Raw genomic sequence first — 56571 nt, 5'->3', positions numbered from 1 at the left:
CCATGAGCGGCACGAGCGCCGAAGTCGCGAGGTAGACGCCGAGGAACCACAGGGGCTGACCGATGCGGAACCCCGCCGTGGCCACGAGCTCCGGGGGGAGTCCGGCGAGCGAGAGTGCTACGAGGGCGGCGGCGACCACGGTGACGAGCACGATCGCCGGCCGCACGAGTCGCTCGAGCCGGGCTCGCACGTAGTCGGTGCCACTCGAGCCCCTGGCCCGCATCGAGCGCCAGTGGTGGAAGCTCGAGAACCCGCCCGCGATGAAGAACAGCGGCATGATCTGCACGACCCAGCTGACCGCCGCGAACCACGCCTGACCCTCGAGTGCGTTCTCGAGCACGGGGCCGTCGGCGCCGACGCTCACGCCGACCATCATCGCGTGCAGCGCGAAGACCACCGCGAGCAGCACCACTCGGATCACGTCGACGCTCGAATCGCGGGCGACGGGAGGAGACGGGCGAGCGGATGTCGCGGCGCCGTGCCCGGTCAGGGGTGAGTGTCGCCCGGCCGCGGGTGCGAGTACGTCGGTCATGACCGCCTCCATCCGGGCGGTCCGTCCGCCCTCGCAGGAAGGTTAGGAAGCCGGCGGCGGGGTGATCATCACACGGCGGAGCGATTCGCGCCGGTACGGGCGTATGGTCACGAACCCGGTTGCACGAGCCCGGTGTCGTACGCCAGCACGACGGCGTGCACGCGGTCGCGGAGCCCGAGCTTCGAGAGGATCTTCGAGACGTGGGTCTTCACCGTCTGCTCGGCGATGAAGAGCGCCGCCGCGATCTCGGTGTTCGAGAACCCGCGGCCGACGAGGGTCAGCACCTCGCGCTCGCGCTCGGTGAGCTCCGACAGCCGCGAGGCGTCGATGCGAGGCGGCGGGGCCGAGCGTGCGAAGTCCTCGATGAGGCGGCGGGTCACGCTCGGCGCGAGCAGGGCGTCGCCCGAGGCGACGATGCGCACGGCGGCGACGAGCTCCTCGGGCGTCGCGTCCTTCAGGAGGAACCCGCTCGCCCCGGCGCGCAGCGCCTCGTAGACGTAGTCGTCGATGTCGAACGTCGTCAGCATGAGCACGCGCGGCACGTAGTCGCTCGAGCGCGGCGGGGTCTGCAGGGCGCGCGTCGCCTCGAGGCCGTTGCGACCCGGCATTCGCACGTCCATGACGACGACGTCGGGTCGCAGTTCGTGCGCCATGGCCACGGCCTGGTCGCCGTCGGCCGCCTGCCCGACGACCTCGATACCGGCCTGGGCGGCGAGCACGGCCGCGAAACCGGCTCGCACCATCGCCTGGTCGTCGGCGATGAGCACCGAGATCGTCACGCCGTGCCTCCGTCCGACCCGAGTGGAAGGGTCGCGAGTACACGGTAGCCCCCGTCCGCCCGCTCGCCGAACTCGGCGCGACCGCCGAGCAGTGCCGCCCGCTCGCCGATGCCGACGAGACCGTGGCCGCCGCCCTTCGCGTCGGGCGCCGGAACATCCGTCGCCGCCTCGTTGTCGATGCAGACGACGAGGTCGTCGGCGATCACCTCGACCGACACGTAGGTGGGCGCGCCGGGCGCGTGCCGCACGACGTTGCTGAGCGCCTCTTGCACGATGCGGTACGTCGCCGTCGCGGCGAGCCCGCCGTCGGGCAGGGAGGCGTGGACGGTGAGCGTCACCGGCACTCCGGCGCGTTCGACGGATGCCGCGAGCTCGGGCAATTGGGCGAGCCCGGGTTGCGGCGCGGTCTCGGCCGCGGTGTCGGCGCTGCGCAGCACCCCGAGCAGTTGCCGCATCTCGGTCATCGCCGAACGGGCCGACGCCGCGATCTCGGCGAACTCGGTCTTGGCGGCGTCGCTCAGCCCCTCGACCCGATACGGTGCGCTCGTCGCCTGCACGTGGATGATCGACAGTCCGTGCGCGACGACATCGTGCAGTTCGCGCGCGATGCGGTTGCGCTCCTCGACGAGCACGCGCCGCTGCTGCTCGGAGGCCGAGTGCGCGCGCTCGCGGAAGAGCTCGACGCCGATCACCCGGCGCTGTGCGAGCAGCACCGAGATCGCGCACGCGAGCGCCGTGACGGCGGCACCCGTGATCATGCTCGCCGCCGCGCCCGTGTCGACGAAGGCGAACGGCAGCGTCACGACGACGCCCATGCCCCACGCGATGAGGCCGAGACGCCACTCCCACATGAGACCCAGCACGATGAGCAGCACGCCCTGGCTGACGATCGAGGTGACCGGCCACGGCCACGGCGCCACATCGGAGCCGAGCGAGAGCAACGCGAAGGCGAGCAGCCCCGCCGCCGAGACGCCGGCCGCGACCCACGGCCAGCGAACCGCGAGCGGCAGGGCGACGGCGAGCGCGAGGCACGTGGCGGCCGCGGCGAGCAGCTCGATGTCGTAGATCGTCGCGGCCAGCGGCAGCGACACCGAGAAGAGGATGACGGCGCCGAGCGCGGTCGACACGAGCATCCACGCCCGGAACTGCCGTTCGTCGGCCGTGATGCGGGCGAGCCGGGCGGGCGCCGCCGGGATCGACGGCACGGGCGGCACGACGGGCGCGGCCGGGCGGGGTGGTGCAGGGCGCGTCGATGCTGCGGGTCGTCGGCCCGCTCCGGGTCGCGGCGTCGCGGCATCGGCCTGCGGCGAGGCATCCGCTCGGCCCTGCTCGGAATGAGGAATCTGCACCATTTGCCTGTAGCCAATCACGCGGCGCGCCGCGCTGCATCCCTCGCGAGGGCGATTCGCACCCGTACGCGGGTACTGGATCGCATTCGCCGCGCCTGCGGCTCAGCCCAGGTGCGCGTGCAGGAACGCGGCGACACGCGTGCGCATCGCCGCGTCGAGGATGCCGACCGAATGGTCGTCACCGGGAACGATCGCGAGTTCGACGTCGACGCCGGCGGCCGCGAGCGTCGACGCGAGGCGGTGCGACTGGCCGAGCGGCACGACCTCGGCCTCGGCCTGGCCGATGAAGAACGGCGGATCGCTCGGGTCGGCGTGCGTACCCGCCGAGGCTTCGGCCGCCTGGGGGCAGGCCTCGTCGCTCGCGCCGGGCGCGCAGCCGAGATAGTCGCCGACGATACCGAGCAGCCAATCGGATGCCGCGTCGGCTCGGAGCTCGGCCGCCCCGAGCGCCACGGGGCCCGAGAGCTCTGCGACCGCCGCGACCCGTGAACCCGTGTGGAGCGGGCCGTCGCCCGTGGTGCCGAGCAGCGCCGCGAGATTGGCACCGGCCGATCCCCCGAACGCGCCGATGCGGTCGGGGTCGATGCCGAATCGTTCGGCCTGTTCGGGTGCGCGCAGCCACTCGACCGCGAGCGCGACGTCGTCGATCGCGGCGGGGAACCGCGCCTCGGGCACGAGCCGGTAGTTGACGGATGCCGCGACGAACCCCTCGCTCGCGAGCCACAGGCAGGTCGCACGCCAGTCGGCGTTCGCCTTGTCGCCGCGCGCCCAACTGCCGCCGTGGATCGAGACCACGGCCGGAAGCGGTGCATCGGTGAGTTCGGCGCCCGGCGGGGTGCAGATGTCGAGGGTGAGCAGGGTGCCGTCTTCGCGGGTGCCGTACTCGAGGTCGGATTCGACGCCGACCCGTGGCGGCGCCGTGAACGTGCGGATGCCGATGACCTCGGTGCCCGCGACCTCGCTCACCGCGTCGATGCCGCGCGGTTCGATCTCGCGCAGCGGCTGATGGAAGCCCGAGAGCGCGCTCACGCTCGCGATGGCGGCTGCAGCGGCCGCGACGGCCCACACCACTCGCGGGGCGCGAGTGCCGGAGCCGCCTGTGCGTCGGGTCGAGGTCACACCGGGCTCCGGGTTCAGGGGTGGAGTGATGCTACCTCACGTCTACCCAATGGGGTGCACCGCTCGCTACGCTGGGCGCGACGCGGCTCCGCACCGTGCCGTCACGGGTCGACCGGAGCGCGAGACGTGAGGGGCGTGCGCCATGAGTGATGACCGGAACCCGCAGGGGGCATCGAGCGAATCGACAGGATCTCCGGCGGTATCGGCAGGGTCGGCCGCGCCGGCCGGTGTGAATCGCGCGACGCTGATCTGGATCGGCGTCGCGGTCGTGCTCCTCTCGTTCGTGGCGTCGTTCCTCGGGGCGACGGTGGCGCGATCGAACGACGCCGCCGAGGTGGTCGCGACGCCGACGCCGACGACCGAAGCGGTCGACGAGGCCGCCTACGAGGAGGCGCTCGAGGAGATCCTCCCGGCCGGGTCCGCCGTTCGGGCGGGTTCGGGAGTACCCGAATCCGGCAAGGGCTACGACGGCGACGTCTACATCGACATCGCCACGTCCGACGTCTACCTGTTCACCGACGGCGACTGGCAGCTCGTCGGCAACATCCGCACCTCCGCGGCCGAGAACCTGACGGGCGCGACGGGTGCGCAGGGCGAGACGGGTGCGCAGGGCGAGACCGGGGCGAAGGGCAAGACCGGTGCGCAGGGCGAGACCGGTGCCCCGGGCGCACCCGGCACCCAGGTGCTGCTCGGCACGAGCGAACCGACCCCCGAGACCTGCACGACCGACGGCGACGTCTTCGTCGACACCGCGACCGTGACGTTCTACGAGTGCACCGGCGGGGCGTGGGTGCTCTCGGGTGCCACAGCCGCGCCGGCACCGACCCCCGAGGGCTGAGCCGTACCGGCCCCTGCTGCGTGCGGGACTTTCCCAGCCGATTCCGGTATCGTAGCCGAGTCGGTTCTGGACACCGCGCTGTGCGCGGATGGGTTTGTGAGTCCAAAGGGCCGGTTTCGAGGCACAGGCCTCGGATAGTCACCGTATGTGAACGGCCCCGGTCGACGATGCTCCGGGTTCTCAGTGTGCTGCGCCTGCAGTGGCGCTGCCATGTACACGAGTACAACCCAGGAAGTCACCATGCCCAAGAACAAGAAGCCCCAAGGCGGCAGACCCGCCAAGAACTTCGATCCCTCGTACGCGAAGGGCGGCTCGAAGGGCGGCCCGGCACGCGCCGGATCGTCCAAGCCCGGCTCGCGCAGCGAAGGCCACCGCGGCTACCGCGCCGAGACCGAGGCGCCCCGCAAAGAGCGCTGGTCGCGCGACGAGCGCGTCGCCACCGGCCGTGCGCCGCACCGCTCGGAGCGCGACGGTCGCGATGAGCGCGCTCCGCGTTCGTTCGATCGCAACGACCGCAACGATCGCCCGGCGCGTTCGTACGATCGCGACGACCGTGCGCCTCGTTCGTTCGATCGCAACGATCGCCCCGCGCGTTCGAACGACCGCAACGACCGCCCTGCGCGTTCGTACGACCGTGACGACCGCGCCCCTCGTTCGTTCGACCGGAACGACCGCAACGATCGCCCCGCGCGTTCGAACGACCGCAACGACCGCAACGATCGCCCTGCGCGTTCGTATGACCGCAACGATCGCAATGACCGACCGGCTAGTCCGAGCTACCGCGAAGATCGTCCGGTGCGTCCGGTGCGTCCGGTGCGTTCGTTCGATCGCGACGACCGCGCTCCTCGTTCGTTCGACCGCAACGATCGCCCGGCGCGTTCGTTCGACCGCAACGATCGCCCGGCGCGTTCCTACGACCGCAACGATCGCCCTGCCCGTTCGTTCGACCGCCCCGATCGCGCACCGCGTTCCTACGACCGCGACGACCGCGCGCCTCGCCGCGACGTCGACCGCCCCGGCTTCAAGGAGTCGGGTCGCCGCGACTCGAGCTTCTACCCGGCCAAGGACCAGGGCGACCGCCACGCGAAGGCCGACGACGTCGTGCTCGAGCGCCTCGAGGCCCAGGCCATCCAGGCGACCGACGCCGACGGCGTGAGCTTCGCCGACCTCGGCCTCGGCGGCAACGTCGTGGCCGCGCTCAAGCAGCTCGGCGCCGAGTCGCCGTTCCCGATCCAGGCCGCGACCATCCCGGTCGTGCTCGAGGGTCGCGACGTGCTCGGCCGCGGCAAGACCGGCTCGGGCAAGACCATCGCCTTCGGCGCCCCGACCGTCGAGCGCCTCATGAAGCTCTGGGCCGAGTCCGGCAAGGCCGGCGGCAAGCGCCAGATGGGCCGCAAGCCCCGCGCGCTCATCCTCGCGCCGACGCGTGAGCTCGCCCTGCAGATCGACCGCACGGTGCAGCCCATCGCGCAGAGCGTCGGCCTCTTCACCACGCAGATCTACGGCGGTGTGCCGCAGGGCCGCCAGGTCGGCGCGCTCCAGCGCGGCGTCGACATCGTGATCGGCACCCCCGGCCGCATCGAAGACCTCATCGAGCAGCGCCGCCTCGACCTCTCCGAGGTCGTCGTCACCGTCATCGACGAGGCCGACCACATGTGCGACCTCGGCTTCCTCGAGCCCGTGCAGCGCATCATCCGCCACACCGCCGATGGCGGCCAGAAGCTCCTCTTCTCGGCCACCCTCGACCAGGGCGTCGCGGCGCTCGTCGACGAGTTCCTCGTCGACCCGGCCGTGCACGAGGTCGCCGGCGAAGACCAGGCCTCCTCGACGATCGAGCACCGTGTGTTCGTCATCGGCAACCACGAGAAGCGCGACATCGTCGCCGAGCTCGCGAACCGAGAGGGCAAGACGCTCGTCTTCAGCCGCACCCGTGCGTTCGCCGAGGACCTCACCGAGCACCTCGAGGACTACGGCATCCGTGCCGTCGCGCTGCACGGCGACCTGAACCAGTCGCGTCGCACGCGCAACCTGCAGCAGCTCACGAGCGGCCGGGTCAACGTGCTGGTGGCGACGGATGTCGCGGCACGCGGCATCCATGTCGATGACATCGACCTCGTGATCCAGGCCGACGCGCCCGACGAGTACAAGACCTACCTTCACCGCTCGGGCCGCACCGGCCGCGCCGGCAAGGCCGGCCAGGTCGTCACGCTCATTCCGCGCAACCGCCAGCGTCGCATGACCGAGCTGCTCGACCGTGCCGAGATCGACGTCGACTTCGTCGACATGCGTCTCGGCGACGACTTCGCGGGCGAGCTCGAGCGCGGCACGGCGGCCGTCCAGGCCGTCGACTCGCTCGATGCGGCCGCCGAGGTCGAGGAGACCGTCGAGGTCGAGGAGACCGTCGAGGTCGAGGAGACCGTCGAGACCGTCGAGACCGTCGAGATCGTCGAGATCGAATCGGCTGCGGCCGACGAGGAACTCGCGCACTGAGTCATCCGCTCACCTGAAACGGGGCCCGCGTCCAGACGGACGCGGGCCTCGTTTCGTCCCACCGGCGGAGTCGCCGCCTGCGGGCAGCGATCGCCCTGATCGGCTGCCACCGGGACAGCCCTGATGCGCCGTTCCCGAGGCGTCACTAAGCTCGCGCCATGCGTCTTCTGCACGGCTGTGTCGCCGCCGCCCTCGTTCTGCTGCTCAGCGGGTGCACGGCACCGGCGCCGAGTGCGACGACGCCCGCCGCCGAGCCGGCACCGGTCGAGACCACGCCGGCGGGGCCGCTCACGTGCGACGATCTCGCGTCGACCGACCTCGTGGCCGCGGCGCTCACCGGTGCCGACGGCGTCGTGCCCGAACTCGTCGAGGCGTGGTGGCCGCGTGCCGGTCTCGGCGAGATGGCCGTCGCCGCGGCCGGCGGGCTCGACTGCTCGTGGCGTGCGGGAGCCGCGGTGAACCCCGACGAGTACGGGGCGACCGACGGGCGCTACCTCAGGGTCGAAGTGCTGCCGGGCGGCGGCCCCCTCTGGCAGCCGTACCTCATGGGCGACGGGCCCGCCCAAGACGCCGACCAGCGCGACATCGGCGGCGCCCCCGGCCTCGCCACCTGCGGCGACCCCGGATGCCGCGTCTCGGTGCCGATCGGCGACGCCTGGATCCAGGTGGAGTTGACGCCCGACGGCTGGAACGCTGACCGGTCGGTGTTCGCCGGGATGGTTCCGGGACAGGTCCTCGACGGCGTGGTGGCCGTCGCGGCATCCGCAGTCGAGGCCGTGGAAGCTGCAGGGCCGACGGGACTCGGTGCGGCGAGCCCCGCCGAACCGGTCGACTGCGAGTCCGTGCTGCCGGCAGCTGAAATCGAGACGCTCGACGGCGCGCCGGCGGAGTGGCGTACGACCGGCGCGACGCTGCCCGAACAGGTCTGGTTCGACGACGCGGCCCGTCACCTCGCCGGTTTCGTCGGATGCCAAGGCCCCGGCGCAGCGCCGACCCTCGAGATCGCCCCCGGAGGCGCGGCGCTCGTGGCAGCATTCGCGGCGCGGGCCGACGGCGCAGCACTGCTCGCGCCGGTCGCTCTCGCGGGCATGGCGCCCGAGGATGCCGCGGTGACCGACTGCACGGAGGGCGCGAAGTACTGCACCGTGGTCTTCTCGCACGACGGCACCGGGTACTCGATCAGCGCGGCCGCCGACACGACGGTGCGCTACGCCGAGCTCGTGCTCGCCGGCTGAGGCACTCTGCCAGGCGGTCGCAGCCGCCGCGCGGGCGGGCGCGGGCGGGCGCGGGCGGGTGGCGGGCGGGGCGCGGGTTTGCCATACTTACTTCCTGAACGTTCGGTCGGGAATTGCGGCCGCCATGACAGTGCAGTCAGGAGACGGTGACCATGAACAGCGCCATGACCGAGGCCTACCTCGTCGGCGGCGTGCGCACGCCGGTGGGGCGCTACGGCGGAGCCCTCGCCGGGGTGCGGCCCGACGATCTCGCCGCCCTCGTCGTCGGCGAGCTCGTGCGACGCACCCGCCTCGACCAGGCCGGTGAGCTCGGGGCGATCGACGAGGTCATCCTCGGCGCCGCGAACCAGGCGGGCGAAGACAACCGCAATGTCGCCCGCATGTCGGTGCTGCTCGCGGGCCTGCCCGACGAGGTGCCCGGCATCACGGTCAACCGGCTCTGCGCCTCGGGCATGTCGGCGATCACGATGGCCGCGCAGGCGATCAAGGCCGGCGACGCCGATCTCATCATCGCCGGCGGCGTCGAGTCGATGACCCGCGCGCCCTGGGTGCAGGCCAAACCCGAGAAGGCGTGGGCCAGGCCCGGTGCCGCGTACGACACCTCGATCGGCTGGCGCTTCCCCAACCCGAAGCTCGTCGCCCGTGACAAGGCGACCTTCTCGATGCCCGAGACGGCCGAAGAGGTCGCCCGCATCGACGGCATCACGCGCGATGAGGCCGACGCCTTCGCCCTGCGCTCGCAGCAACGCGCGGCCGCCGCCATCGCCGCGGGCCGCTTCGAGGCCGAGATCGTGGGGGTGCCGACGCATCGCGGCGAGGTGCTCGTCGACGAGGGGCCCCGCCCCGAGACGACGCTCGAGGCGCTCGCCGGGCTGCGCCCCGTCGTGCACGGCGGATCGGTGGTCACGGCCGGCAACTCGAGTGCGCTGAACGACGGCGCCTCGGCGATCCTCGTCGCGAGCGCCGCCGCCGTCGAGCGTTACGGGCTCACGCCTCGCGCCCGCGTCGTGGTCGGCTCGTCGGCCGGGCTGCCGCCCGAGATCATGGGTCTCGGCCCCGTGCCCGCGACCGAGAAGGCGCTCGAGCGTTCGGGCATCGACCTCGACGACATCGGTTCGATCGAACTCAACGAGGCCTTCGCGACCCAGTCGATCGCGTCGATGCGCCGCTTGGGGCTCGACCCCGAGCGCGTGAACGCCGACGGGGGAGCGATCGCCCTGGGGCATCCGCTCGGCTCGTCGGGTTCGCGGCTCGTCGTGACGCTGCTCGGCCGCATGGAGCGCGAGGGTTCGCGCTACGGACTCGCCACGATGTGCGTCGGCGTCGGCCAGGGCAGCGCGCTCATCGTGGAGCGCGTCTGATGCCCGCCGCCGGCGCAGGGTCTGCCGCATCCGCCGACGCGCCGCTGCTCGTCGAGCGGCGCGACGACCGGGTGATCGCCACCCTCAACCGACCCGAGAAGCGCAACGCGATCGACCAGGCGACGATCGATGCCCTGCACCTCGTGTGCGCCGAACTCGAGGCGGTGCCGCGCACCCTCATTCTCACGGGCGCCGGCGGCGTCTTCGCCTCGGGCGCCGACATCGCCGAGCTTCGAGAACGGCGAGCGGATGACGCGCGCTCGGGCATCAACGCGAACGCCTTCGTGCGGATCGCGCTGCTGCCGATGCCCGTCATCGCCGCCCTCGACGGGTACGCGCTCGGCGGCGGCGCCGAACTCGCGTATGCGGCCGACATCCGCATCGCGACGCCCGCGCTGAAGATCGGCAACCCCGAGACGGGTCTCGGCATCATCGCCGCGGCCGGTGCGAGCTGGCGGCTGAAAGAGATCGTCGGCGACGCCCGTGCGATCGAGCTGCTGCTCACCGGGCGCACGGTCACCGGGGCCGAGGCGCTCGAGATCGGGCTCGTGAGTTCGCTGCACCCGGCTGACCAGCTGCTCGCGGCCGCGCACGCGATCGCCGACAGCGTGAGCCGCAACGACCGCGCGGCGACGATCGCGACGAAGCGCGTGTTCCGTGCGCCGCGTGACGCGCACCCCGCAGTCGACCTCGAGGAGCAGGCCGTGCTCTTCGAGAGCCCCGAGAAGCTGCGGCGCATGACCGAGTTCCTCGAGCGGAGGCAGAAGTGAACGAGACCGACACCGGGGCTCCGGCCGACGTGGGCGTGCTGGGCGGCGGGCGCATGGGCGCCGGCATCGCGCACGCCTTCCTGCTCGCGGGTTCGCGGGTCACCGTCGTCGAGCGCGACGCCGCTGCCGCCGCGGCGGCTACGACACGGGTGCTCGAGTCGGTCGCGGCCTCCGTCGCCCGGGGCACCGCCGACGACGACGAAGCCGCGATCGCCGCCCGCTTCGCCGCCACGACCGATGTCGCCGACTTCGCCCGCTGCGACCTCGTCGTCGAGGCCGTGCCCGAAGACCTCGAACTGAAGATCGACGCCCTCACCCGCGTCGAGTCCGTGCTCGCACCGGGGTCGGCTCTCGCGTCGAACACCTCGTCGATCTCGATCGACCAGCTCGCGGCGCTGCTCGACCGGCCGGCCCGGTTCCTCGGCCTGCACTTCTTCAACCCCGTGCCGGCGTCGACGCTCGTCGAGATCGTGCGCGGCGAGGCGACGGGCGGCCCACTCGTCGAGCAGGCCCGCGGCTGGGTGCGCGCGATCGGCAAGACCCCGATCGTCGTCGCGGATGCCCCGGGGTTCGCGTCTTCCCGGTTGGGCGTCGCGCTCGGACTCGAGGCGATCCGCATGCTCGAAGACGGCGTCGCCTCGGCAGAAGACATCGACGCGGCGATGAGCCTCGGCTACAAGCATCCGATCGGCCCGCTGCGCCTGACCGACATCGTCGGACTCGACGTGCGACTCGGCATCGCCGAGTACCTCTCGTCGACGCTCGGCGAGCGCTTCGATCCGCCCGCGCTGCTGCGCCGCATGGTCGCCGAGGGCAAGCTCGGACGCAAGACCGGCGAGGGCTTCTACCTCTGGGACGCCCCGTGATGCCCCGCAACTGCACGCGGCTGCGCCCCGCCCACTCCACCCCCGAAACGTCGCAGATGGCGATTTCATCGTCTGCATGGTCGCCATCTGCGACGTCTCGACGCCCGTTCGACGAAAGGCATCCCCGATGAACACGATCCTGCCGAGCTATGTGAACGGCGAGTGGTGGGCGCCGGCCCTTCGACGAGCTCAGGGACCGGAGCCGGAGACGACCGAAGTGCGCGACGCGTCGACCGGCGAGGTCGTCGCCCGCGTCTCGACCGAGGGGCTCGACCTCGGCGCCGCACTCGAGTACGCCCGCACCGTCGGGCAGGCCTCCCTCGGCGCCCTCACCTTCCACCAGCGCGCCGTGCTGCTCAAGCAGATGGCGCTCGCGCTGACCGAGCGCAAGGCCGAGCTCTACGAGCTCTCCGCGCGCACGGGGGCCACGAAGCAGGACTCGTGGGTCGACATCGACGGCGGCATCGGCGTGCTGTTCACGTACTCCTCGAAGGGGCGTCGCGAGATGCCGAACTCGAAGGTCTACGTCGACGGCGCGGTCGAGCAGCTCTCGAAGGACGGCTCATTCCTCGGACGGCATATCTACACCCGGCTGCCCGGCGTCGCCGTGCAGATCAACGCCTTCAACTTCCCGGTGTGGGGCTCGCTCGAGAAGCTCGCCCCGGCCTTCCTCGCCGGCGTGCCGACGCTCGTGAAGCCCGCGACGCCCACGGGCTACCTCGCCGAGGCGTTCGTGCGCATCCTCGTCGAGTCGGGCCTCTTGCCCGAGGGGTCGCTGCAGCTCGTCTCCGGCAGCGTGCCGACGCTCTTCGACCACCTTCGACTCGGCGACCTCGTCGGCTTCACCGGCTCGGCGTCGACCGCCGAGAAGCTGCGCTCGCACGACTCGGTGCAGACCGGCGGCGTGCGGTTCACGAGCGAGACCGACTCCATCAACGCGAGCGTGCTCGGCACCGACGCGGTCGCCGGCACCCCCGAGTTCGACGCCTACGTGAAGCAGCTCGTCACCGAGATGACGACGAAGGCCGGCCAGAAGTGCACGGCGATCCGACGGGCGATCGTGCCCGCGGCATCCATCGACGCCGTGATCGACGCGGTGCGCGACCGCATCGCCGAGCGCGTCGTGCTCGGCGACCCGCGCGCCGAGGGCGTCACGATGGGCCCGCTCGCCTCGATCGCGCAGCGCGACGAGGTGCTTCGCCAGGTCGGGCGTCTCGAGGCGGGCGGCGGCGAGCTCGTCATCGGTTCGATGGATGCCCCGGCGGTCACCCTCGCCGACGGCGCCACCGGCGAGGCATCCGACGGCGCCTTCGTCGCGCCCATGCTGCTGCGATTCGCGGATGCCGCGAGCCCCGCGCTGCACGAGGTCGAGGCGTTCGGCCCGGTCTCGTCGATCCTCGGTTACGACACCGTCGCCGAGGCCGCGGCCCTCGTCGCCCGCGGCGGCGGATCGCTCGTGACGAGCGTCGCGACGCACGACCCCGGGGTCGCCGTGGCGCTCGCGGCGGGTATCGCGGCGTACAACGGCCGCGTGCTCTTCCTCGATCGCGACGACGCGCGTTCGTCGACCGGCCACGGCTCGCCGCTGCCGAACCTCGTGCACGGCGGACCCGGCCGCGCCGGCGGCGGCGAGGAACTCGGCGGCATCCGCGCCGTGCTGCACCACATGCAGCGCACGGCCGTGCAGGGATCGCCCGAGATGCTCACGGCGCTGACCGGGGTCTGGCACGCGGGAGCGGCCTCGACGCCGTTCGCCGAGGCCGGCGAGCCGCACCCGTTCCGCAAGTCGCTCGCCGAGCTGAAGATCGGCGACCAGGTCGTGAGCGCCTCGCGCACCGTGACCCTCGACGACATCGAGACGTTCGCCCACTTCACGGGCGACACGTTCTACGCGCACATGGACGAGGCGGCGGCCTCGGCGAATCCGTTCTTCCCGGGCCGGGTCGCGCACGGCTACTTGCTCGTGTCGTGGGCCGCCGGTCTCTTCGTCGACGCGGCCCCTGGCCCGGTGCTCGCGAACTCGGGACTCGAGAACCTGCGCTTCGTGACGCCCGTGTCGCCCGGCGACTCGATCCGCGTCGAGCTCACGGCGAAGCAGATCACGCCGCGCGAGACCGACGAGTACGGCGAGGTGCGGTGGGATGCGGTGCTGAAGAACCAGCACGACGAGCTCGTGGCCGCGTACGACGTGCTCACGCTCGTCGCGAAGGAGCAGGCGCCGACCTGAGCTACTTCTTCTTGCCCACCAGGGCCTGAACGCTCTTCTTGATCTCTTCGAACGCGTCCTGCTTCTCGGCGACGAATTCCAGCGCGCGTACGCCCGTCGCGAGCGCGTCGCTCGTGAGTTCTCCGACGTCGGTGAACTTGTGGCTCACGTTGCCTGCAAGACCGCCCTCGAGCGCCAGCCGGCTCACGAGATCGAGCCTCAGGGTCTTCGTTCCCTCGTTGAAGCTGAGCTCGTCGAAGTCCACCCACACCATGCCGGGGCGCGTCGTCGACTCGAACACGTAGCGCTTGTTCGTGAGGTCGAGCACGACCTGCCAGATCGTCTGGGAGGCATCCGGCTTGCCCGGCTCCGGGGTGCGGAACGGCTGCGCCGCGTTCCGGATGATGCTGAACATGGCCGCGATCGCGTCGACCTGCGTCTTGGGCTGGACCTGATGTTCCACATAGAAGAGCGCGCGAGCGAAGCGGTCGCTCGCCAGGGTCGACCCGGGGAGCGGCTTGTCGCCCCCGAGGCCCTGGTAGACGCCCACCAGCTCGAGTTGTTCGTCATAGGTCGGCGAATTGGTCATGACCTTGTAGTCGCGGCTGTGGTAGACCTTGGGCTTGCCGTCGGTGTACTCGATGATCGCGGAATCACCGGTCGCGTCGTTGATCGCCAGATGCAGGGTCGGCACCAAGTGCCCGGTCGGATCGAACAACTGCGCGATCTCGACCTGCGACTGGTTGGTCCACTCGACCGCGTCCGCGACGGTGGAGAAATTGTCGAGGTAGTACTGGAGCCAGACGGCTTGGCTCAGCTGGGTCGCCGACGCGTCGGGCTTTCCATAATCCGACTCGGCGAGCCACAGGATGTGTCCGGCGAAGCCCTCTTCGTTCATACCGTCCGTCGCGATGAGGTCGAACGCCGTGGCGACGACGCTCCCGTACTTCGAACGCCAGCGGAGGTTGCCGTGCACTCCGTCAGTACGTTCGATGCCGCGCGGGTACTTCCAGAGGTTGGAGAGGAGATCCATGTGGAAATCCATGTTGCGGCCGACGATGACCGATCCGTTGGCATCCGACCATACGACTCGTGTGCACATGGCTGTCGCACATCCCTTCTTCGCTGACGTGCATCGGCGCTGCCGCAACGCCCGTTCTGACGGGGTTCGCGACACCGATGCGCGTGCTTCGACGTACGCCCAGCGTACGAAGACGCGGGTGCGCGCCGGATGCCGCTCGGGGGATTTCACCACCGGCGTCACCCGCGACATCACCCGGTGATGATGCTTCGACGCTGCGTCAGCCGCGCAGCGCCAGCACGAAGGGCAATACCGCGCTCGCGCCCGCCCGGCGGAGTTCGCGCGCGGCGATCGTGAGGGTCCAGCGACTGTCGGCCTGGTCGTCGACGAGCAGCACGCCGCCGGCCGGCACATCGAGGGCGTCGGCCGAGAAGCGATCCCACAGACCCGCGAGCCGGAAGGCGCTGTTGCCGCCCGGCTGACCGGTCGGACCGCCGCCACGGAACTCGAGGGCGCCGAGGTACGGCAGCCGCCCGACCTCGGCGAGGCCGCGAGCGAGCGAGTCCACGAGTTGCGGGCGCGAGCGCGACGGCATCGCGACGACCGCGACCGGTCGGTCGGGCCAGCCCCAGTCGGCGAGCACGCGCACGCACGCGGCGAGCACCTGCGGTGAGACCGCTGCATCGGGCGCTCCCGCTGCGAACAGCTCGCGCAGCGTGCCGCCCCAGCCGAGGTCGGTCAGTCGAGCGAGCGCCCGACCCTCGCTCGACTGTTCGGCCGGCGCGATGCGCCCCTTGACCGGCACGCCGAGCCGGTCGGCACCGGTCGGCCATTGCCGACGCGGCTCGATCGGCACGCCCACGCGGTCGAGCGATTCGGCGGCGGTGACGGTGGCGGATGCCGCGATCTCACGTGGATACCAGATGCCCGTGCAGTTGTCGCACCGCCCGCAAGGTGCCGCCGTGTCGTCGTCGAGGGATCGCTGGAGGAACTCCATGCGGCATCCGTCGGACTGCTCGTAGTCGATCATGTGCTGCTGCTCGGCGAGCCGCTCGGCGGCGATGCGCTCGTAGCGTTCGGCGTCGTAGACCCACGGCTCCCCGGTGGCGACCCAGCCGCCCTGCACGCGGCGCACCGCGCCGTCGACGTCGAGCACCTTCAGCAGCAGCTCGAGCGGGGTGCGGCGGATGTCGACCATCGCCTCGAGCGCCGGCGTCGAGACGGGCACGTCGGAGAGTGCGCCGATGACGCGTTCTGCCCGCTCTCGATCGGGCATCGAGGCGGTGGCGAAGTAGTGCCAGATCGCGGCATCCTCGGTGCCCGGCAGCAAGAGCACATCGGCGCTCTCGCTCGCTCGGCCGGCGCGACCGACCTGCTGGTAGTAGGCGACGGGTGACGACGGGGCCCCCAGATGCAGCACGAACCCGAGGTCGGGCTTGTCGAAGCCCATACCGAGTGCGCTCGTCGCGACGAGCGCCTTCACCTCGTTTCGCTTCAGCATGCCCTCGGACTCGGTGCGCTCGTCGGTGTCGGTCTGGCCGGTGTAGGCGCGCACCTCGTGACCGCGTTCGCGAAGCAGCCGGGCGGTGTCGTTGGCGGCTGCGACCGTCAGCGTGTAGATGATGCCCGAGCCCGGCAGGTCGTCGAGGTGGCTGAGGAGCCAGGCCAGGCGGCTCGGCGAATCGGGCAGGCGCAGCACGCCGAGCCGCAACGACGCCCGGGCGAGCGGCCCGCGGATGGTGAGCACTTCGGGGGCGCTCCCGGTGCGGCCCGCTCCGGCCTCGGCATCATCGTCCGACGCACCCGTGCCGAGCTGCTCCGCGACGTCGGCGACGACCCGGCTGTTCGCGGTCGCCGTGGTCGCGAGCACCGGCACCTCGACGGGCATCTGCGAGATGAGGTCGCGCAGGCGCCGGTAGTCGGGCCGGAAGTCGTGGCCCCAGTCGCTGATGCAGTGCGCCTCGTCGACGACGAGCATGCCGATGCGCCGCACGAGCGCGGGCAGCTGCTGCTCGCGGAACGCGGGATTGTTGAGGCGCTCCGGCGAGACGAGCAGCACGTCGACCTCGTCGCGGTCGAGCTGGGCGAGCACGTCGCCCCACTCGTGGGCGTTCGTGGAGTTGATGGCGACAGCGCGCACGCCAGCACGCTCGGCTGCCGCGATCTGGTCGCGCATGAGGGCGAGCAGCGGCGAGACGAGCACGGTCGGCCCCGCGCCCTGTCGGCGCAGCAGCAGCGTCGCGACGAAGTACACCGCCGACTTGCCCCACCCCGTGCGCTGCACGACGAGCGCACGACGACGCCCCTCGACCAGCGCCTCGATCGCCTCGAACTGCCCGTCGTGGAACTCGGCGTCGCTGCGCCCCACGAGCTCGCGCAGGGCGGCGAGTGCGGCTGCGCGAGTATCTGCGGGCGGTGCGTCGAGGGTCATGGGTCCACTCTGCTGCACGCCGCCGACAGATGGCTGGGCGATCGGATGTCGGGTGCCCAGCACACCCGAATCCGACGCTGTGGAGACGCAGTCAGGAGTTTCACAGCTGCGCACACGTCATGAATCGCGTCATCCGCCATCTCTTGGTTGGTGGCAATGAACAGCCACCCGTCCTCACCCGAGAGGACCAGCCCGACCGGCGTGCACCGCACGCCAAGCATCGGCGCCACCCGTGCGCCCTGCACCGGCACGCTTGCGCGAACCCAGCGCGCAGGCGCTGTTCGTCGCGCCCGACCTCCCGGATGTGGAGCCGACGCAGCCGCGCCGCGCCCCACGTGAGACGTCCGTTGAGAAGGGAAGCAACAGTGATGAACATCGCGATCGGGTCGGCCCGAGATCGTGCTCGACGCCTGCAGACGCTGCTGGCGTTCGCCATCTGCCTCGTGCTCGGTGTCGCCGCCAACGTGCTCATGATCGGCACGGCCGCCCATGCGGCGGGTGGCACGCCGATCTCGATCGACGACGTCGCCTTCGTGCACGACGAGTTCGACGACGGCAGCCAGCAGGAGATCACCGTCAAGTGGAGCGTGCCGGGCGAGGCAGCGAACCCGGTGAGCGTGACCGTCGACCTGCCCGACGGGCTCAGCGGCCATGAAGACCGGTTCGCCATGATCGATCCGGACGGCGAGCCCGCCGGCGAGTGCGTCGTCTCGAGCTCGAACATCACCTGCACGGTCGACCCCGCCTACGTCGACGGGCACGAGCTCGACATGCAGGGGGAATTCACCTTCCGCGTGAACGTGTGGCTCGAGAACCTCGAGACCGAGGAGCGCGTCTTCGAGTTCGGCGACCTCAGCGACACCGTCACCGTCGGCCCGAACCCGAGCCGCTGCTTCGAGAACTGCGAGTTCGGCGGCTGGGACGCGTGGAAGAGCGGTTCGTACCGCAACCTCGAAGACACCATCACCTGGTGGGTCGGCGTGCCCGGCGGAGCCGACGGCATCCCCGCGGGCCGCGACATCGTGGTCGAGGATCAGCTCGACCTCGGCGCCTTCGAACTCGTCGGTGCCCCCGTCGTCTACGAGGCCCGGTCGCTCGCCTACGACTCGCTCGGCCGGCAGAACCCGGTCTTCGCGGCCAAGCCCGCGTCGGAGGTGACCGTCTCCGCCGATGGGCTGCGCGTCGATTTCACCTCGGTGCGCGGACTCGGCACCGGGGCGCCCGAAGGTCAGCAGGGCATCACCGGCTCGATGTACGAGGTCGTGTGGACCGTGAAGGTGCTCGACGAGGGCAAGGCCAAGACGTACCAGAACACGGCGAAGTACAGCATCGAGGGCGTCGAGCCCGGCACGACGACCGGCACCGCGACCCGTGTGTCGGGCTCGGGCACCGTGGTCGGGCGCAACTTCGGCAAGTTCCAGCTCACCAAGGAGCTCGCGGGCGACACCTCGCTCACCCCGCAGTTCACCGTGAACTACACGGCGACGCTCGATGGAACAGTGACCGAGGAGCGCATCATCGAGCTGCGCGCCGGCGAGTCGTTCCTCAGCGATGAGCTCTTCAAGGGCACCACCATCACGCTCGACGAGATCACGCCCGTCGGACCGTCGAACGTCACGTGGGCCGAGCCGGTCTTCGTGCTGCCCGACGGCACCGAGAGCGAGCGACTCGAGCTCACCTTCTCGTCGGCCGAGGGCAACCTCGGCGCCGTCACGCAGATTCGGCTGCAGAACCGCGCGACCCTGCAGAAGAGCTCGCTCTCGGCGCACAAGACCGTGGTGAACGACGACGGCATGCGCATCCCCGTCGACGCGACCTTCACCCTGAACTACCGCTGGGCCGCTGACGCGGGCAAGGGCATCCCGCAGGGCGGCGGCTCGGTCGAGCTTCCGCTCGACGGCGAGCGCATCGAGATCCCGAACCTTCCCATCGGGGCGGTCGTCGACTTCTCCGAGAGCACGCCGACCGCCGTGCCCGGCGCGAGCTGGCAGACGCCGGTGATCGAGCCCGCCCGAGTCGTCGTCGACGCCTCGAGCCCCGACGTCGACGTCACCGTGACGAACACGCTCGTACGCGACTTCGGCGACTTCGAGATCGTCAAGCGCCTCGACGGCAACGCCGCGGGGCTCGTCGACGACCCGACGTTCACGGTCGAGTGGTCGTACCCGGCCGAACCCGAGCGCGGCGTCTACGAGGCCGGCGACGGCATCGTCGAGGTGACCGCCGGCGGTGCACCCGCCGTCGTCGAGCACCTGCCGGCGGGCGCAACCGTCACGCTCGAAGAGGTGCTCGAGCGAGTCGAAGGCGGCACGTGGGCAGAGCCCGTGTTCAGCCAGAAGACGTTCACCGTCGTCGCGGGCAACCGCATCACGATCGACCTCGACAACGAGCTCACGCTGAACGCCGGCTACTTCTCGGCTCGCAAGGCGCTCGAGGGCACCGGCGCGAAGCTCGTGCCGGCCACCGACGCCTTCACGATCCAGTACCGCTACGAGGCCGGCATCGGCTTCGCGGCCGGTGAGGGTGAACTCGTCGTGAGTGCCGACGGTTCGGCGGCCACGAGCGGTCCGCTGCCCTACGGCGCCGTGCTGCAGCTCACGGAGCTCGCTCCGCAACCCGTGCTCGGCGCGACCTGGAGCGAGACGCCCGCCTTCTCGACCGACACCGTGACGATCGGCGACGGCACGACGGTCGACGTCGTACTCACCAACACGATCACGCGCGACGTCGGCGCGTTCAGCCTGCAGAAGCGGGTGGAGGGCAGCGGTTCGCACCTCGTCGGCACCGACCGCGAGTACACGTTCACCTACGAGTACCCCGCCGGCCCGAGCTTCGACGCGCTCGAGCCGACCGAGGTCACGGTGCCGGGCGACGGCACGATCGTGACGGTCGACGACATCCCCGCGGAGGCCGTCGTCACGGTGCGCGAGCTGACTCCGGAAGCCGTCGTCGGCGGCACCTGGGACCTGGTGGAGTTCAGCGAATCGAACACCTTCGTCATCGGCAACAGCCAGCTGACCGAGGTGCTCGCCGTGAACACCCTGCACCTGAACGACGGGTTCCTCTCGGTGCGCAAGGCAGTCGTCGGTTCGGGCGCTTCGATGCTGCCGAGCGACGCCACCTTCACCGTGCGCTACGAGTACCCGGCCGGCACCGGATTCTCGGGCGGTGCCGGGCTCCTCACGATGTCGGCGGGCGGCGAAGCGGTCACGAGCGAGGCGATTCCGTTCGGTGCGGTGGTGACGCTCTCCGAGCTCGCCCCCGCAGCGGTCGACGGCGCCAGCTGGGCCGGCGCAGTGTTCAGTGACGACGTCATCGTGATCGGCGATGGCACCATCGCCGAGATCGAGCTGACCAACACCCTCGACCAGCACCCGGGCGCCGGGCTCGCCTCGACGGGCATCGACGGCATCGTGCCGGCGATGCTGGGCGGGGCGTTCGTGCTCGCGCTCGGTGCAGCACTGCTGCTCATGGCCGTGGGCCGCCGCCGCCGCGTGTAGCGGTCACAAGCTGAAGGCCGGGTCCCGCATCCCCCATGCGCGGCCCGGCCTTCTTCACGCCGCCGGATGCCGCAGACGGCCGACGAGTTCGGTTGCCGCCGCCTCGCGCGTGACAGCCTGACGGCGTGGCGAGCAACGAGAGCCGCTTGCCGATACGAATGTTAGTGGCTAACATTCATCCGTGACCGACACGCAGCGCCTCGACCCCGAGCGCACCACGAAGCGGGAGCGCACGCTCGCGGCGCTCATCGATGCCGGGCTCGAGTTGTTCGAGCGGCACGGCTACGAGCGGACGACGGTCGCCCAGATCGCCCGCGCCGCCGGGGTCACCGAGATGACCTTCTTCCGCTACTTCCAGGCCAAGGAGCACCTGCTGCTCGACGACCCCTACGACCCGGTGCTCATCGACGCCATTGCCCGACGGGCGCGCACCGATCCACCGTTCCTGCGGGCGGCGGGCGGCGTGCGCGCTGCGTGGCGGGCATTGCCCGAGCCCGAGACGCCGATCATCCGGCGACGGGTGCGCATCATCGCACAGACGCCATCGCTGCGCGGCGCGATGTGGCGGTCGACGGGCAACACCGAACGGGCGATCGTCGAGCAGTTGGTGGTCGACGGCGCGACACCCGAGGTCGCACGCGTCGCCGCGGCATCCGTGCTCGCTGCGCTCGTGGCCGGGCTGTACTCGTGGGCGGAGCAGGACGACCTCTCGCTCGCCGAAGCGATCGAACACGCCCTCGATGTGATCGAGGTGCGGCGATGACGGCGGTCACCGCTCCGGTCGCACCGCGACTCGAGACGCGCGGGCTCATGCGGCGATTCGCCGGCGGCGCCGGGGTGCACGGCATCGACCTCACGATCGGGCCGGGAGAGATCCATGCCATCGTCGGGCTCAACGGCGCCGGCAAGACGACGCTCATGCGCCTGCTGCTCGGCATGCTCCGCCCGCAGGCGGGAAGGGTGCTGGTCGACGGCATCGACATCGCCGAGGGTCCTGCCTCGATCTGGTCGCGCGTCGGCCAGCTGGTGGAGCATCCGCTCGCCTACGCCGAGCTCGACGGTCGGTCGAATCTCATCGTCGCCGCCCGGCTGCACGGCGCCGAGCGCGGCACCGCCGGCGCGATCGTCGACCGGGCGATCGCCGAGTTCGACCTCGCCCGCTACTCGAGCGTTCGGGCGAGCCGGCTCTCGCTCGGCAATCGCCAGCGGCTCGGTCTCGCTGCCGCCCTGCAGCACGATCCGGCGCTGATCGTGCTCGACGAGCCGACGAACGCGCTCGACCCCGCCGGAGTGATCCTGCTTCGCGAAGCGCTCCTCCGCCGTGCGGGCGCGGGGGCGGGCATCCTCGTCTCGAGTCACCACCTCGACGAGGTCGCACGGATCGCCGACCGCATCACGGTCGTCAACGCCGGTCGCACGATCGGTTCGCTCGACCCCGGCGGTGTCGATCTCGAGCGGGCCTTCTTCGCGATGCTGCTTGCCGACGATCGTGAACGCGAGGTGGTGGCATGACCGCCGGCTTCGGCACGGCTGTGGCGATCGAAGCGCGGAAGGCCGCAGCGTCGCGCGTGATGGCCTCGATCACGGCGATTCTCGTGATGGGCGTCGCGCTGCTCGCGCTCGGCATGCTGGTCGGTGCCGACTCGGGCGACGAACAGCTCCTCGCCAAGCTCGGACCGCTCGCTCGGCTGGGCGGCTGGGCGGGACTCGTGGGCGTCGTGTCGCAGATCACCTCGGCAGGCGGCCTGCTCGCGTTCGGGGTGGCGCTCAGCTGGCTGTTCGGTCGCGAGTTCGCCGACGGCACGATCGGCGGGCTCTTCGCGCTGCCGGTGCGTCGCTCGACCATCGCGCTCGCGAAGCTCGCGGTCTATGTCGTGTGGGCCGGAGGGGCGGCGGTGCTGCTCGCCGTCGTGGTCGCGATCCTCGGGCTCTCCTTCGGGTACGGCGCCACCGACGCTCCGGGGGTCGTCGAACTCCTCCGCGTTCCCGTGCTCGTGATGCTCACCGCGCTCATCGCCGTGCCCGCAGCATGGGTCGCCACCCTCGGACGCGGCCTGCTGCCGGGCATCGCCGCCACCGTGGTGCTGCTCGTGCTGGCCCAGGTCATGGCCGTGGTCGGCATCGGCGCCTGGGTGCCGATCGTGGCGCCTGCGCTGTGGGCGATCGACCCCACGGCGGTGCCGATCGCGAGTCTCGCCATCGTGCCGAGCGTGCCCGTCGTCTTCGGAGCGTTCTCCGCGCTGGACTGGTCGCGCCTGCAGCTCGACCGGTGAGGACCGGGCCACCTCAGGCGGGGCAGCGAGGAATAGGGCGATCTCCGGATGTCTCACCCCCTCCTTAGCGAGGAGTCTCGACTGAGACGCACAGGAGCAGACACATGTTGATCTCGGAACTCACCTTTCCACACCTCGCCGCCGCCAACGACGAACGCATGACTCGCGAACTCGAGCAGCGCCGCGTGGCGCTGGAACGCCGTGCCGAAGCCGCCGCGGACGCAGCGGTCGTCGCGCCGGCGGCGGCGACCGGTCGAGCGCCGCGCCACGCGGCATCCCGACGTCATCAGGCGAATCGGATGCCGCGCCCCGCGGGCTGATCGCTTGACGACGGCCCGCGCGCCCATCACCCTGAACCCATGAGCGAATCGACGCGCGCCGCCACTCGTGGTGCGGCCTTCTGGATCTGTTACGCGGTCACGGTCATCAGCGCAGGGGTGAGCGTGACCTATTCGGTGCTCGCCGTGATCGACGGCGGGCTCGAGGCCAGCGACGCGCTGTACGCGACCTCGCGCAGCGTCGCGCTCGTCGTGATGGCGCTCGTGGCACCGATGTTCCGGTCCGACGCGGGCCTGCTCACCATCGCGGTCGCGATGACCATCGTGCAGGGCATCGACTCGTTCATCGGCGCGGTGCAGGGCGACGTCGGCAAGACGATCGTGCCGGCGGTGCTGTGCATCGTGACGATCGTCGCTGCGACGTTCCTCGCCCGGAGCGACCGCATGCGCAGCGACGACTGATCGGTCACGGGCCGATCGACGCTGCTCGACCCGCGCCGGATCAGGCCGACGAGCTTCGCGTCCTCCCACATGGCACCGATCGAGAGATGGTCGAAGTCGTCGCCGAGCACGGCCACCACGTTGACGTGCTCGTGCTCGGCGAGCACGGCCTCGATCGAGGGAACGAGCACATCGCGGTAATCGGCGGCGTCGATCGTGCCGACGGCCCGGAAGCCGATGACGCCCTCGGACAGGTCGGCGATCGGTTCGATCATGCTCGTCCCCGTTCGATGAGTTCGTCGACGCGGTTCGAGGTCGGCATGCGCAGGCCGTCGAGGGCGATGGCGATCACGTCGCCGGCGAGCCGGTCGGCGTCTTCTCTGCCGCCCGGGCGATACCACTCGACGATCGAGTTGATCATGCCGAAGGCGAGGCGCGCGACGACGCTCGGGTCGATGTCGGAGCGGAGGCTGCCCTCGGCCTGCGCCTCCTCGACGAGCGCGGTGACGGCCCTGTCGAAGGCGCGTCGGCGCGAGAGGGCCCGCCGCTCGACCTCGGTGTTGCCGCGCACGCGGAGGAGCAGCGTCACCGACGGCAGTTGGTCGACGAGCACGTGCACGGCGCCGCCGAGCACCGCCTCGAGCCGGTCGGCGGCCCGGCCCTGCGTGGCACTCGATTCGCCGAGCACGCCTTCGAGCGCGCTGAGCGCGTCGTCGAGCGCGCGCTCGAGGATCTCGTCTTTCGAGGCGAAGTGGTGGTAGATCGCCGACTTCGACAGGCCGAGCCGGTCGGCGAGCACACCCATCGAGGTCGCGTCGTAGCCGTACTGGTTGAACGCGGCGATGGCGACCTCGAGGATCCCCTGCTGGTCGTACCCGGGGCGCCCGCGTCGAAGTGAACCGTTCTCGCTCATCGCCCTCATCTTCGCACTCGGTGCTCAGTGCGGGCGGCAGGTGCCACGCGACATCCGCTCATGCCGTGCGCAGGTCGTAGACGCGCCGGTACTTGCCCTCGCTCCGCGGCAGCGCTCCCGGCTCTTCGAGCACGACGGCGACGGATGACCCGATGCCGTCCTTGATGCGCTTGGCGAGCACGACGGTCGCGGCCTGGCAGACCTCGATCGTGAGGTCGGGGTGGCGTTCGATGCGCACCGTCAGGTCGTCCATGGTGCCCGTGCGGCGCAGTTCGAGGATGAAGTGCGGCGTGAGCTGCTCGATACCGAGCACGATCTCCTCGATCTGCGTCGGGAAGAGGTTCACGCCGCGCAGGATGATCATGTCGTCGTTGCGACCGGTGATCTTCTCGATGCGGCGCATGCCGGGGCGGGCGGTGCCGGGCAGCAGGCGCGTGAGGTCGCGCGTGCGGTACCGGATGACGGGGAACGCCTCCTTCGTGAGCGAGGTGAAGACGAGCTCGCCCATCTCGCCGTCGGCGAGCTGCGCGCCGGTGTCGCCGTCGATGATCTCGGGCAGGAAGTGGTCCTCCCAGATGTGCGGGCCGTCTTTCGTCTCGAGGCACTCGTTGCCGACGCCGGGGCCCATGACCTCGCTGAGGCCGTAGATGTCGAGCGCGTCGAGGTGGAGGCGCTGCTCGAGCTCGTGCCGCAGCTCGTTGGTCCACGGTTCGGCGCCGAGCACGGCGACCTTCAGAGAGGTCGAACGCGGGTCGATGCCCTGCTCGACCATGCAGTCGGCGATCGTCAGCAGGTAGCTCGGCGTGCAGAGGATGGCGTCGGGCTCGAAGTCGAGGATGAGCTGCACCTGCCGTGCGGTCTGCCCGCCCGACATCGGAATGACCGTCGCCCCGAGCTTCTCGATGCCGCCGTGCGCGCCGAGCCCGCCGGTGAAGAGGCCGTAGCCGTAGGCGTTGTGCACCTTCATGCCCGGCCGCACGCCGCTCGCCCGCAGCGACCGTGCGACGAGGGTCGCCCAGCGGTCGAGGTCGCCGCTCGTGTAGCCGACGACGGTCGGCCGGCCCGTCGTGCCGCTCGAGGCGTGGATGCGCGCCACCTGCTCCATCGGCACGGCGAACATGCCGAAGGGGTAGGTCTCGCGCAGGTCGGCCTTGGTCGTGAACGGCAGCTTCACGACGTCGGCGAGCGAGCGGATGTCGCGTGGTTGCACGCCCGCCTCGTCGAACTTCCTCGTGTACAGCGGAACATTCGCGTAGGCGTGCTGCACGGTCTGCTGCAGGCGCTCGAGTTGCAGCGCCTCGACCTCGGCGCGCGACATCCGCTCTTCTGGATCGAGGTCTGCGAGTGCCGCGGGGGCGAGGCCGGAGACGGAAGGGGTGGTGGAGGTGGTCGTCGTCGACACGGGGGCTCCCGGTGGCTGGATCAGATCGTGCGGTTGGTGGAGATCGAGCGGCCGCGGAACTCGGCGACGGCATCGCCCTGCTCGTCGACGACCGTGACATCGTAGAGGCCCGTTCGGCCGCTGCGCGCGCGCCGGCGTGCGGTGGCGGTGAGGGTCTGGCCTGCGACCGTGGACTTCAGGAAGCTGATGTCGGCGCCCGCGGCGACCGTGACGGTCTCGTCTTCGTTGCAGGCGATCGCGAACGCCGTGTCGGCGAGCGTGAAGACGAGGCCGCCGTGGGTGATGTGGAACCCGTTCGTCATGTCGTCGCGCACGCGCATCGAGACGACGGCGTGGCCGGGCTCGTCGAGCTCGACGACCATGCCGAGGGCCGCGGAGGCTCGATCGCGTTGCATCATGGCGCGATTCGCTGTGGTGGCTGCGTCCAAGTCTGAAGCTCCTCGTCGAGTTCATGCAAGCGTGCGTTCGCGCGCCGTTGCTGCGGCGCCCGAGAAGAGCATATACTAACTGAACGATCGGTTAGTAATGTTGAACGTCAATGCCGGCATGCGGCGAACGTTCCGCATGCCGCGAACACAGGAGTCGATGATGACCTCTCCCGCTGACCTCAGCGTGGTCGAAGAACTCTCCGCCGAGGAGGCGCAGTTCAACGACCTCATCGCGAAGGACTCCCGCATCGAGCCTCGCGACTGGATGCCCGAGGCGTATCGCAAGACGCTGATCCGCCAGATCTCGCAGCACGCGCACTCCGAGATCATCGGCATGCAGCCCGAGTCGAACTGGATCACGCGCGCGCCGAGCCTCAAGCGCAAGGCCATCCTCATGGCCAAGGTGCAAGACGAGGCTGGCCACGGGCTCTACCTCTACTCGGCCGCGCAGACCCTCGGCATCACGCGCGAGGAGATGACGGACCAGCTCATCACCGGCCGGGCCCGCTACTCGTCGATCTTCAACTACACGACGCCGACGTGGGCCGACATGGGTGCGATCGGCTGGCTCGTCGACGGCGCGGCGATCTGCAACCAGGTGCCGCTGTGCCGCGCCTCGTACGGCCCCTACGGGCGGGCGATGGTGCGCATCTGCAAAGAGGAGTCGTTCCATCAACGGCAGGGCTTCGAGATCCTGCTCGAACTCATGCAGGGCACCGAGGCGCAGCGCGAGATGGCGCAGGACGCCGTGAACCGCTGGTACTGGCCCTCGCTCATGATGTTCGGCCCGCCCGACGACGAGTCGCCGAACTCGGCGCAGTCGATGGCGTGGAACATCAAGCGCTTCTCGAACGACGAGCTGCGCCAGCGCTTCGTCGGCATGCTCGTGCCGCAGGCCGAGGTCATGGGCGTGACGCTGCCCGACCCGAACCTGCGCTTCAACGAGGAGACCGGCGAGTACGACATGAGCGAGATCGACTGGACCGAGTTCAACGAGGTGCTCGCGGGCCGCGGCCCCGCGAACGCCGAGCGCATCCGCCGACGCCGCGAAGCCCACGAAGACGGCGCCTGGGTGCGCGAGGCGGCCCACGAGTACGCCCGCAAGCAGTCCGAGCGTGCGCTCGCAGCAGCAGGGGCGGTGGCCTGATGTCGACTCCCGGTGAGATCGGCACCGAGGCCTGGCCCCTCTGGGAGGTCTTCGTGCGCGCCAATCGCGGCCTCTCGCACGTGCACGTCGGGTCGCTCCACGCGCCCGACGCCGACATGGCCGTGCGCAACGCGCGCGACCTCTACACGCGGCGGGGCGAGGGCGTGTCGATCTGGGTGGTGCCCGCCGACGCGATCACGACGAGCGACCCCGACGCGAAGGGCGCCTTCTTCGAGAGCCCGGCCGGCAAGAACTACCGCCACGCGGTCTACTACACGAAGAGCGAAGGGGTGAAGCACCTGTGAGCACTGAACCCGGTGGTCGAGTAGCGAGCGCCAGCGAGCGTATCGAGACCCACGGCGACGTCTCCGTCGATCGCCTCGCGCTCGCCGACGAGCTCGCGGGCGCGGGCGTCGCGGTCGACGGCAGCACGGCTGTCGCTTCGGCGGATGTCGCGGAGTACGCGCTGCGCCTCGGCGACGACGCCCTCGTGCTCGCCCAGCAGCTCGGCATGTGGATCGCCCGCGCCCCCGAGCTCGAGGAGGACGTCGCGCTCGGCAACATCGCCCTCGACCTCATCGGCCACGCCCGATCGCTGCTGCACTACGCCGGTACCGCGAGCGATCGCAGCGAAGACGACCTCGCCTACTGGCGCGATGAACCCGAGTTCCGCAATGCCTGGCTCTTCGAGCAGCCGAACGGCGACTTCGCCCACACGATCGCGCGGCAGCTCGCGGCATCCGTCTACCTCTTCGAGCTGTATTCGCGGCTCGCGGGCTCGACCGACCCGACGCTCGCGGCGATCGCCGCGAAGTCGGTGAAGGAGGTCGACTACCACCGCGATCACGCGACGCAGTGGGTGCTGCGGCTCGCCGGCGGCACCGATGAGTCGCGTCGCCGCATGATCCTCGCGATCACGGACACCTGGCCCTACGTCGACGAGCTGTTCGTCGACGACGCGCTCGTCGAGCGGCTCGCCGCGGCGGGCATCGCCGTGCTGCCGTCGGCCCTGCGCCCGGTCTTCGACGCCGTCATCGACGAGGTCTTCGCCGAGGCCGTGCTCGAGCGCCCCGCCGGCCGCACCGCGTTCATCGCCTCGGGCGGCGGCCGCGAGGGCCGTCACACCGAGCACCTCGGGCCGCTCCTCGCCGAGATGCAGGTGCTCGCCCGCGCGCACCCGGGGGCGTCATGGTGACCGCGGCCGCGGCACGGCACGACGTGCACGAGGCATCGGTCGCCTCCGTGGCGCGGCCGATGCCCGCCGACCCGGCCGCGCGCCGCGCGTGGCGGGTCGCGGCCACCGTGACCGACCCCGAGATCCCGGTGCTCACGATCGAAGACCTCGGCGTGCTGCGTTCGGTCGAGATCGGCGCCGACGGCGCCGTGCGCGTGCAGTTGACACCCACGTACAGCGGATGCCCCGCGCTCGACGCCATGCGCGACGACGTGCTGCTCGCGCTCACGCACGCCGGCTACGACGACGTGCGGGTCGACCTCGTGCTCGCCCCCGCGTGGACCACCGACTGGATGAGCGAGGCGGGCAAGCAGAAGCTGCGCCGCTACGGCATCCAGGCCCCGAGTGGCACGGCGGCCGCCCGACCGGCCGGGCCGGTGCGCGTGCAGCTCGCCGTCAAGTGCCCGCGCTGCGACTCGCTCAACACCCGCGAACTCGCCCGCTTCGGCTCGACGTCGTGCAAGGCCCTCTACGAGTGCCGCGACTGCCTCGAGCCCTTCGACTACTTCAAGGTGCTCTGATGGCGGCCCGCAACCTGGGGTCGACGGGTGCCGGTGGTCGAGTAGCGAGCGCCAGCGAGCGTATCGAGACCGCGTCACCGGGTCTCGATACGCGGCCTCCGGTTCCTGAGCCTGTCGAAGGGTCGTCGGTCGCTACTCGACCACCGGAGGAAGCCGTCGCCACAGCCTTCCTCGCGTCCACCGTCGGCGGCGCGCACCAGACCAAGCGCCACCGCGCGCGCTTCCACTCGCTCGAGGTCGCCGAGGTGCGCCCGCTCACCGCCGACGCCGTCGAAGTCACGTTCGCCGTGCCCGAGGCTCTCGCCGACGACTACACCTACCTGCCCGGGCAGTACGTGGCCCTCCGCAAGGACTTCGACGGCCACGAGTTGCGCCGCAGCTACTCGATCTGCCGACCGCCGCAGCGTGCGTCTGCCGGAACGGGCGGCAGCGTCTCGGTCGCCATCAAGCGCGACCTCGGCGGGCTGTTCTCGACGTGGGCGAACACCGAGCTCGTCGCGGGCGACACCCTCGACGTCATGAGCCCGCAGGGCACGTTCACCTCGAGCCTCGGTGCCCTCGACGGCAAGCACGTCGTCGGCATCGCGGCCGGGTCGGGCATCACCCCGCTCATGGCGCTCGCCCATACGGTGCTGGCCCGCTCCGCGACATCCGAATTCGAACTGGTCTACACGAACCGGTCGACGCTCGACGTGATGTTCCTCGAGGAGCTCGCCGAACTGAAGGACCGCTACCCCTCGCGCCTCGCCCTGCACCACGTGCTCTCGCGTGAACAGCGCACCGCGCCGCTGCTCTCGGGGCGCATCGACGCCGAGAAGCTCGAGCGCATGCTCGACGTGCTGATCCGCCCCGAGACGGTCGACGAGTGGTTCCTCTGCGGGCCGTTCGAGCTCGTACAGCTCGCTCGCGACACCCTCGCAGCACGGGGCGTGCCGAGCGATCACGTGCGCTACGAGCTCTTCACGACCGACGCCGACCGGGTCGAGCCGCGGCACGGCCGCCCCGTGGTGGTCGAGCGCGGCGAGAAGACCGTCGCGATCGAGTTCACCCTCGACGGACAGTCGTCGACGGTCGAAAGCCCCGTGAGCGCGAACGAGTCGATTCTCAACGCGGCGCTGCGCGTGCGCCCCGACGTGCCGTTCGCCTGCGCCGGGGGAGTGTGCGGCACCTGCCGTGCGCGCCTCACCGAGGGCAGCGTCGCCATGACCGAGAACTACGCCCTCGAACCCGACGAGCTCGAGCGCGGCTACGTGCTCACGTGCCAGTCGCACCCCAAGTCCGACCGCGTCGTCGTCGACTACGACGTCTGACCCTGCCCCGCCCCGCCCCCACCCCACCTCACCCACCCCACCCCACCCACCCCCGCCACCCAATCCGCCGAGTGTTAACGCTGACCGTCCGTTGATGTCGGTACGGTGGGCGCAGGCGGTCCGATCGTTAACACTCGAGGAAGAGAGAAGCGCCGATGATCGAGTTGCAGGTGTCCGACGGAGTCGCCGAGGTCGTGCTGAACGCCCCCGAGAAGCTCAACGCGCTCGACGAGGCGGCGATCGGCGAGCTCGCCGCCGCCTACATCGAGGCTGAGCGGATGTCGCAGGCCGGCGATGTCCGTGCGCTCGTGCTGCGCGGGGAGGGGCGCGCATTCTGCGCGGGCCGCGACATCTCGGGCGTCGATCCGCGCGAAGACGACGTGCTCGGCTACCTCGGCGGTCTCGTCGAGCCGCTGCTGCAGCGCATGGCCGGCATCCCCGTGCCGACGTTCGCGGTCGCGCACGGCGCGTGCCTCGGCGTGGGCCTCGGGCTGCTCATCGCCTCCGACATCGTCTACGTCGCCGACACCGCGAAGATCGGCTCGCCGTTCGCGAACCTCGGGGCGACGCTCGACTCGGGCGGCCACGCCCTCTTCGTCGAGCGACTCGGCGCGCACCGCACGATGGACCTCATCGTCACCGGCCGGCTGATGTCGGGCGCCGAGGCGGTCGCCTCAGGACTGTTCTCGCAGGTCTTCGCCGCCGACGAGGTGTTGGATGCCACCCGCTCCGCGGCCCGCGCCGCGGCATCGGGTGCGACGCAGGCCTTCATCGCCTCGAAGCGCCTCGTCGCCGCGCTCCGCGACGACCGGCTCGGGCTCTGGGCGTCGATGGCGGAGGAGAACCGGGCGCAGGCCGCGCTCTGCGACACGGCCGACTACCGCGAGGGCTTCGCCGCGTTCCAGGAGAAGCGCCGGCCCGAGTTCACCGGGCGCGGCTGACGTATCCGAACGGCGCGCTCAGCCCGCGCTGCCCTGGTCGTACTCCGCGATGTCGCGGTCGAGGTCGTCTTCGATGAGCAGGTCGCGGCGCACGTGGTCGCTGCGGTAGGCCGAGCGGCCGAGCATGTGCGCGGTCATCGGCTGGGTGAGCAGCTGGAACGTCATCACGAGCACGACGGTCGTCAGCACCCCCCACGTCGGCACCTGCACGACGATCGCGACGAGCACCGTCGCGAGCCCGAGCACCTGGGGCTTCGTCGCGGCGTGCAGTCGACTGAGCACGTCGGGGAACCGCACGATGCCGACGCCCGCGGCCATCGACAGGAAGGCGCTGACCACGATCAGCACTCCGACGGCGATCTCGGCGGCACTCACGAGGCATCCTGCTTCGCCATGAACCGCGCGATCGAGATCGAGCCGACGACCGCGAACATCGCGAGCACGAGCATGACGACGAGGGTGTCAGTGTGCTTGTTGATCGCCATCTCGGCGCCGAGGGCGCAGATCGCGATGGCCAGCAGCACGTCGGTCGCGAGCGCACGGTCGAGGATGGACGGCCCGCGGATGATGCGGTAGACCGCGGCGAGCGCCCCGATGCCGAACATGATGCCGGCGGCGAGTCCGGCGATCTGCAGGAAGGTCATGGTCGGTCTCCCTTCGTCGAGGGGTCGGATTCGAGATCGGATGCCGCGGCCCGGGTGCGGGCGGCGGCGGCGCGTTCCCGACGGGCTCGAAGCACGGATGCCGCTTGCGCGCGAGTGCCGATCGCGAGCACGATGCCCTCCTCCATGCCGAGCACCTGCACCCGGGTGCGTTCGATGTCTGCGGCCGTGCGGGTGCCGAGCACGTGCAGGTAGAGCAGGCCGCGCTCGCGGTCGATGTCGACGACGACCGTGCCCGGCACGACCGACGTCGCCTCGGCGGTGAGGGTCGTGATGAGATCCGAGCGGGTGAGCAGCTGGATCGAGATGATCGAGTTCATCGGGTGCCAGCGGGGGTTCACGGCGAAGTAGGCGACCTGGAGCGAGGCGAACGTCACCCAGGCCATCATGCGAAGCCCGAAGACGAGTCCGTGCCACGGGTTGAACCGGCCGCTGAGCAGCACGGGCGGCAGGTAGAGCACACGGGTCACGCCGATCGCGAGCAGGATGCCGGTGACGACCGTGAGCACGGTGACCTGATCCCAGAGGAACACCCACAGGAGGACGAGGGCGACGAGCAGCGGCAACTGCCGCCAGACCGAGCGCCAGCGCGAGACGCCCGCTGTCGAGTGGGTCATAGGATGCCTCCCGGGAACACGAGGGACACGTACGAGGCGGGGTCGAGCAGATCGGCGGCGGCCCGCCCGGCGAGCTCGAAGAGCGGGCCGGCGAACACCGTGAGGCAGACGGTGACGACCACGAGCGTCGCGGTCGCGACGATCATCAGCACCGGCGTGGTGCGCGTCGCGGTGACGGTCGCACCCTCGGGCGCCTCGAGCACCGAGCCGAGCAGCACCGATTCGTAGCCCTCGAGCTCTGAGCGGCGGCGCCAGAACGCCATGTTCCAGAATCGCGTCAATGCGTAGAGGGTGATGAGCGAGGTGATCGCGCCGGCGGCGACCACGACCCAGATGAGCCAGGCCACGCCCGGGTCGGCGGCGGCGCCCTCGCCGCCCGCGAGGAACAGGCCGGTCTTGCCGAGGAAGCCCGAGAACGGCGGGATGCCGCCGAGGTTCAGGACGGGGATGAAGAACAGCACGCCGAGCAGCGGCGAGGCCTTCAGGAGGCCCGCGAGCCGGTTGATCGAGGTCGCACCGCCGATGCGCTCGATGAGACCCGTCGTGAGGAACAGCGTCGTCTGCACCGTGATGTGGTGCACGACGTAGTAGATCGTGGCCGCATAGCCGAGCTGCGAGGCGAGCGAGATGCCGAAGATCATGTAGCCGATATGGCTCACGAGTGTGAACGAGAGCAATCGCTTGATGTCGGCCTGGGTGAGCGCGCCCAGGATGCCGACGAGCATCGTGAGCCCGCCGATCACCATGAGCAGCACCGAGACGTCGCTGTCGGTGAAGATGACCGTCTCGGTGCGGATGATCGCGTAGACGCCGACCTTCGTGAGCAAGCCGGCGAACACCGCCGTGACGGGTGCGGGCGCCGTCGGGTACGACTCCGGCAGCCAGAACGAGAGCGGGAACACCGCCGCCTTGATGCCGAACGCGATGAGCAGCAGCACGTGCAGCATGAGCGCGACGTCGGCGGGCAGCTCGGCGAGGCGCACCGAGAGCTGCGCGATGTTCACGGTGCCGGTGGCCCCGTAGATGAGGGCGATCGCGCTGAGGAAGAAGAGCGATGAGACGAGGCTCACGATGATGTACGTGACGCCCGCGCGGATGCGCTCGCCGGTGCCGCCGAGGGTCAGCAGCACATAGCTCGCCGACAGCAGGATCTCGAAGCCGACGTAGAGATTGAAGAGGTCGCCCGCGATGAACGCGTTGAAGACACCCGCCGAGAGGATCAGGTACGAGGGGTGGAAGATCGACACCGGCGTCTCGCGATGCTGATCGGCGATGCCCTGCCCGACCGAGTACACGAGCACGACGAGCAGCATGATCGCCGAGATCACGAGCATGATCGCCGACAGGCGGTCGACGACGAGGGTGATGCCCCACGGGGCATTCCAACCGCCGACGTAGACGACGGCCGGGCCGGTCGTGTCGACGGCGACGAGCAGCACCGCGGCGATCACGGTGACCGCGGCGAGCACGCCGAGGCTCACCGCCATCTGCACCTTGCGATGGCGGCCGAGGATCAGCGCGGCCGCCGCCCCCAGCAGGGGCAGCAGCACGACGAGCGGTACGAGCACGGCGGTCACGGCTTGGCCTCCTCATCGTCTCGGTCGCGGGTGGATGCCTCGAGCTCGAGTTCCTCGATGAGGTCTTCGCCCGGCTCCTCGTCGCTCGCGTCGATGATGTCTTGAATGGCCCGATCGTCGGCCGCCGAGCTGCGGATGAGGTCGGCCGCCTCTTCTGCGTCTTCGGCGATCTCGTCGTCGTCGTCGACGAGGTCGCCCTTCGGGCCGAGCTGGGCGAGCCACCACGAGCGGTAGATGAGCGCGAGCATGAACGCCGTGATGCCGAGGTTGATGACGATTGCCGTGAGCACGAACGCCTGGGGCAGCGGGTCGGAGATGGCGTCGGGGTCGACTCCTTCGCCGAGGATGGGGGCGAGTCCCGGCGCCCCGCTCATGAGGTAGATGAGGATGTTCACGGCGTTGCCGACGAGCAGGAACCCGATGAGCACCCGGGTGAGGCTGCGTTCGAGCATGATCGAGATGCCGGCGCCGAAGAGCACGGCCATGAGCACGATGAGGGTCAGCGAGGCGGTCACGACGGCACCTCCGCCTCGTCGTGACGGTCGACCTCGCCGCCGAGCGAGCGCAGGATGTCGAGCACGAGCCCGACGACCACGAGGTAGACGCCGATGTCGAAGAGCGTCGAGGTGCCGATCGAGATCGTGCCGAGCAGCGGCACCTCGGTCTCGAACCACGCCGACGCGAAGACGGGGCCGCCGAAGAGCAGCGCCCCCGCGGCCGTGCCGGCGGCGAGCAGCAGCCCCGTGCCGAGCAGGCGCCCCGCGTCGACCGGCGCGGCTTCGCCGAGCTCGTACCGGCCGCCGGCGAGGTAGCGCGCGACGAGGGCGAGGCCCGCGAGCAGGCCGCCGGCGAAGCCGCCGCCCGGCGCGTTGTGCCCCACGAAGAGCAGGAACACCGACACGATGATCGCGGGGTGGAAGAGCAGCCGCACGAGCACCTCGATGAGGATCGAGCGGCTGCGCGGCGAGATCGTGCGGCCGGCCAGCAGCCACGTCTGCCGGGTCTCGGCGGCTTCGGCCGCGGCATCCGTCTCGCCCTCGGTGTCGGCGAGGCTCGTGCGCGGCGCGCGGATCGACCACGCGGGTTCGGGCACCGGCGTCAGACGGTCGCGGCGGTCGACGAGCCCCTCGACGTGCCCGAGGCGCGGGGCGCCGCCCGTGCGGCCCGAGACGAAGATGAGGCTCGCGACACCCGTCGCGACGGCGACGAGCACCGAGATCTCGCCGAGCGTGTCCCACGCGCGGATGTCGACGAGCATGACGTTCACGATGTTCGTGCCGTGCGCTTCGAGCGCGAGGGCGGGCAGCCCGTTCGCGATGGTCGGCTCGACGCGGGCGCCGAGGGCGATGAGGCCGACAACCCCCATGACCACGCCCGAGAGCGCCCCGATGATGCCGCGCGCGAGCTTGTGCACGGGCGGGTTGCGCTGCGCGATCTGTTTGGGCAGCCGCCGCAGCACGAGCACGAAGACGACGAGCACGATGGTCTCGACGAGCGCCTGCGTGAGCGCGAGGTCGGGGGCGCCCGACATGCCGAAGAGCAGCACGAGACCGTAGCCGGTGACGCTCACGAGCAGCACCGCCGTCATGCGCTGGCGCACGACGGCCGCGGCGATCGCAGCGACGGCCATGACGAACGCGAGGAACGGCTGCGCCGGATAATCCCACGGCCGGATGTCGCTGGGCCACGAGCCGTTGAACGCGGCGAGCCCGCCGAGCCCGCCGATGAAGACCACGACGATGATGGCGAGGTAGCCGGGCAGGCCGCGCGACTGGATGGTCGTCGTGACGGTCGCGGCGAGCCGGTCGACGACGGAGACGATGCCGAGGTAGCCGCGGGCCGAGTCGAGCACCGGGGCGACGGCGGCCTGCATGCGCGCGACGCGCTGGCGCCCCCAGACGAGCAGTGCGCCGAGCGCGAAGACCACGGCCGAGATCGCGAGCGCGGGCTCGAACCCGTGCCAGAGCGCGAGGTGGTCGTCGTGCGGCCCGGGCAGCTCGTCGGCGTATCCGGTCAAGAGAGGTTCGATGACGGCGATCGCGAACGCCGAGACGACGCTCGCCGCGGCGAGGATGCCGGGTGCCACCGCGATCGCAGGGCGCTCGGCGCGCAGCGGCGACTCCGCGACATCCGGCTTCGAGAAGAACGCGCCCCAGATGAACCGCACCGAGTAGGCGACCGTGAGCACCGAGCCGACGAAGGCGGCGACGAGGGCGACCCACGCCCAGGCGTCGCCCACGGCGACCGCGTCGAGGAACGCGGTGAACACGGCCTCTTTCGCGACGAAGCCGAGCAGCGGCGGCACTCCGGCCATGGAAGCCGCGGCGATGAAGCCGATCGTCGCGATCACGGGCATGCGCCGGCCGATGCCCGAGAGCCTGCGCCAGTCGCGGGTGCCGGCGGCGTGATCGACGATGCCGACGACGAGGAAGAGGGTCGCCTTGAAGAGCGCGTGCGCGAGCAGCAGGGCGACGCCGGCGAGTGCGGCGTCGCGGGTGCCGAAGCCCGTGACCATGACGAGGAACCCGAGCTGGCTGACGGTGCCGTAGGCGAGCAGGAGCTTCAGGTCGTACTGGCGCAGCGCGCGCCAGCCGCCGACGAGCATCGTGAGCGCACCGAGCCCGATGACCATGGGATGCCACACCTCGAGATCGGCGTAGCCGGGGGCCAGGCGGGCGACGAGGTAGACGCCCGCCTTCACCATCGCGGCGGCGTGCAGGTAGGCACTGACGGGGGTCGGCGCGGCCATCGCGGCCGGGAGCCAGAAGTGGAACGGCACGAGCGCGCTCTTCGAGATCGCGCCGAGCAGCACGAGGGCGATCGCCCACTCGCCGGCGGCGCCCGTGACGGGGTGGGCGACGAGCTCGGAGAGGCTCGTCGTGCCGCCGTCGACGGCGAGGATGACGAGGCCGACGAGCATCGCCAGCCCGCCGAAGGTCGTGACGGTCAGCGCCTGCAGCGCGGCACCGCGGCTCTCTTTGCGACCCGTGTAGTGGCCGATGAGGAGGTACGAGAGCACGCTCGTCGCCTCCCAGAACGTGAACAGGATGAACACGTCGTCGGCCGTGACGAGGCCGAACATGACGCCCGCGAACGCGAGCAGGAGCGCCGCGAACCGGCCGAGCGCGGGCTCGTCGTCGGCGAAGTAGTGCATGCAGTAGAGCAGCACGAGCGCGCCGACGCCCGTCACGATGAGGGCGAGCAGCAGTGCGAGCGCGTCGAGGCGGAAGCTCAGCGCGATGTCGAGGGTGGGGATCCACGGCACGACCTCGACGACGGGGGTGCCGGCGAGCACCCCGGGAAGCCAGGTCAGCAGCAGCACGAAGACGGCGGCCGGCAGCAGGGCGATGACGGCGAAGACGCGCCGACCGAGCCACTTCGTCAGCAACGGCGTGACGATCGCGACGGCCGCGAAGGCAGCGAGGCTGGCGATCATTCACCCTCCCCGCGCTCGCACCGTTGGCTCAGTTTATCGGCCGCGGCGCACCTGTCTTCGGGCGAGTCGTATGCCGAGAGCGGAATCCGAACCCCGAACCCGAGGAGCCGATTCCCGCCTACGCCGCCGCACCACCGAGATAGGCGCCCCGCACCTCGGGCAACTCGACGAGCTCGGCCGGCGTGCCCTCGAGCACGACCCGGCCGCGCTGCATGACGACCGCGCGATCGGCGATGCCGAACGAAGCGCGCACGTTCTGCTCGACGAGCAGCACCGCCATGCCGCGACCGCGCAGCTCGGTGAGCACCTTCATGATCTCGGCGACGACCTTGGGCGCGAGCCCGATCGACGGCTCGTCGAGCATGATCGCCTTCGGCGAGGCCATGAGGCCCCGGCCGATCGCGACCATCTGCTGCTCGCCGCCCGAGAGCGTGCCCGCCGCTTGCCCGAGCCGCGGCTGCAGGCGCGGGAAGAGCTCGAGCACCGCCGCGAGATCGCCCTTGCCGCCGCGGCTCCACGCGCCGAGCATGAGGTTGTCGCGCACCGAGAGCGTCGGGAAGCACAGGCGGTTCTCGGGCACGTGGGTGAGCCCGAGGCCGGCCATCTTCTCGGTCGCCTTGCCGGTGATGTCGACGCCGTCGATCGTGACGGTGCCGGCGGTCGGCCGGATCAGGCCGTTGAGCGCGCGCAGCAGCGTGGTCTTGCCCGCGCCGTTCGAACCGACGACGGTCACGATCTCGCCCGGGGCGACCGAGAGGCTCACCTCGTGCAGGATGGCGAGCTTGCCGTAGCCGGCGTCGAGGCCGACGACTTCGAGGGTCATGCGTGTTCCTCCAGCTCTTTCAGCTCGGCCTCGGCCTCTTCGGCATCGGTGCCGAGGTAGGCGACGATGACCGCCGGGTCGTTGCGCACCGACTCGGGGTCGCCGTGCGCGATGAGCACGCCGTCATCGAGCACGGCCACCGTGTCGGCGAGCGCCATCACCTGGGCGACGTCGTGCTCGACGAGCACGATCGTGAGCCCGGCGTCGCGAAGCGCCCGCAGCAGTTGCGCGAGCATCTTGCGCTCATGGCCCGACAGGCCGGCCATGGGTTCGTCGAGCAGCAGCAGGGCCGGCTCGGCGGCGAGCGCGCGGCACACCTCCATCATGCGCTGGCGGCCGAACGGCAGATCGCCGGCGGCGAGGCCCGCGACGTCGCCGAGGCGCATCGAGTCGAGGATGTCGCGGGCGATCTCTTCGTGGGCGTACTGCTCGCGGCCCTGCAATCCGAACATGCCGCGCAGGATGCCGGCCCGGCCCTTGCGGTAGCGACCCATGTAGACGTTGCCGACGACGTCGGTCGACGAGAACACCTGCAGGTTCTGGAACGTGCGGGTGAGCCCGGCCTCGGCGCCGACGTGCGGCTTGCGCCCCTGGATCTCTTCGCCGAGGAAGCGCACCGTGCCCGAGGTCGGCGCGATCGCGCCCGTGATCATGTTGAAGCACGTCGTCTTGCCCGCGCCGTTCGGCCCGATGAGGCCCATGATGCGCCCGGCGGGCACGGTGAGGGTCACGTCGTCGACGGCGACCACGCCGCCGTAGCGCTTCGTGAGCCCCGACACCTCGAGGATCGGCTCGCCGGCGGCCACCGGCGTCGAGACGGTCGGCAGGCGGGGTGCGGATGCCGCGGCATCCGTCACCTCGTCGAGCCCGTCGCCGGCCCGAGCCTCGCCCGGAAGCCCGCCGAACGCACGCGTGGGCACCTCGCCAGAGCCGCCGTCGGCGGATGCCGCAGAGGAAGGTCTCGCCGCGGCATCCGCTCGCCTGCCCATGCGCCCACGAATCGCCGCCCAGGCCGACTTCACGACCTGGTAGAGCCCACCCGGCAGCAGGATGATCACGAGGATCAGCACGAGGCCGTAGCCGATGAGCTGCACCTCGCCCGTCGCGCCGGGGATGATCGCGGGGATCAGGTCGCGGAGGCCCTCTGAGAGGAGCTCGACGATGAAGGCACCGGCGACCGCGCCCCAGACGGACCCGAGGCCGCCGAGCACGACCATGAGCAGCAGCTCGACCGACACGTGGAACTCGGCGACCTGCGGCGAGACGATCTGCACCTGGTAGGCGTAGAAGACGCCGCCGAGGCCCGCGAACCCGGCCGAGAGGGTGAAGACCTTCACGCGCAGGGCGTAGGTGTTCACGCCGAGCGACTCGGCGGCGAGCTCGGAGTCGTTGACCGCCGAGAGCGCCCGGCCCGCTCGTGAGCGGGTGAGGTTCAGCGCGAGTACGAGGCCGATGAGCACGAACGGGGCGACGAACCAGAAGAACAGCCCGTTGTTGTCGATCGGGATGCCGAAGACCTCGGGCCGGCCGTAGCCGTAGATGCCGGTCGTGCGGCCGGTGAACTCCCACTCGCGCACGGCGATCATGACGATGAAGCCGAGACCGAGCGTCGCGAGCGCGAGGTAGTGACCGCGCAGGCGCAGCATCGGCAGGCCGATGAGGAGCGCCGCGAGCATGGCCGCGACGACGCCGCCGGCCGCGGCGACCGGGCCGGGCATCTCGAACTTCTGCAACAGGATCGCATGGGTGTACGCGCCGATCGCGAAGAACGCGGCCTGGCCGAGCGAGACCTGGCCGGCGAGGCCCATGAGCAGCGACAGGCCGATCGCGGGCAGCGCGAAGATCATCGAGAAGACGGCGATGTTCATCATCGACGAACTCGCCGTGAACGGGATGATCGCGATGACCACCGCGAACGCCGCGATGCCGAGGATCGTGCCGCGGTTGTTGGGCCAGAAGCCGGTCTTCGACCGCAGGGCGGCCTTGTTCAGGTAGGACATCTCAGACCCTCACGGCGTTCGGGCGCAGCACGAGGCCGGCCGGTCGGATGATCAGCACGATGATGAGGATGAAGAACGCGACCGCATCCTTCCAGCCGGATGCCACGTAGCCGGCGACGTACGACTCGAGGATGCCGAGCAGCAGCGCGCCGACGATCGCCGCCCGGAACGAGACGAGACCGCCGAGCACCGCCGCCACGAACCCCTTGAGGCCGAGCAGCAGGCCGCCCGACCAGATCGAGAGGTAGATGGGCGACGAGACCACGCCGGCTGCGGCGCCGACGAAGCCGGCGATCGCGAAGGCGATGATGGATGCCGCGGCGGGCGAGACGCCCACGATGCGAGCGGCGACCGGCTGCTCTGCGCTCGCGCGCAGCGCCTTGCCCCACCGGGTCTTCTCGTAGAAGAGCAGCACGCCGCCGCCGACGACCACGAGGGCGCCCAGCATCCAGAGCTCTTGCGATCGGATGCTGACGCCGCCGAGGTTCAGGTCGCTGCCGGGGAAGGCGACCAGGCGCCGGCCCTCTGCGCCCCAGATGAGCAGCATGATCGCCTGCAGCAGCGTCGAGACGCCGAGCGTGAGGATGATGGAGACGAGCGTCGTGAGGTTCTTGACGCGCGCGATGACGAGCCGCTCGATGAGCACCGAGGCGAGGGTCACCGAGACGAGCGCGATGAGGATCGCGACGGGCAGCGGCAGGCCGGCGCTCACGAGCGAGATGCTCCCGAGGCCGGCCAGCGTCGCGTAGTCGCCCTGGGCGATGTTCACGACGTGCCGCACCGTGTAGGTGGCGATGAGGCCGACGGCGAGCAGGGCGTACACGGAACCCTGTGAGAGCCCTGCCACCGTCAGCTGGAGGAAGTCGATCAACGGTCGAACGCTCCGTTATTCGATCAGGTTCCAGCGGCCGTCGGCCGCCAGCGCCATGATGAGCGCGTCGGCGGTCAGCCCCGAGTGGTCTTCGGGGGTCATCGTGAAGATGCCCGAGATGCCGATGAAGTCGGTCGTGCCGAGGATCGCGTCGCGCAGTGCCTCGGGCTCGGTGCCCGCCTCTTCGATCGAGGCGACGCCGATCTTCCACGCGTCGTAGGCGTGACCGGCGAAGCTCGAGGGCGACGAGCCGAAGGCCTCGGTGTAGTCGGCGATGAACTGGTCGATGACCTCTTTCTGCGGGTCGTCGGCCGGCAGCTGGTCGGCGACGAGCAGGCGGCCCATCGGGGCGATGACGCCGTCGGCGGCGGGGCCCGCGGCCTCGAAGAACGCGTCGTTCGCCACGCCGTGCGACTGGTAGACGGGCTTGTTCACGCCGAGCTGCACGTAGGCGGCCTGGGCGAGGCCGGCCGACGGGGTGATGCCCCAGATGATCACGGCGTCGGCGTCGGCCGCACGGATGTTCGTCATCTGCGCGGTGAAGTCGGTCGCGCTGGGCTCGAAGGACTCGGTCGCGGTGAGGGTGATGCCGCGCGTGGAGCCGAGGTCGGTGATGATGTCGGCGATGCCCTCGCCGAAGCCGGTCGCGTCGCGCACGAGGGCGAGCTTCGTGTAGCCCTTCGACTCGGCGTCGTCGAGGATGCGCTCGAGCACGACGAGGTCGTTCTGCGCGGTCTTGAAGACCCACTCGGAGCCCTCGACGATCGCGGCGTTCGCGGCGACCGAGATGGTCGGCACCTGGGCGGCCTCGACGAGCGGGCGCATCGCGAGTGAGGGGCCGGTGCGCGAGGAGCCGATGATGAGGTCGACGTCGTCGTTCTCGATGAGCTGGGTGGTGGCCTTGGCCGCACCGTCTTCGGTGGACTGGTTGTCTTTGATGATGAGCTCGACCTCGCGGCCGTCGATGCCGCCGTCGGCGTTCAGCTGCTCGGCGAGCATGTTGAGGGTGTTCTGCTCGGGCACGCCGAGGTTCGCGCCGACGCCCGTGATGTCGAGTACGGCGCCGATCTTGATCGGCCCGTCGTCGGAGGCGGCGTCACCACCGGAGTCGCCGCCGAAGTTCGAGGCGCCGCACCCGGTGAGGACGAGTGCGATGGATGCCGCGACTGCGGCGGGGAGGAGCAGACGGCGCTGGGCACGGTGCATGGGGTGAACTCTCCTTTGAGTGAGCCCTCGCGGGTTCTCGTCATCGAGCAGGGATTCATGACCGAACATTCGGTCACTATTTCAATTCCCTCAAGATACGGGGCAGCACAAGACATTCGCAAGGTGTCGTGATGCGACCGAGATGTGGATGTCGCGTGCAGAACGCACGCCCGAGGTCGACCGTCGCCCGTCGGCCTTGTCAAAACCGACAGCGCGGCGAGGCAGGATGGAGGCATGCCGATCCTCATCACCGCCGACGATCTCGCCGCACGGCTCGCCGAGGGCGCCGACGCGGGTGCCGACGCGGGTGCCGACGCGGGCTTCGACACGGGCGAGCGCACCGTCGTGCTCGACGTGCGCTGGTCGCTCGCCGAGCCCGACGGCACCGAGGCGTATCGCGCCGGGCACGTTCCCGGTGCCGTCTACGTCGACCTCGATCGCGAACTCGCCGACCACGGAGCGACCGGGCAGGGCCGGCATCCGCTGCCGACGGAGGAGGCCTTCACCGGGGCCATGCAGCGCTGGGGCGTGCGCGCTGGCGACACCGTCGTCGTGATGGACGACCTCGGCAACCAGTCGTCAGCGCGGGCCTGGTGGTTGCTGCGGCACTCGGGCGTCGCGGACGTGCGCATGCTCGACGGCGGCCTTGCGGCATGGCGGGCCACGGGGCATCCGCTCGAGGTCGGCGACGTGACCCCCGTGTCCGGCGATGCCGTCGCCCACTTCGGCGGGATGCCCGTGATCGACATCGACGAGGCGGCCGTGTTCGCGAGCTCGGGCGTGCTGCTCGACGCCCGCGGTGCGCCCCGCTATCGCGGCGAGGTCGAGCCGATCGACCCGAGGGCCGGGCACATTCCGGGCGCTCGCTCGGCGCCGAGCGGCGAGAACCTCGACGCCGACGGCCGATTCCGTTCGGCCGCGGCGCTGCGCGAGCACTTCGCAGCGGTCGGCATCGAGGTCGGCGGGGGAGTGCCCGTCGCCGCCTACTGCGGATCTGGCGTCACCGCGGCGCACGAGGTCGCCGCACTCGCGATCGCCGGCATCGACGCGGCGCTCTACCCCGGTTCGTGGAGCCAATGGTCGAACGACGACTCGCGCCCGGTCGCGGTCGGGGCCGACGATGCTCCGGTGGTCGAGTAGCGACCGCAGCGAGCGTATCGAGACCACGCACGGGGTCTCGACACGCGTCCTCCTTCGGCGGGCGCTACTCGATCTTCGGCGGGCGCTACTCGATCGACGATTCGGCGCGCCGGCCGATCGCGATGAGCGTCGTCACGTCGATCGACGACACGCCGTGCTTCTCGATCGCCGCCAGAAACCGTTTTCGAACCTTCTCGACCGACGGCGCACCGCGACCGCCGAGCATGAACCGCAATGCCGTGCCCTCGACGAGCCGCCACGACAGCTCGGGCGTCAGCTCGAGTCGCCGCTGCACCGCGTGCGCCCGAACCTCCTCGAGCCCGAGCCCCGTGAGCCACTGCGCGAGGCTGCCCGCCGTGTCGATCGACTCGAGTCCCGCAGCACGCGGCACGTCGTCGGCGAGCGACGCGCCGCCGTCGGGCAGCGCCTCGGCGAGCAGCTCGGGCAGAGGGTCGAACGCGCCGCGTGCCCAGACCGTGATCGCCACCCGGCCGCCGGGCCGTGCACGCTCGATCAGGTGACGGGTGCCGGCGTCGAGGTCGGGCAGATGGAAGACGCCGAGCACGCACTGCACGAGGTCGTAGCCCGTGGGCTCCCAACGCGTGACGTCTGCGACATGGAGTCGGAGCTGCGGCATCCGCTCGCCTGCTCGTTCGCGAGCCGCCTCGATGAGCGGCTCGGCGAAATCGACCGCGTCGACGATCCCGCCGGGGCCGACGAGCTCGGCCGTCGGCAGCGCCGACGCCCCGTCGCCGCAGCAGGCGTCGAGCACGAGTTCGTCGAATCGCGGGTGCGCGCGCGCCACCGCCGCCGTCGAGATCGGATTCCACAGTGCGTCGTCGAGCGAGATGGATGCCGCGGCCGCAGCCGCGAATCCTCCAGCGAGATCAGGTTCCCCCAACATGTCCCCCATCCGCCCATTGTGGCCTTGATCGGGAGGGAAAACTCGGATTGCGGCGGCCCGCCCGCACAGATCGTGCGGATTCCGTGACCCGGGACTCAGCAAATCGAAAGCCGAACAGTGCAGACTTGGTGCAATCCACCCCCGATCGAATCGAGTCGTCGTCCTATGAACCGTGCCATGCGCCGTGCCGCGCCCTTCGCGCTCGCCTCCGCCGCAGCGCTGCTCCTCGCCGGTTGCGCCGGCACACCCGATGAGCCCCAGGCCACCACGACGCCGGACACCGCCGCCTGCATGGACGTCGAGGCCGGCGCGCTCAGCGACGGTGTCGAGGTCGACGGCGAGTTCTCGGGCACGCCGACCGCGACGTTCACGACCCCGCTCGAGGCCGACGAGCTGCAGCGCACGATCGCCATCGAGGGCGACGGCGACACGACCGCAGCGGGCGACCCGATGAACGTCGTCGTCACCGCATTCTCGGGCGCGAGCGGCGAACAGCTCTTCTCGCAGCCGACGACGATCAAGGTCGGCGACGACCAGGTCTTCGAGTCGTTCCGCGCGGGCATCGACTGCGTGCCCGTGGGCTCGCGCACCGTGACCGTCGCGCCCGCGTCGACGCTCTACGGCGACACCGGCAACGAGACCATCGGCGTCGCCGCGGGTGAGACCGTCGTGATCGTCATCGACGTGGTCGAGGTGCAGGAGCCCCTGAAGCCCGCCGAGTGGACCGAGAACGTACCCGAGGTCACGTGGGGCGCCGACGGCGAGCCGCCCGTCGTGACCCTGCCCGACACCGAGCCGTCGACCGAGCTGCAGATGAAGGTGCTCGAAGAGGGCGACGGCGACGTGGTGAAGGCCGGCGACAGCGTCACCGTGCAGTACCAGGGCACCAGCTGGACCACCGGCGAGATCTTCGACCAGAGCTACACGCGCGGATCGGCCTCGACGTTCCCGACAGACGGCGTGATCCAGGGCTTCGGCGCCGCGCTCGTCGGCCAGAAGGTCGGCACCAAGCTCATCGTGACGATTCCGCCGGAGTACGCCTACGGTACGGATGCCGCGACGCACGAGCTCGGCGGGCAGACCCTCGTCTTCCTCGTCGAGATCGAGGGCACCGAGCCCGCGAACTAGCACCACATTCTTCCGCCGAGTGTTAACGATGCCAGCCCCCGGCTGGAGGGCGAACGTTAACACTCGGCGGGCAGTACCGCTCAGCGACCCCAGGTGAGCACGGCGATGGCGACGCTCACCGCGAGGAAGCACGCCACGAACACCGTGTCGCGCACCCGCCACGGCGAGAGGTGCCGCTCGGTGCGGGTGCGGTGGGCGCCGAAGGCGCGGGCATCCATCGCGAGGGCGACGCGCTCGGCGTGCCGGATCGCCGAGGCGAGCAGCGGCACGATGTAGCCGAGCGCGCGCCGCACGGCCGCGACGGGCCCGCGGCCGACGTCGGAACCGCGCACGCGGTGGGCGGCCCTGATGATCTCGAGTTCGTGCCCGAACCGCGGCACGAAGCGCAGCGCCGCGAGCGCCGTGTAGCCGAGCCGGTAGGGCACGCGCAGGTTCTGCACCATCGAGCGCACGAACTCGGTGCCGGTCGAGGTGACGCCCGCGATGAGCGAGAGCAGCAGGATCGCGAGGATGCGGAGGCCGGTCGCGAAGCCGAGCAGGTAGGCGGCGAGCGTGAAGCTCCAGTCGCCGATCGAGAACAGGGTGACGGATGCCGCGGGGTCGCCGGCGACGCTCGACGGGTCGATCCACACGCCGAAGGTGAACCCGAGCACGAGCGCAGCGACCGGGATGCCGACGAGCATCGCCGCGATGGCCCGGCCCGGCAGGCGGGCGCCGATGAGCAGCACGGCCGCCGCGAACACGATGAAGGCGGTCGGCAGCGCGATGCCCCGGCTGAACATGACCACGACCATGACCGGCAGCGGGGCGGCGAGCTTCGCGAGCGGGTTCAGCGCGTAGAGGAACCGGGAGGAGCGCTGTGCGCGGTGCTCGGCGTAGGGGTCGAGCGGGGCGGATGCCGCGTGGTGCGCGAGTTCGTCGGCCGCGTTCACGTCTGCCGCGCTCACGACGCCGCCTTCGCGGAGACGGGGAGTTGCGACATCCTGGTCACCGAATGCCAAGCGGGGTGGTGCTCGAGCCCGCGGGTGGCGCGGGCGAGCGGCGGGTGGCGCAGGCCCGCCTGTTCGACGAGGGGGCCGGCGAGCACCTCGACGGTCGGGCCGACGCCCAGGAGACGCCCGTCGCCCATGACGGCGATGTGGCTCGCGTAGTCGGCGACGAGCTGCAGGTCGTGGGTGACGACGAGCACGGTCGTGCCGTCGTCGTTGAGGCTGCGCAGCATATCGAGCAGCTCCGAGGCGCGGGCGCGGTCTTGACCGAACGTCGGCTCGTCGAGCGCGAGCACGGGTGCGCCGGCGATGAGCGCGGTGCCGACCGAGAGACGCCGCTTCTGGCCGCCCGAGAGCAGGAACGGGTGCTGGTCGCGCAGCCCCTCGAGGCCGAAGCGCGTCAGCATCGCGTCGACCCGCGGCGCCGCGTCGGCCTCTGCGACACCCTGCAGGTGCAGACCCTGGGCGAGCTCTTCAGCCACCGTCGGGGCGATGAACTGGTGCTCGGGGTTCTGGAACACGAAGCCGATGCGCCGGGCGCGCTCGCGGGCCGAGCAGCGCGACGGGTCGACGCCGAGCACGTCGACGGTGCCGCGGGGCGCCGGGATGACGCCCGCGAGTGCCTGCAGCAGCGAGGTCTTGCCGGCGCCGTTCGTGCCGACGATCGCAAGGAAGTCGCCGGTGGCGACGTCGAGGTCGACGCCCTCGACGACGACGTGCCCTCGGCGGCCGCCGCGGCGCACCGAGAGGTCGCGGGCACGGATCGCGGTCTCGCCGATGACGGGGATCGACCCGGTCGCGGGGCCGATCGAGAGAGTGGGCCGCGGCGACAGGGCGGTCGAGCGCACGGGCGACGACTCGCTGAGCGGAGCCGGCAGCGAGGGCAGCGCATCGAGCGCGTCGGCGAGCTCGGCCGGGGTGAGGGGGAGGGGGCCCAGCACGATGCCCGCGTCGCGCAACCGCATCGCCGCGAGCGTCGAGACCGGCAGCCACACGCCGAGGGCGACGAGTTCGTCGGCGCGCTCGCGCAGCACTTCGCGGGCGGGCCCGTCGATCACGAGGCGCCCGCCCGCGTCGAGCACGATGACCCGGTCGACGAGGTCGACGGCGGCGTCGAGGTTGTGCTCGACGAGCACGACGGCGTGGTCGCGTTCGCTCGCGAGTTCGCGCAGCACCGCGTAGACCTCGTCGATGCCGGCGGGGTCGAGGTTCGCCGTCGGCTCGTCGAGCACGAGCACCGGGGCGGCCATTGCGAGCGCGCACGCGATCGCGAGGCGCTGCCGGCCGCCGCCCGAGAGCGTGTCGGGGTTCTCGGCACGGCGGTCCCACAGGCCCACGAGCTTCAGTGCGCGCTCGGCGCGTTCGAGCACGTCGGATGCCTCGGCCAGCTGATTCTCGGGCGCGAAACACACTTCGTCGAGCACCGTGCCGGTCACGATCTGCGCGTCGGGGTCTTGGAATACCATGGCGACGTGTTCGCTCAGCACGCCGACGGGGTGCTCGCTCGTGTCGAGTCCGGCGACGCGCACCGTGCCCTCGAGGGCGGCCGGCACGGCGTGCGGCACGAGCCCGTCGAGCGCGAGGGTGAGCGTCGACTTTCCGCACCCGCTCGGGCCGAGGATCAGCACGACCTCGCCGCGTGCGACCTCGAACGAGACGTCGACCGGGGTCGGCAGCTCGGCGCCCTCGTGGCGGATGCTCACGCGGTCGAGTTCGAGCAGTGCTGGGGGCATGGCTGGGCCTGGGCGAGGTGTCATGGTGGTCGGACGGCCCGCGACGCGGCATCCGTAGTGCTTAGGACAGCCTAACCTTCTGAGGCGAACGGATTGCTGTGAGCCGCGAGCCACCTCCGGTCAGTTGGCTGGTTCAACTTCGACACTACGCGGATGCCGCGCAGCACGCCGAGCCTCGAGCCGTGGGAATTCCCCGGTCAGCACTGGTGTTGTATCAGTGTTCGGGTGTGGATTCACCGCACCGGAAGGAGGAGAACGTGGGCATCAGTTACGTCGAGTTCGAGGACGAAGCCGGGATCCTGCGTCGCTACCGCAAGCACGTGAACGGCCGTGGCCTCGTGGCCACGACGGCCAAGGTCGACCCGACCGCGTTCGTCGACCCTTCGGCGTACGTCGACTCGGGCGCCGAGGTGCAGCGCGGCGCCCAGATCGGCCCGGGCGGCTGGGTCGAGGGCGACGCGATCGTCGCCGAGCGCGCCGTGATCGGGGTCAACGCGCACGTCGGCCGCCGGGCGGTCATCGGCCGCAACGCCGTCGTGGGCCCGTACGCGACCATCGGTCGCGACGCCAAGGTGCAGAACGGCGCGCGCGTGCCGCGCGAGTTCACGATCGCCGACGGCGGCGAGTACCGCGCGTCGGGCGACGACCTGCGCCGACTCGGCCTCGCGGCCTGACGGCTCGCCGCTCACGGCCTGAGCGACGCCGCAATCCGAACGCCCGACCGGAGACTCCGGCCGGGCGCCCGGATCAGGGCTACTGGCGCGCCATCGCGATGCGCATCCGTTCGTCGGGGTCGACGAGGTGATCGTGGTCGTCGTCGCCGAGGTCGATCTGCACCCAGTTGATCTTGCCGGTGAACCGGCTCGTCTGCGGGGTGTAGTCGGGGCTGACGGCCGTGCCTGATTCGTATCCGATGTCGGTCGTCTCGTCTGCTGAGAAGACCATCGCCTGCGTGGCCCCCACTCGACCCGTGCCGACCGCGGCACCGTCGTAATACAGGGTGACGCCGCCGCCCTTCGCCAGGCCGCCGCCGTCGTAGGCGAACTCCATTCGCACCTGGTGCTTGCCGACCGGGATCGGGGTGTCGGCGACCGTCGCGAACTCCTGGATGCCGAGCACGTTGTAGACGAACTTCGCCTTGCCGTCGACGACGTAGACGCTCCAGCCGCCGAAGCGGCCGCCCTGCGCGATGATGACGCCGTTCGCGCCGCCCTCGGGGATCTCGACCTCGGCCGTGACCGAGAACGACTTGTTCTTGATGCTCACGACGCTGTTCTCCGAGAGGCGGCCCATGCCCGAGAAGAGCAACTGAGTGTTGCCCTGAACGAGGGTCGGCCGGCCGGCGAGGTCGGGATTCAGGCGCTCGCCCGTGCGGTCGTCGAGCGGCAGCACGTTGTACTTCACGGCTTCGATCAGCCACAGCCGTTGCAGCTCGTGCAGCTTGTCGGGATGCTCCTTCGAAAGGTCGCGGGCCTGGCTGTAGTCGGAACTGCCGTCGTAGAGCTCCCACACGTCGTCGTCGAACGGAATCGTGTCGGCGATCAGCTCCCAGGGGGTGCGGTGCTTGGTGACGGCACTCCACCCCTTGAAGTAGACGCCGCGGTTGCCGAACATCTCGAAGTACTGCAGCTCGTGCCGCTCGGGCTCATCGGGCTGGTTGAAGGTGTAGAGCATGCTCGTGCCCTCCATGGGCGACTGCTGCACCCCGTTGACCATGGTCGGCTCGGGAAGCCCCGCCGCCTCGAGGATCGTCGGGGCCACGTCGATGACGTGGGTGAACTGCGAGCGCTGCCCGCCCTGCTCGGTGATGCCCTTCGGCCACGAGACGATCGTGCCGTTGCGGGTGCCGCCCCAGTGCGAGGCGACCTGCTTCGTCCACTGGAACGGAGCATCCATCGCCCATGCCCACCCCACCGAGTAGTGGTTGTACGAGGTCGGCGAACCGAACTCGTCCATCTTCGAGAGCATGAACTCGGGCGTCTCGAGGGCCGCCATGCCGTTGAAGTTGGCCATCTCGTTGAACGCGCCGTTGACGGTGCCCTCGGCGGATGCCCCGTTGTCGCCGATGATGTAGTAGATGAGGGTGTTCTCGAGCACCCCGAGGTCTTCGATCGCGTCGATGACGCGGCCCACGTGATGGTCGGTGTGCTCGAGGAATCCGGCGTACACCTCCATCTCGCGCTCGAGCACGGGCTTCAGCTCGGCCGGCATGTCGTCCCACGCAGGGATCTCGGCGTGGCGGGCCGTCAGCTCCGCATCGGCCGGGATGATGCCGAGTTCCTTCTGCTTGGCGAACGTCTTCTCGCGCTGCACGTCCCACCCGTCGGCGAAGGCGCCCTTGTACTTGTCGGCCCACTCCTTCGGCACGTGGTGCGGGGCGTGCGTCGCGCCGGGCGCGAAGTAGACGAAGAACGGCTTGTCGGGCATCAGTGCCTTCTGCGTGCGGATCCAGTTGACGGCGTGATCGGCCAGATCCTCGGTGAGGTGGTAGCCCTCCTCCGGCGTCGCCGGTGGTTCGACCGGCGTGGTGCCGTCGTAGAGCGCCGGATCCCACTGGTTGTTCTCGCCGCCGATGAATCCGTAGAAGGTCTCGAACCCGCCGCCGCCCGAGGGCCAGGCATCGAACGGCCCCATGGGTGACGACTGCCAGACGGGCACCTCGTGGCACTTGCCGAACTGCGCCGTCGAGTACCCGTTCAGCTTGAGCGTCATCGCGAGCGGTGCCTTCGTGTTCGGCTTGAGCGAGCTGTTGCCGGGCGCCGACGTGGCGGTCTCGGTGATGCTGCCCATGCCGACCGAGTGGTGGTTGCGTCCGCTGAGCATCGCCGCTCGGGTCGGCGCGCAGAGCGCCGTCGTGTGGAAGCGGTTGTACTTCAGCCCGCCGGCGGCGAGCTTCTCGGCATTCGGCGTCGCGCATGGGCCGCCGAAGGCGCTCGACGCCCCGAACCCCGTGTCGTCGATCAGGACGATCAGCACGTTCGGCGCGCCGTCCGGCGGCAGCAGCGGCTCGATCGGCGGATACGCCGTATCCGGGTTCTTCGCGTCGTAGGTCGTGAGCCCGGGTGCCGGGCGATCGGGAATCGGCAGCATCGTGCGCGCGTGGCGATCTGGCTTCATGGTGTTTCCCCCGTGTCGGTGCGGTGCGGCACGCCGTCGTGGCATGCCGTCGACACCGCAGCCGCGGCCGCGATCGGTGGCGGTGGCGGTGACGACGGGGCCACCGTACCGAGACTCTCGCGATGCCGAATCATCCAGATCGCGTGATGCGTGCCGCGGCCGGCGCGGCGAACCTGAGAGCGGCGACCGTGCGACTGCCGGATGCCTCGCGACGGATCGGAGCACGAACATGACGGAGCAGGCACTGGACGAACTCGGACCGGTCGACTATCTGGTCCTCGAGTTCCCCGCCGGGCAGGCGAACTTCACCGGCGAGATCGCCGAAGAACTCGTGCGACTCGTCGACGCCGGCACGATCCGGCTCATCGACATGATCGTGCTGACGAAAGACGGCGACGGCACGGTCGAGGCCGTCGAACTCGAAGACCTCGGCGAACTCGGTCCGCTCGTGGCGCTCGAGTCCGAACTCGCCGAACTGCTCGCCGCCGACGACGTCGAGCACCTCGCGAACGCGATGGAGCCGGGCAGCGTCGCGGGGGTGATCGTCTACGAGAACCTCTGGGCGGGGCCGTTCGCCGCAGCGGCTCGCCGGGCCGGCGGACAACTGGTCGCGAGCGGACGGATCCCGATCCAGGCGATCATCGCTTCGATCGAGGCCGACGACGACGAGACAGGAGCATGACATGTTGAGAGCAGCACGAGTCGGACGCGTCGGAGTGGTCGGAGCGCCGGTCGCGCGGGCCGCGGTGGTCGCCTCCGCGGTGACGCCGGGGCCCTCACCGATCGCGAAAGCCGCCGTCGTCACCGCCGCAGTGACTCCCGGGCGCCGCCGCCGCATCTGACGCCGGCGCCGACGCCGCCCGACGGGTCGCGATCAGTCGCTCAGCAGTTCGCTAGCGATCAGTCGCTCAGCAGCTCGTTCGCGAGCAGCTCGAGCGTCTGCTCGCGCCCAGGCGTGGTGTCGCTCGCCTCGCCCTCGTAGCTGCCGCCGATCGGCGCGAGCATGATCTCGTCGATGCCGTGGCGCGCCGCGAGGGTGCGTAGCGAAGCCGCCGCGGACGCAGGATCCGCGATGATCCACCGCTGTTCCATGGCGGCGATGAGTTCGTCGCCGACCGAGTCGGCGGGGGCGGCGAGCGCCTCCTCGACCGTCTCGAGCGGGCGCATCGGCCGGTTGGTGCGCAGTCGCGCCATCGAGTGCAGCTGCGGCAGCGCCCGGGCGCGCGCCTCTTCGGCGGTCGGCGCGACCGAGGCGTTCACCGTCAGGAACGTCTCTGGCACCGGGTGCGCCTCGCTCGGCCGGTACTCGGTGCGGTAGAGCTCGAGCGCGCGCTCGAGACCCTCGCCCGAGAAGTGGTTCGCGAAGACGTACGGCAGGCCGAGCGAGGCGGCGAGCTTCGCCGAGTAGTCGCTCGATCCGAGCAGCCAGAGCGTCGGCACATCCGTCGCCGCCGGTGTCGCCGTGATCGCGTACTCGCGCCCGCTCGTGAGTCGCAGCGACGCGCCGTCGGGCGAGAGCAGCGACAGGATGTCGGCGATGTGATCGGGGAACCGGTCGACGTCGGCGGTCGGCCCCGACACGCGCAGCAGTTGCGTGATGACGGGGTCGCTGCCGGGTGCCCGGCCGATGCCGAGGTCGATGCGGCCTGGCGCGAACGCCTCGAGCACCGCGAACTGCTCGGCGACGACGAGCGGAGCATGGTTCGGCAGCATGACGCCGCCCGAGCCGACCCTGATGCGCTCGGTCTTCGCCGCGATCGCCGCGATCAAGACGGGCGGCGTCGTCGAGGCGACGGCCGGCATGTTGTGGTGTTCGGCGAACCAGTAGCGCGTGAAACCGAGACGGTCGGCGAGTTGCGCGAGGCGAACGGATGCCGCGAGCGCACCAGCGCTCGTCTGGCCGGTGCGCACCGGGATGAGGTCGAGCACGGAGAGGCGGGGCGAAGAAGTCATCTCTCACGGCAACCGGCGTGCGGGGTCGTGTATTCCACGGCGCCGGGGAGGCGACCTGGGTCCATGTCGGGGCCGGGCTGCCACTGAGACGATCGGAGGGGATCCCCTGACGCGGGCGAGACCGAGCCGCCGTTGGATGGGTTCTCGTTGCGAGCGCCGCCTGACACCAGTGCGGCCGTCGGAGCGGCCCGAGAGGGCGCGCATGGGCCCGCGACGCACCCGAAAGGAACCACCATCGTGAACACCCCTGTGCCGTCGGCCGTCACGACCGACCCCACCACGCTCTCGCTGCGCGAGGCGCTCGCACTGCTCGACGACCGCATCGCGGGTCGCGTGCTGATCCCCGGCGACTCCGGCTGGGACGAAGCCCGATCCGCCTGGAACCTCGCCGTCGACCAGCGCCCCGCCGCGGTCGTCGTCGCGGCCGACGCCGACGACGTCGCACAGACCGTGCGCATCGCGAAGGGACTCGGCCTCGCCGTCGCCCCGCAGGCCACCGGTCACAACGCCGGCCCGCTCGCAGCTCGCGACGGCCTCGCCGACGCGATCCTCGTGCGCACTCACGAGCTGCGGGGCGTCGAGGTCGACCCCGAGGCGCGCATCGCACGCGTCGAGGCGGGTGCCCAATGGGGCGACGTCGTCGCGGCGGCCGCGCCGTTCGGGCTCACCGCGCTCGCCGGCTCCTCGCACGACGTCGGCGTCGTCGGCTACACGCTCGGCGGCGGGGTGAGCTGGCTCGCCCGCTCGCACGGCGTCGCCGCCAACCACGTCGTCGCCATCGAACTCGTCACCGCCGACGGCGAGGCCCGCCGGGTCGACGCCGAGCACGACGCCGAGCTGTTCTGGGCGCTCCGCGGCGGCGGCGGCGACTTCGGCGTCGTCACGGCGCTCGAGTTCCGTCTCTTCGAGGTGCCCGAACTCAGCGCCGGCATGCTGCTGTGGCCGATCGAGCGCACCGCCGACGTCATGGCGGCGTGGGCGGCGTGGACCGCCGACCTGCCGGCTTCCGTCACCTCGGTCGGCCGGGTGCTGCGTTTGCCCCCGATGCCCGAGCTGCCGCCGTTCCTCTCGGGCCGGGCGCTGGTCGTCGTCGAGGTCGCGATGCAAGAGGGCCCGGCGCGCGTCGACGAGCTGCTCGCGCCGCTGCGTGCGCTCGCTCCCGAGGTCGACACGGTGCACCCGCAGACCTCGGCCGAGCTGCTGCAACTGCACATGGACCCGCCGCAGCCGGTCCCCGGCTACGGCGACGGCATGCTGCTCGCCGAGCTTCCGCCGGCCGCGATCCGCGCGTTCGTCGACGCGGTGGGGCCGGACGCCTCGTCGGCACTGCTCTCCGCAGAGATCCGCCACCTCGGCGGCATGATGTCTCCGGGTGTCGCGCGTGCCGCGGCATCCGCTCAGGGAATGCCGCAACCGGGCGTGACCGCGGGAATCGACGGCGGCTATCTCGTGTACGGCGTCGGCATCGCGATGCCCGGCAACGGCGACGCACTCGCCCAGTCGCTCGGCCGACTGCTCTCGCGCATCGAGCCGTGGCGCGCGGCCACCGAGTACCTGAACTTCGCCGAGCACTCCCACCCGGCTGAGCGGTTCTTCGGCGACGACCTCGAGCGGCTGCGCGCCGTCAAGCGCGCCGTCGACCCGACGCGCGTGATGCGGTCGAACCACCCGGTCGGCTGAGCGGGGGACTGTCGCTCGCGCCCCGGTCTTCATAGGCTGGGGGCGAGCGACACCGTCGTCGCCGTGACATTGGGGGAGGAACGATGACCGTCCACTACGCATTGCCCACTGCAGCGGACTTCACCGCGCTCGCCGGAGTGCACCATCCCGCGATCACGATCTACGCGTCGACCTCGCCGGTCGTCAGCGAGCGTGAGCGCGCAGAGGTGGTGGTGAAGAGCTCGTTCGACGAGGCGATCGAACGGGTGAAGACGTCGGGCGCCGCGAACGCCGAGCTCGAGGCGCTGCGCCGCGAGCGCGACGCCGTGATCGCCGACCAGGGGATCTGGACGGGGCTCGCCCGGTCGCTCGCGATCTTCGTCGCCCCGGGGTTCAACGAGGTCTTCGTGCTGCCCAACCGGCTCGACGACGCCGTGCACGTCGGTTCGCACTTCACGCTCGGCCAGCTGCTGCGCGCGCCGAGCCAAGACCAGGAGGCGTTCGCGCTCACACTGTCGGCCAACGAGTGGGCGCTGTGGCACGCAACCCCGACCGATCGGGCCGTGCGCCTCGACATCGACGAGTCGTACGACAAGAACCTCGACGACGCGATCAACCGCGATCCCGAGAACGACGACAAGCCTCGCGGCGGCAAGCACGGCGACCGCGGCGTGAGCGGCGACGAGCGCAAGACGCCCTACCTCGAGCTCTACGTGAAGCGCGTCGTCGACGCCACGCGGCACGAGCTCATGCAGCGCGACCTCGACGGGCACGTGCCGCTCTTCGTCTTCGCCGCCGAGCCGCTGCTCAGCCGCTTCATCGACCGCATCCGCAACGGACGCCGCGTCGTCGGGGTGCCCGGGGCTCCCGATCGGCTCGGTGCGGCCGAGATCGACGTGGCACTGCGCGAGCAGCTCGCACGGCTGAACGTCGCCGAGGCCGATGGAGCGCTGCGGGAACTCACGGAGGGCGCCGCGGGCCACGTCGAGCGCGATCTCTCCGCGATCGGCCGGCAGGCGGCCGACGGCGCGGTCGAGGTGTTCTGGTTCGACTTCACGACCTCGGTCAACGGCACGCTCGACCGCGAGTCGGGGGCGATCGAATTCGCGAGCGGCAACGGCGCCGACGAGCAGCTCAGCGACGGCACGCACGCCGGCGACCTGCTGCCGCAGCTCGCGCTGCTCGTCATGTCGAAGGGCGGCAAGGTCGTCACGGTGCGCAGCGACGACCTCGACGGCACGGTCTGGTCGGGGCCCGCGATGGCCGAGCTGCGGTTCGCATTGGCGTGATCGGGCGGGCGGCAGGTCGGCCGCAGGTCGGCCGCCCGTCGGCTGCCCCGAACAGCAGAGTGGATGCCTCGTGGCCCGGGCC

At 70.8% G+C, this 56571-nt stretch carries 51 protein-coding genes and 1 pseudogene (1 of these 52 only partly in view); 27 read left to right on the top strand and 25 right to left on the bottom strand.

The features are described from left to right. From ACWGST_RS08300 to ACWGST_RS08285, 4 genes are all read right to left on the bottom strand, one after another. Positions 1-532: the beginning of an acyltransferase family protein gene (locus tag ACWGST_RS08300; protein WP_452046189.1), read on the bottom strand. 956 nt of this gene lie to the left of the window's left edge; 532 of the gene's 1488 nt are visible here — the first part of the coding sequence; it begins with the start codon at positions 530-532; its stop codon lies beyond the left edge, outside the window. 107 nt (positions 533-639) lie between these two features. Beyond that, positions 640-1311, bottom strand: a complete 672-nt coding sequence (locus ACWGST_RS08295) for a response regulator (RefSeq protein ID WP_452046188.1) — start codon at positions 1309-1311, stop codon at positions 640-642. Next, a complete protein-coding gene (locus ACWGST_RS08290) occupies positions 1308-2660 on the bottom strand; it encodes a sensor histidine kinase (protein ID WP_452046187.1) in 1353 nt (450 codons plus the stop codon). Before ACWGST_RS08290 ends, ACWGST_RS08295 begins: the two co-directional genes overlap by 4 nt. 102 nt (positions 2661-2762) lie before the next feature. Then, positions 2763-3779, bottom strand: a complete 1017-nt coding sequence (locus ACWGST_RS08285; RefSeq protein WP_452046186.1) for an alpha/beta hydrolase fold domain-containing protein — start codon at positions 3777-3779, stop codon at positions 2763-2765. Between the two features lie 142 nt (positions 3780-3921). Between ACWGST_RS08285 and ACWGST_RS08280 the strand changes: the two genes are divergently transcribed. The 7 genes from ACWGST_RS08280 (at position 3922) to paaZ (ending at position 13566) form a co-directional block, all read left to right on the top strand. Continuing rightward, positions 3922-4617: a collagen-like triple helix repeat-containing protein gene (locus tag ACWGST_RS08280; protein WP_452046185.1), complete on the top strand. Its 696-nt coding sequence runs from the start codon at positions 3922-3924 to the stop codon at positions 4615-4617. A 240-nt stretch (positions 4618-4857) separates the two neighbouring features. Next, positions 4858-7107 carry a DEAD/DEAH box helicase gene (locus tag ACWGST_RS08275; RefSeq protein WP_452046184.1) on the top strand — a complete coding sequence of 750 codons (2250 nt, stop codon included), beginning with the start codon at positions 4858-4860 and terminating at the stop codon, positions 7105-7107. Between the two features lie 158 nt (positions 7108-7265). Continuing rightward, on the top strand, positions 7266-8342 hold the full coding sequence (locus ACWGST_RS08270) for a hypothetical protein (protein ID WP_452046183.1): 1077 nt from the start codon (positions 7266-7268) through the stop codon (positions 8340-8342). A 164-nt stretch (positions 8343-8506) separates the two neighbouring features. Beyond that, positions 8507-9703: an acetyl-CoA C-acyltransferase gene (locus ACWGST_RS08265; RefSeq protein ID WP_452046206.1), complete on the top strand. Its 1197-nt coding sequence runs from the start codon at positions 8507-8509 to the stop codon at positions 9701-9703. Next, positions 9703-10473 carry an enoyl-CoA hydratase/isomerase family protein gene (locus ACWGST_RS08260; RefSeq protein WP_452046182.1) on the top strand — a complete coding sequence of 257 codons (771 nt, stop codon included), beginning with the start codon at positions 9703-9705 and terminating at the stop codon, positions 10471-10473. The genes ACWGST_RS08265 and ACWGST_RS08260 overlap by 1 nt, the downstream gene beginning before the upstream one ends. After that, entirely contained in the window at positions 10470-11339 is an 870-nt protein-coding gene (locus ACWGST_RS08255; RefSeq protein WP_452046181.1) for a 3-hydroxyacyl-CoA dehydrogenase family protein, read from the top strand. The genes ACWGST_RS08260 and ACWGST_RS08255 overlap by 4 nt, the downstream gene beginning before the upstream one ends. A gap of 127 nt (positions 11340-11466) precedes the next feature. Then, positions 11467-13566 (top strand): phenylacetic acid degradation bifunctional protein PaaZ, encoded by a 2100-nt coding sequence (gene paaZ, locus ACWGST_RS08250; protein ID WP_452046180.1) that lies wholly within the window; start codon positions 11467-11469, stop codon positions 13564-13566. Position 13567: 1 nt separating this feature from the next. Here the strand turns inward: paaZ and ACWGST_RS08245 are convergent, their stop codons facing one another. After that, positions 13568-14590 carry a linear amide C-N hydrolase gene (locus tag ACWGST_RS08245; protein WP_452046205.1) on the bottom strand — a complete coding sequence of 341 codons (1023 nt, stop codon included), beginning with the start codon at positions 14588-14590 and terminating at the stop codon, positions 13568-13570. 13 nt (positions 14591-14603) lie between these two features. On the opposite strand from ACWGST_RS08245, the gene ACWGST_RS08240 reads away from it, so the two are divergent. Continuing rightward, entirely contained in the window at positions 14604-14828 is a 225-nt protein-coding gene (locus tag ACWGST_RS08240) for a hypothetical protein (RefSeq protein WP_452046208.1), read from the top strand. A gap of 18 nt (positions 14829-14846) precedes the next feature. On the opposite strand, the gene ACWGST_RS08235 is transcribed toward ACWGST_RS08240, so the two are convergent. Next, positions 14847-16997 carry a DEAD/DEAH box helicase gene (locus ACWGST_RS08235; protein ID WP_452046179.1) on the bottom strand — a complete coding sequence of 717 codons (2151 nt, stop codon included), beginning with the start codon at positions 16995-16997 and terminating at the stop codon, positions 14847-14849. Positions 16998-17365: 368 nt separating this feature from the next. On the opposite strand from ACWGST_RS08235, the gene ACWGST_RS08230 reads away from it, so the two are divergent. From ACWGST_RS08230 to ACWGST_RS08205, 6 genes are all read left to right on the top strand, one after another. Then, entirely contained in the window at positions 17366-20497 is a 3132-nt protein-coding gene (locus tag ACWGST_RS08230) for a DUF5979 domain-containing protein (protein WP_452046178.1), read from the top strand. A gap of 181 nt (positions 20498-20678) precedes the next feature. Further along, positions 20679-21260 carry a TetR/AcrR family transcriptional regulator gene (locus tag ACWGST_RS08225; RefSeq protein WP_452046177.1) on the top strand — a complete coding sequence of 194 codons (582 nt, stop codon included), beginning with the start codon at positions 20679-20681 and terminating at the stop codon, positions 21258-21260. Beyond that, positions 21257-22009 (top strand): ABC transporter ATP-binding protein, encoded by a 753-nt coding sequence (locus ACWGST_RS08220; protein ID WP_452046176.1) that lies wholly within the window; start codon positions 21257-21259, stop codon positions 22007-22009. Before ACWGST_RS08225 ends, ACWGST_RS08220 begins: the two co-directional genes overlap by 4 nt. Continuing rightward, on the top strand, positions 22006-22770 hold the full coding sequence (locus tag ACWGST_RS08215) for an ABC transporter permease (RefSeq protein ID WP_452046175.1): 765 nt from the start codon (positions 22006-22008) through the stop codon (positions 22768-22770). The genes ACWGST_RS08220 and ACWGST_RS08215 overlap by 4 nt, the downstream gene beginning before the upstream one ends. A 104-nt stretch (positions 22771-22874) precedes the next feature. After that, positions 22875-23090, top strand: a complete 216-nt coding sequence (locus tag ACWGST_RS08210; protein ID WP_452046174.1) for a hypothetical protein — start codon at positions 22875-22877, stop codon at positions 23088-23090. Positions 23091-23129: 39 nt separating this feature from the next. Then, a complete protein-coding gene (locus ACWGST_RS08205) occupies positions 23130-23510 on the top strand; it encodes a hypothetical protein (RefSeq protein ID WP_452046207.1) in 381 nt (126 codons plus the stop codon). A 53-nt stretch (positions 23511-23563) separates the two neighbouring features. Here the strand turns inward: ACWGST_RS08205 and ACWGST_RS08200 are convergent. The 4 genes and pseudogenes from ACWGST_RS08200 to paaI all read right to left on the bottom strand — a co-directional run. Continuing rightward, a pseudogene (locus ACWGST_RS08200) lies at positions 23564-23764 on the bottom strand (STAS/SEC14 domain-containing protein); the annotation flags it as partial. Next, a complete protein-coding gene (locus ACWGST_RS08195) occupies positions 23761-24402 on the bottom strand; it encodes a TetR/AcrR family transcriptional regulator (protein ID WP_452046173.1) in 642 nt (213 codons plus the stop codon). The gene ACWGST_RS08195 and the pseudogene ACWGST_RS08200, both read right to left, overlap by 4 nt. A 58-nt stretch (positions 24403-24460) precedes the next feature. After that, positions 24461-25720, bottom strand: a complete 1260-nt coding sequence (gene paaK, locus ACWGST_RS08190; protein ID WP_452046204.1) for a phenylacetate--CoA ligase PaaK — start codon at positions 25718-25720, stop codon at positions 24461-24463. 104 nt (positions 25721-25824) lie between these two features. Continuing rightward, entirely contained in the window at positions 25825-26202 is a 378-nt protein-coding gene (gene paaI / locus ACWGST_RS08185; protein WP_452046172.1) for a hydroxyphenylacetyl-CoA thioesterase PaaI, read from the bottom strand. A gap of 187 nt (positions 26203-26389) precedes the next feature. Here paaI and paaA point away from each other — a divergent pair, with 187 nt between their 5' ends. The 6 genes from paaA (at position 26390) to ACWGST_RS08155 (ending at position 31385) form a co-directional block, all read left to right on the top strand. Continuing rightward, a complete protein-coding gene (paaA, locus tag ACWGST_RS08180; protein ID WP_452046171.1) occupies positions 26390-27379 on the top strand; it encodes a 1,2-phenylacetyl-CoA epoxidase subunit PaaA in 990 nt (329 codons plus the stop codon). Further along, on the top strand, positions 27379-27684 hold the full coding sequence (gene paaB, locus ACWGST_RS08175) for a 1,2-phenylacetyl-CoA epoxidase subunit PaaB (protein ID WP_452046170.1): 306 nt from the start codon (positions 27379-27381) through the stop codon (positions 27682-27684). Before paaA ends, paaB begins: the two co-directional genes overlap by 1 nt. Next, a complete protein-coding gene (paaC, locus tag ACWGST_RS08170; RefSeq protein WP_452046169.1) occupies positions 27681-28574 on the top strand; it encodes a 1,2-phenylacetyl-CoA epoxidase subunit PaaC in 894 nt (297 codons plus the stop codon). Before paaB ends, paaC begins: the two co-directional genes overlap by 4 nt. Before the next feature lie 59 nt (positions 28575-28633). Then, the gene (paaD, locus tag ACWGST_RS08165; protein ID WP_452046203.1) at positions 28634-29134 is read left to right on the top strand and encodes a 1,2-phenylacetyl-CoA epoxidase subunit PaaD; all 501 of its coding nucleotides are present in this window, start codon (positions 28634-28636) and stop codon (positions 29132-29134) included. After that, positions 29134-30444 carry a 1,2-phenylacetyl-CoA epoxidase subunit PaaE gene (gene paaE, locus ACWGST_RS08160; RefSeq protein ID WP_452046168.1) on the top strand — a complete coding sequence of 437 codons (1311 nt, stop codon included), beginning with the start codon at positions 29134-29136 and terminating at the stop codon, positions 30442-30444. The genes paaD and paaE overlap by 1 nt, the downstream gene beginning before the upstream one ends. A 155-nt stretch (positions 30445-30599) precedes the next feature. After that, positions 30600-31385 carry an enoyl-CoA hydratase/isomerase family protein gene (locus tag ACWGST_RS08155; RefSeq protein ID WP_452046167.1) on the top strand — a complete coding sequence of 262 codons (786 nt, stop codon included), beginning with the start codon at positions 30600-30602 and terminating at the stop codon, positions 31383-31385. An 18-nt stretch (positions 31386-31403) separates the two neighbouring features. On the opposite strand, the gene mnhG is transcribed toward ACWGST_RS08155, so the two are convergent. The 10 genes from mnhG to ACWGST_RS08105 all read right to left on the bottom strand — a co-directional run bounded on the left by mnhG (position 31404) and on the right by ACWGST_RS08105 (position 42577). Then, positions 31404-31760: a monovalent cation/H(+) antiporter subunit G gene (gene mnhG / locus ACWGST_RS08150; protein WP_452046166.1), complete on the bottom strand. Its 357-nt coding sequence runs from the start codon at positions 31758-31760 to the stop codon at positions 31404-31406. Continuing rightward, on the bottom strand, positions 31757-32029 hold the full coding sequence (locus tag ACWGST_RS08145; RefSeq protein WP_452046165.1) for a monovalent cation/H+ antiporter complex subunit F: 273 nt from the start codon (positions 32027-32029) through the stop codon (positions 31757-31759). Before ACWGST_RS08145 ends, mnhG begins: the two co-directional genes overlap by 4 nt. Next, a complete protein-coding gene (locus tag ACWGST_RS08140; RefSeq protein ID WP_452046164.1) occupies positions 32026-32664 on the bottom strand; it encodes a Na+/H+ antiporter subunit E in 639 nt (212 codons plus the stop codon). The genes ACWGST_RS08145 and ACWGST_RS08140 overlap by 4 nt, the downstream gene beginning before the upstream one ends. Beyond that, positions 32661-34241, bottom strand: coding sequence for a Na+/H+ antiporter subunit D (locus ACWGST_RS08135; protein WP_452046163.1), 1581 nt, complete (start codon positions 34239-34241; stop codon positions 32661-32663). Before ACWGST_RS08135 ends, ACWGST_RS08140 begins: the two co-directional genes overlap by 4 nt. Then, a complete protein-coding gene (locus ACWGST_RS08130; RefSeq protein ID WP_452046162.1) occupies positions 34238-34756 on the bottom strand; it encodes an NADH-quinone oxidoreductase subunit K in 519 nt (172 codons plus the stop codon). Before ACWGST_RS08130 ends, ACWGST_RS08135 begins: the two co-directional genes overlap by 4 nt. After that, a complete protein-coding gene (locus ACWGST_RS08125) occupies positions 34753-37677 on the bottom strand; it encodes a Na+/H+ antiporter subunit A (RefSeq protein ID WP_452046161.1) in 2925 nt (974 codons plus the stop codon). The genes ACWGST_RS08130 and ACWGST_RS08125 overlap by 4 nt, the downstream gene beginning before the upstream one ends. A gap of 118 nt (positions 37678-37795) precedes the next feature. Then, the gene (locus ACWGST_RS08120; protein WP_452046160.1) at positions 37796-38500 is read right to left on the bottom strand and encodes an ABC transporter ATP-binding protein; all 705 of its coding nucleotides are present in this window, start codon (positions 38498-38500) and stop codon (positions 37796-37798) included. Then, entirely contained in the window at positions 38497-40500 is a 2004-nt protein-coding gene (locus ACWGST_RS08115) for a branched-chain amino acid ABC transporter ATP-binding protein/permease (RefSeq protein WP_452046159.1), read from the bottom strand. Before ACWGST_RS08115 ends, ACWGST_RS08120 begins: the two co-directional genes overlap by 4 nt. A gap of 1 nt (position 40501) precedes the next feature. Then, positions 40502-41371 (bottom strand): branched-chain amino acid ABC transporter permease, encoded by an 870-nt coding sequence (locus tag ACWGST_RS08110; RefSeq protein WP_452046158.1) that lies wholly within the window; start codon positions 41369-41371, stop codon positions 40502-40504. A gap of 15 nt (positions 41372-41386) precedes the next feature. After that, positions 41387-42577: an ABC transporter substrate-binding protein gene (locus tag ACWGST_RS08105; RefSeq protein WP_452046157.1), complete on the bottom strand. Its 1191-nt coding sequence runs from the start codon at positions 42575-42577 to the stop codon at positions 41387-41389. 234 nt (positions 42578-42811) lie between these two features. Here ACWGST_RS08105 and ACWGST_RS08100 point away from each other — a divergent pair, with 234 nt between their 5' ends. Then, positions 42812-43717, top strand: coding sequence for a sulfurtransferase (locus ACWGST_RS08100; RefSeq protein WP_452046156.1), 906 nt, complete (start codon positions 42812-42814; stop codon positions 43715-43717). Between the two features lie 85 nt (positions 43718-43802). On the opposite strand, the gene ACWGST_RS08095 is transcribed toward ACWGST_RS08100, so the two are convergent. After that, the gene (locus ACWGST_RS08095) at positions 43803-44621 is read right to left on the bottom strand and encodes a class I SAM-dependent methyltransferase (protein ID WP_452046155.1); all 819 of its coding nucleotides are present in this window, start codon (positions 44619-44621) and stop codon (positions 43803-43805) included. A gap of 177 nt (positions 44622-44798) precedes the next feature. Between ACWGST_RS08095 and ACWGST_RS08090 the strand changes: the two genes are divergently transcribed. Then, positions 44799-45749, top strand: coding sequence for an FKBP-type peptidyl-prolyl cis-trans isomerase (locus ACWGST_RS08090; RefSeq protein ID WP_452046154.1), 951 nt, complete (start codon positions 44799-44801; stop codon positions 45747-45749). A gap of 80 nt (positions 45750-45829) precedes the next feature. Here ACWGST_RS08090 and ACWGST_RS08085 read toward each other — a convergent pair whose 3' ends face one another. Next, complete coding sequence (locus ACWGST_RS08085) at positions 45830-46696, bottom strand: energy-coupling factor transporter transmembrane component T family protein (RefSeq protein ID WP_452046153.1); 867 nt, start codon at positions 46694-46696, stop codon at positions 45830-45832. Continuing rightward, positions 46693-48471 (bottom strand): ABC transporter ATP-binding protein, encoded by a 1779-nt coding sequence (locus ACWGST_RS08080; RefSeq protein ID WP_452046152.1) that lies wholly within the window; start codon positions 48469-48471, stop codon positions 46693-46695. Before ACWGST_RS08080 ends, ACWGST_RS08085 begins: the two co-directional genes overlap by 4 nt. Before the next feature lie 257 nt (positions 48472-48728). Between ACWGST_RS08080 and ACWGST_RS08075 the strand changes: the two genes are divergently transcribed. Then, on the top strand, positions 48729-49145 hold the full coding sequence (locus tag ACWGST_RS08075) for a transferase (protein WP_452046151.1): 417 nt from the start codon (positions 48729-48731) through the stop codon (positions 49143-49145). Between the two features lie 79 nt (positions 49146-49224). On the opposite strand, the gene ACWGST_RS08070 is transcribed toward ACWGST_RS08075, so the two are convergent. Then, positions 49225-51588: an arylsulfatase gene (locus tag ACWGST_RS08070; RefSeq protein ID WP_452046150.1), complete on the bottom strand. Its 2364-nt coding sequence runs from the start codon at positions 51586-51588 to the stop codon at positions 49225-49227. 229 nt (positions 51589-51817) lie between these two features. Here ACWGST_RS08070 and ACWGST_RS08065 point away from each other — a divergent pair, with 229 nt between their 5' ends. Together ACWGST_RS08065 and ACWGST_RS08060 are read left to right on the top strand one after the other, a co-directional pair. Beyond that, entirely contained in the window at positions 51818-52270 is a 453-nt protein-coding gene (locus ACWGST_RS08065; RefSeq protein WP_452046149.1) for a DUF6325 family protein, read from the top strand. A 1-nt stretch (position 52271) separates the two neighbouring features. Beyond that, positions 52272-52430 carry a hypothetical protein gene (locus tag ACWGST_RS08060; protein WP_452046148.1) on the top strand — a complete coding sequence of 53 codons (159 nt, stop codon included), beginning with the start codon at positions 52272-52274 and terminating at the stop codon, positions 52428-52430. A gap of 58 nt (positions 52431-52488) precedes the next feature. Here the strand turns inward: ACWGST_RS08060 and ACWGST_RS08055 are convergent, their stop codons facing one another. Further along, a complete protein-coding gene (locus tag ACWGST_RS08055; protein ID WP_452046147.1) occupies positions 52489-53541 on the bottom strand; it encodes an LLM class flavin-dependent oxidoreductase in 1053 nt (350 codons plus the stop codon). 237 nt (positions 53542-53778) lie between these two features. Between ACWGST_RS08055 and ACWGST_RS08050 the strand changes: the two genes are divergently transcribed. Further along, the gene (locus ACWGST_RS08050) at positions 53779-55221 is read left to right on the top strand and encodes an FAD-binding oxidoreductase (protein ID WP_452046146.1); all 1443 of its coding nucleotides are present in this window, start codon (positions 53779-53781) and stop codon (positions 55219-55221) included. A gap of 83 nt (positions 55222-55304) precedes the next feature. Beyond that, a complete protein-coding gene (locus tag ACWGST_RS08045) occupies positions 55305-56489 on the top strand; it encodes a baeRF11 domain-containing protein (protein WP_452046145.1) in 1185 nt (394 codons plus the stop codon). The last annotated feature ends 82 nt before the right edge of the window (positions 56490-56571 follow it).

This window comes from Agromyces sp. NPDC055520 (assembly GCF_053619715.1).
This window is presented reverse-complemented; position numbering and strand designations above follow the sequence as displayed.

Bases quoted from the DNA above. Each gene is read 5' to 3' on its own strand.
- ACWGST_RS08280 (WP_452046185.1), top strand. From the start codon at position 3,922: ATGAGTGATGACCGGAACCCGCAGGGGGCATCGAGCGAATCGACAGGA.
- ACWGST_RS08275 (WP_452046184.1), top strand. From the start codon at position 4,858: ATGCCCAAGAACAAGAAGCCCCAAGGCGGCAGACCCGCCAAGAACTTC.
- ACWGST_RS08270 (WP_452046183.1), top strand. From the start codon at position 7,266: ATGCGTCTTCTGCACGGCTGTGTCGCCGCCGCCCTCGTTCTGCTGCTC.
- ACWGST_RS08265 (WP_452046206.1), top strand. From the start codon at position 8,507: ATGACCGAGGCCTACCTCGTCGGCGGCGTGCGCACGCCGGTGGGGCGC.
- ACWGST_RS08260 (WP_452046182.1), top strand. From the start codon at position 9,703: ATGCCCGCCGCCGGCGCAGGGTCTGCCGCATCCGCCGACGCGCCGCTG.
- paaZ (WP_452046180.1), top strand. From the start codon at position 11,467: ATGAACACGATCCTGCCGAGCTATGTGAACGGCGAGTGGTGGGCGCCG.
- ACWGST_RS08245 (WP_452046205.1), bottom strand. From the start codon at position 14,590: ATGGATTTCCACATGGATCTCCTCTCCAACCTCTGGAAGTACCCGCGC.
- ACWGST_RS08240 (WP_452046208.1), top strand. From the start codon at position 14,604: ATGACCGATCCGTTGGCATCCGACCATACGACTCGTGTGCACATGGCT.
- ACWGST_RS08235 (WP_452046179.1), bottom strand. From the start codon at position 16,997: ATGACCCTCGACGCACCGCCCGCAGATACTCGCGCAGCCGCACTCGCC.
- ACWGST_RS08230 (WP_452046178.1), top strand. From the start codon at position 17,366: ATGAACATCGCGATCGGGTCGGCCCGAGATCGTGCTCGACGCCTGCAG.
- ACWGST_RS08220 (WP_452046176.1), top strand. From the start codon at position 21,257: ATGACGGCGGTCACCGCTCCGGTCGCACCGCGACTCGAGACGCGCGGG.
- ACWGST_RS08215 (WP_452046175.1), top strand. From the start codon at position 22,006: ATGACCGCCGGCTTCGGCACGGCTGTGGCGATCGAAGCGCGGAAGGCC.
- ACWGST_RS08210 (WP_452046174.1), top strand. From the start codon at position 22,875: ATGTTGATCTCGGAACTCACCTTTCCACACCTCGCCGCCGCCAACGAC.
- ACWGST_RS08205 (WP_452046207.1), top strand. From the start codon at position 23,130: ATGAGCGAATCGACGCGCGCCGCCACTCGTGGTGCGGCCTTCTGGATC.
- ACWGST_RS08195 (WP_452046173.1), bottom strand. From the start codon at position 24,402: ATGAGCGAGAACGGTTCACTTCGACGCGGGCGCCCCGGGTACGACCAG.
- paaK (WP_452046204.1), bottom strand. From the start codon at position 25,720: ATGTCGCGCGCCGAGGTCGAGGCGCTGCAACTCGAGCGCCTGCAGCAG.
- paaI (WP_452046172.1), bottom strand. From the start codon at position 26,202: ATGATGCAACGCGATCGAGCCTCCGCGGCCCTCGGCATGGTCGTCGAG.
- paaA (WP_452046171.1), top strand. From the start codon at position 26,390: ATGATGACCTCTCCCGCTGACCTCAGCGTGGTCGAAGAACTCTCCGCC.
- paaB (WP_452046170.1), top strand. From the start codon at position 27,379: ATGTCGACTCCCGGTGAGATCGGCACCGAGGCCTGGCCCCTCTGGGAG.
- paaD (WP_452046203.1), top strand. From the start codon at position 28,634: ATGCCCGCCGACCCGGCCGCGCGCCGCGCGTGGCGGGTCGCGGCCACC.
- paaE (WP_452046168.1), top strand. From the start codon at position 29,134: ATGGCGGCCCGCAACCTGGGGTCGACGGGTGCCGGTGGTCGAGTAGCG.
- ACWGST_RS08155 (WP_452046167.1), top strand. From the start codon at position 30,600: ATGATCGAGTTGCAGGTGTCCGACGGAGTCGCCGAGGTCGTGCTGAAC.
- ACWGST_RS08145 (WP_452046165.1), bottom strand. From the start codon at position 32,029: ATGACCTTCCTGCAGATCGCCGGACTCGCCGCCGGCATCATGTTCGGC.
- ACWGST_RS08140 (WP_452046164.1), bottom strand. From the start codon at position 32,664: ATGACCCACTCGACAGCGGGCGTCTCGCGCTGGCGCTCGGTCTGGCGG.
- ACWGST_RS08125 (WP_452046161.1), bottom strand. From the start codon at position 37,677: ATGATCGCCAGCCTCGCTGCCTTCGCGGCCGTCGCGATCGTCACGCCG.
- ACWGST_RS08120 (WP_452046160.1), bottom strand. From the start codon at position 38,500: ATGACCCTCGAAGTCGTCGGCCTCGACGCCGGCTACGGCAAGCTCGCC.
- ACWGST_RS08115 (WP_452046159.1), bottom strand. From the start codon at position 40,500: ATGTCCTACCTGAACAAGGCCGCCCTGCGGTCGAAGACCGGCTTCTGG.
- ACWGST_RS08105 (WP_452046157.1), bottom strand. From the start codon at position 42,577: ATGCACCGTGCCCAGCGCCGTCTGCTCCTCCCCGCCGCAGTCGCGGCA.
- ACWGST_RS08100 (WP_452046156.1), top strand. From the start codon at position 42,812: ATGCCGATCCTCATCACCGCCGACGATCTCGCCGCACGGCTCGCCGAG.
- ACWGST_RS08095 (WP_452046155.1), bottom strand. From the start codon at position 44,621: ATGTTGGGGGAACCTGATCTCGCTGGAGGATTCGCGGCTGCGGCCGCG.
- ACWGST_RS08090 (WP_452046154.1), top strand. From the start codon at position 44,799: ATGCGCCGTGCCGCGCCCTTCGCGCTCGCCTCCGCCGCAGCGCTGCTC.
- ACWGST_RS08080 (WP_452046152.1), bottom strand. From the start codon at position 48,471: ATGCCCCCAGCACTGCTCGAACTCGACCGCGTGAGCATCCGCCACGAG.
- ACWGST_RS08070 (WP_452046150.1), bottom strand. From the start codon at position 51,588: ATGAAGCCAGATCGCCACGCGCGCACGATGCTGCCGATTCCCGATCGC.
- ACWGST_RS08065 (WP_452046149.1), top strand. From the start codon at position 51,818: ATGACGGAGCAGGCACTGGACGAACTCGGACCGGTCGACTATCTGGTC.
- ACWGST_RS08060 (WP_452046148.1), top strand. From the start codon at position 52,272: ATGTTGAGAGCAGCACGAGTCGGACGCGTCGGAGTGGTCGGAGCGCCG.
- ACWGST_RS08055 (WP_452046147.1), bottom strand. From the start codon at position 53,541: ATGACTTCTTCGCCCCGCCTCTCCGTGCTCGACCTCATCCCGGTGCGC.
- ACWGST_RS08045 (WP_452046145.1), top strand. From the start codon at position 55,305: ATGACCGTCCACTACGCATTGCCCACTGCAGCGGACTTCACCGCGCTC.